Origin of the sequence: Palleronia pelagia (assembly GCF_900110115.1) — a bacterium.
Lineage (GTDB): Bacteria > Pseudomonadota > Alphaproteobacteria > Rhodobacterales > Rhodobacteraceae > Palleronia > Palleronia pelagia.
Genome location: NZ_FOCM01000001.1, coordinates 279,024 through 332,413 on the forward strand (window position 1 = coordinate 279,024; position 53,390 = coordinate 332,413).

64 protein-coding genes (2 of these 64 cut by a window edge) are annotated in these 53,390 nt (G+C 67.0%); 33 read left to right on the forward strand and 31 right to left on the reverse strand.

Features of this window, described 5'->3' with window-relative positions:
- The 6 genes from atpA to BMX96_RS01390 form a co-directional block, all read left to right on the forward strand.
- On the forward strand, positions 1–473 hold the final stretch of the coding sequence (atpA, locus tag BMX96_RS01365) for a F0F1 ATP synthase subunit alpha (protein WP_091843442.1). It extends 1,066 nt beyond the left edge of the window; 473 of the gene's 1,539 nt are visible here — the last part of the coding sequence; its start codon lies off the left edge, out of view; its stop codon occupies positions 471–473.
- Between the two features lie 22 nt (positions 474–495).
- Positions 496–1,377, forward strand: a complete 882-nt coding sequence (locus BMX96_RS01370; protein ID WP_091843445.1) for a F0F1 ATP synthase subunit gamma — start codon at positions 496–498, stop codon at positions 1,375–1,377.
- Positions 1,378–1,398: 21 nt separating this feature from the next.
- Positions 1,399–2,820, forward strand: coding sequence for a F0F1 ATP synthase subunit beta (atpD, locus tag BMX96_RS01375; protein ID WP_091843447.1), 1,422 nt, complete (start codon positions 1,399–1,401; stop codon positions 2,818–2,820).
- 53 nt (positions 2,821–2,873) lie between these two features.
- A complete protein-coding gene (locus tag BMX96_RS01380; RefSeq protein WP_091843451.1) occupies positions 2,874–3,311 on the forward strand; it encodes a F0F1 ATP synthase subunit epsilon in 438 nt (145 codons plus the stop codon).
- 112 nt (positions 3,312–3,423) lie between these two features.
- Positions 3,424–3,726 (forward strand): H-type lectin domain-containing protein, encoded by a 303-nt coding sequence (locus tag BMX96_RS01385; protein ID WP_236736918.1) that lies wholly within the window; start codon positions 3,424–3,426, stop codon positions 3,724–3,726.
- Between the two features lie 82 nt (positions 3,727–3,808).
- Complete coding sequence (locus BMX96_RS01390; RefSeq protein WP_139209917.1) at positions 3,809–4,678, forward strand: hypothetical protein; 870 nt, start codon at positions 3,809–3,811, stop codon at positions 4,676–4,678.
- Here the strand turns inward: BMX96_RS01390 and BMX96_RS01395 are convergent.
- The 12 genes from BMX96_RS01395 to BMX96_RS01450 all read right to left on the reverse strand — a co-directional run bounded on the left by BMX96_RS01395 (position 4,675) and on the right by BMX96_RS01450 (position 12,266).
- Entirely contained in the window at positions 4,675–5,484 is an 810-nt protein-coding gene (locus BMX96_RS01395; RefSeq protein WP_091843461.1) for a division plane positioning ATPase MipZ, read from the reverse strand. The two genes, BMX96_RS01390 and BMX96_RS01395, sit on opposite strands and share 4 nt — an antisense overlap.
- Before the next feature lie 207 nt (positions 5,485–5,691).
- On the reverse strand, positions 5,692–5,913 hold the full coding sequence (gene rpmE / locus BMX96_RS01400) for a 50S ribosomal protein L31 (RefSeq protein ID WP_073128704.1): 222 nt from the start codon (positions 5,911–5,913) through the stop codon (positions 5,692–5,694).
- Positions 5,914–5,924: 11 nt separating this feature from the next.
- The gene (gene rplS / locus BMX96_RS01405; protein ID WP_073128705.1) at positions 5,925–6,314 is read right to left on the reverse strand and encodes a 50S ribosomal protein L19; all 390 of its coding nucleotides are present in this window, start codon (positions 6,312–6,314) and stop codon (positions 5,925–5,927) included.
- 264 nt (positions 6,315–6,578) lie between these two features.
- Positions 6,579–7,397 (reverse strand): tRNA (guanosine(37)-N1)-methyltransferase TrmD, encoded by an 819-nt coding sequence (trmD, locus tag BMX96_RS01410; RefSeq protein ID WP_091843465.1) that lies wholly within the window; start codon positions 7,395–7,397, stop codon positions 6,579–6,581.
- A complete protein-coding gene (rimM, locus tag BMX96_RS01415; RefSeq protein WP_073128707.1) occupies positions 7,390–7,902 on the reverse strand; it encodes a ribosome maturation factor RimM in 513 nt (170 codons plus the stop codon). Before rimM ends, trmD begins: the two co-directional genes overlap by 8 nt.
- A 53-nt stretch (positions 7,903–7,955) precedes the next feature.
- The gene (gene rpsP, locus BMX96_RS01420) at positions 7,956–8,330 is read right to left on the reverse strand and encodes a 30S ribosomal protein S16 (RefSeq protein ID WP_073128708.1); all 375 of its coding nucleotides are present in this window, start codon (positions 8,328–8,330) and stop codon (positions 7,956–7,958) included.
- Between the two features lies 1 nt (position 8,331).
- On the reverse strand, positions 8,332–8,646 hold the full coding sequence (locus BMX96_RS01425; RefSeq protein WP_073128709.1) for a chorismate mutase: 315 nt from the start codon (positions 8,644–8,646) through the stop codon (positions 8,332–8,334).
- Positions 8,643–9,068, reverse strand: coding sequence for a DUF6691 family protein (locus BMX96_RS01430; protein ID WP_091843467.1), 426 nt, complete (start codon positions 9,066–9,068; stop codon positions 8,643–8,645). Before BMX96_RS01430 ends, BMX96_RS01425 begins: the two co-directional genes overlap by 4 nt.
- Complete coding sequence (locus BMX96_RS01435) at positions 9,068–9,496, reverse strand: YeeE/YedE family protein (RefSeq protein ID WP_073128711.1); 429 nt, start codon at positions 9,494–9,496, stop codon at positions 9,068–9,070. Before BMX96_RS01435 ends, BMX96_RS01430 begins: the two co-directional genes overlap by 1 nt.
- The gene (locus BMX96_RS01440; protein WP_091843470.1) at positions 9,493–10,017 is read right to left on the reverse strand and encodes a GNAT family N-acetyltransferase; all 525 of its coding nucleotides are present in this window, start codon (positions 10,015–10,017) and stop codon (positions 9,493–9,495) included. Before BMX96_RS01440 ends, BMX96_RS01435 begins: the two co-directional genes overlap by 4 nt.
- Before the next feature lie 91 nt (positions 10,018–10,108).
- Entirely contained in the window at positions 10,109–11,602 is a 1,494-nt protein-coding gene (gene ffh / locus BMX96_RS01445) for a signal recognition particle protein (protein ID WP_091843473.1), read from the reverse strand.
- Positions 11,603–11,807: 205 nt separating this feature from the next.
- Positions 11,808–12,266, reverse strand: coding sequence for a Trp biosynthesis-associated membrane protein (locus tag BMX96_RS01450; protein WP_091843475.1), 459 nt, complete (start codon positions 12,264–12,266; stop codon positions 11,808–11,810).
- Between the two features lie 161 nt (positions 12,267–12,427).
- Here BMX96_RS01450 and BMX96_RS01455 point away from each other — a divergent pair, with 161 nt between their 5' ends.
- A complete protein-coding gene (locus BMX96_RS01455) occupies positions 12,428–13,300 on the forward strand; it encodes a LysR family transcriptional regulator (RefSeq protein WP_091844372.1) in 873 nt (290 codons plus the stop codon).
- Positions 13,301–13,489: 189 nt separating this feature from the next.
- The gene (locus tag BMX96_RS01460) at positions 13,490–13,747 is read left to right on the forward strand and encodes a hypothetical protein (RefSeq protein ID WP_091843478.1); all 258 of its coding nucleotides are present in this window, start codon (positions 13,490–13,492) and stop codon (positions 13,745–13,747) included.
- A gap of 234 nt (positions 13,748–13,981) precedes the next feature.
- Here the strand turns inward: BMX96_RS01460 and BMX96_RS01465 are convergent, their stop codons facing one another.
- Entirely contained in the window at positions 13,982–14,326 is a 345-nt protein-coding gene (locus tag BMX96_RS01465; RefSeq protein WP_091843481.1) for an ArsR/SmtB family transcription factor, read from the reverse strand.
- A 241-nt stretch (positions 14,327–14,567) separates the two neighbouring features.
- On the opposite strand from BMX96_RS01465, the gene BMX96_RS01470 reads away from it, so the two are divergent.
- The 5 genes from BMX96_RS01470 (at position 14,568) to BMX96_RS01490 (ending at position 17,128) form a co-directional block, all read left to right on the forward strand.
- Positions 14,568–14,867 (forward strand): AtpZ/AtpI family protein, encoded by a 300-nt coding sequence (locus BMX96_RS01470; protein ID WP_407944649.1) that lies wholly within the window; start codon positions 14,568–14,570, stop codon positions 14,865–14,867.
- A 2-nt stretch (positions 14,868–14,869) separates the two neighbouring features.
- Positions 14,870–15,619 (forward strand): F0F1 ATP synthase subunit A, encoded by a 750-nt coding sequence (locus tag BMX96_RS01475; RefSeq protein ID WP_091843483.1) that lies wholly within the window; start codon positions 14,870–14,872, stop codon positions 15,617–15,619.
- 84 nt (positions 15,620–15,703) lie between these two features.
- On the forward strand, positions 15,704–15,940 hold the full coding sequence (locus BMX96_RS01480) for a F0F1 ATP synthase subunit C (protein ID WP_073128719.1): 237 nt from the start codon (positions 15,704–15,706) through the stop codon (positions 15,938–15,940).
- Between the two features lie 79 nt (positions 15,941–16,019).
- Positions 16,020–16,571 (forward strand): F0F1 ATP synthase subunit B', encoded by a 552-nt coding sequence (locus BMX96_RS01485; RefSeq protein WP_073128720.1) that lies wholly within the window; start codon positions 16,020–16,022, stop codon positions 16,569–16,571.
- Complete coding sequence (locus BMX96_RS01490; protein WP_091843486.1) at positions 16,571–17,128, forward strand: F0F1 ATP synthase subunit B; 558 nt, start codon at positions 16,571–16,573, stop codon at positions 17,126–17,128. Before BMX96_RS01485 ends, BMX96_RS01490 begins: the two co-directional genes overlap by 1 nt.
- Positions 17,129–17,239: 111 nt before the next feature.
- Here BMX96_RS01490 and BMX96_RS01495 read toward each other — a convergent pair whose 3' ends face one another.
- Together BMX96_RS01495 and BMX96_RS01500 are read right to left on the reverse strand one after the other, a co-directional pair.
- Positions 17,240–17,899: a YiaD family glycine zipper/OmpA-like lipoprotein gene (locus tag BMX96_RS01495; RefSeq protein WP_091843489.1), complete on the reverse strand. Its 660-nt coding sequence runs from the start codon at positions 17,897–17,899 to the stop codon at positions 17,240–17,242.
- A 125-nt stretch (positions 17,900–18,024) separates the two neighbouring features.
- Complete coding sequence (locus tag BMX96_RS01500; RefSeq protein ID WP_091843491.1) at positions 18,025–18,876, reverse strand: bifunctional helix-turn-helix domain-containing protein/methylated-DNA--[protein]-cysteine S-methyltransferase; 852 nt, start codon at positions 18,874–18,876, stop codon at positions 18,025–18,027.
- Between the two features lie 281 nt (positions 18,877–19,157).
- Here BMX96_RS01500 and sdhC point away from each other — a divergent pair, with 281 nt between their 5' ends.
- From sdhC to BMX96_RS01535, 7 genes are read left to right on the forward strand one after another with little or no spacing between them, the layout of a single operon-like run.
- Entirely contained in the window at positions 19,158–19,541 is a 384-nt protein-coding gene (gene sdhC / locus BMX96_RS01505; protein WP_091843494.1) for a succinate dehydrogenase, cytochrome b556 subunit, read from the forward strand.
- A gap of 11 nt (positions 19,542–19,552) precedes the next feature.
- On the forward strand, positions 19,553–19,924 hold the full coding sequence (sdhD, locus tag BMX96_RS01510; protein ID WP_073128725.1) for a succinate dehydrogenase, hydrophobic membrane anchor protein: 372 nt from the start codon (positions 19,553–19,555) through the stop codon (positions 19,922–19,924).
- A 13-nt stretch (positions 19,925–19,937) separates the two neighbouring features.
- Entirely contained in the window at positions 19,938–21,740 is a 1,803-nt protein-coding gene (sdhA, locus tag BMX96_RS01515; protein WP_091843496.1) for a succinate dehydrogenase flavoprotein subunit, read from the forward strand.
- A 41-nt stretch (positions 21,741–21,781) separates the two neighbouring features.
- Complete coding sequence (locus tag BMX96_RS01520; RefSeq protein WP_091843499.1) at positions 21,782–22,087, forward strand: hypothetical protein; 306 nt, start codon at positions 21,782–21,784, stop codon at positions 22,085–22,087.
- A gap of 50 nt (positions 22,088–22,137) precedes the next feature.
- A complete protein-coding gene (locus BMX96_RS01525; RefSeq protein WP_236736919.1) occupies positions 22,138–22,359 on the forward strand; it encodes a hypothetical protein in 222 nt (73 codons plus the stop codon).
- Positions 22,356–22,682 carry a hypothetical protein gene (locus tag BMX96_RS01530; RefSeq protein ID WP_091843503.1) on the forward strand — a complete coding sequence of 109 codons (327 nt, stop codon included), beginning with the start codon at positions 22,356–22,358 and terminating at the stop codon, positions 22,680–22,682. The genes BMX96_RS01525 and BMX96_RS01530 overlap by 4 nt, the downstream gene beginning before the upstream one ends.
- Before the next feature lie 20 nt (positions 22,683–22,702).
- Positions 22,703–23,482: a succinate dehydrogenase iron-sulfur subunit gene (locus BMX96_RS01535; protein WP_073128730.1), complete on the forward strand. Its 780-nt coding sequence runs from the start codon at positions 22,703–22,705 to the stop codon at positions 23,480–23,482.
- Positions 23,483–23,923: 441 nt separating this feature from the next.
- Here BMX96_RS01535 and BMX96_RS01540 read toward each other — a convergent pair whose 3' ends face one another.
- Both BMX96_RS01540 and BMX96_RS01545 read right to left on the reverse strand, forming a co-directional pair.
- A complete protein-coding gene (locus BMX96_RS01540) occupies positions 23,924–24,232 on the reverse strand; it encodes an H-NS histone family protein (protein WP_091843506.1) in 309 nt (102 codons plus the stop codon).
- Between the two features lie 119 nt (positions 24,233–24,351).
- Positions 24,352–26,310, reverse strand: coding sequence for a methylmalonyl-CoA mutase family protein (locus BMX96_RS01545; RefSeq protein ID WP_091843509.1), 1,959 nt, complete (start codon positions 26,308–26,310; stop codon positions 24,352–24,354).
- A 147-nt stretch (positions 26,311–26,457) separates the two neighbouring features.
- Here BMX96_RS01545 and BMX96_RS01550 point away from each other — a divergent pair, with 147 nt between their 5' ends.
- The 6 genes from BMX96_RS01550 to BMX96_RS01575 all read left to right on the forward strand — a co-directional run bounded on the left by BMX96_RS01550 (position 26,458) and on the right by BMX96_RS01575 (position 32,455).
- Positions 26,458–27,858: a 1-acyl-sn-glycerol-3-phosphate acyltransferase gene (locus BMX96_RS01550; RefSeq protein WP_091844374.1), complete on the forward strand. Its 1,401-nt coding sequence runs from the start codon at positions 26,458–26,460 to the stop codon at positions 27,856–27,858.
- A 103-nt stretch (positions 27,859–27,961) separates the two neighbouring features.
- Positions 27,962–29,245 carry a crotonyl-CoA carboxylase/reductase gene (ccrA, locus tag BMX96_RS01555; protein ID WP_091843511.1) on the forward strand — a complete coding sequence of 428 codons (1,284 nt, stop codon included), beginning with the start codon at positions 27,962–27,964 and terminating at the stop codon, positions 29,243–29,245.
- Between the two features lie 123 nt (positions 29,246–29,368).
- Entirely contained in the window at positions 29,369–30,907 is a 1,539-nt protein-coding gene (locus BMX96_RS01560) for an ATP-dependent DNA helicase (protein ID WP_091843514.1), read from the forward strand.
- Positions 30,908–31,058: 151 nt separating this feature from the next.
- On the forward strand, positions 31,059–31,313 hold the full coding sequence (locus tag BMX96_RS01565) for a PepSY domain-containing protein (protein WP_091843516.1): 255 nt from the start codon (positions 31,059–31,061) through the stop codon (positions 31,311–31,313).
- A 64-nt stretch (positions 31,314–31,377) separates the two neighbouring features.
- The gene (locus BMX96_RS01570) at positions 31,378–31,902 is read left to right on the forward strand and encodes a cytochrome b/b6 domain-containing protein (protein ID WP_091843519.1); all 525 of its coding nucleotides are present in this window, start codon (positions 31,378–31,380) and stop codon (positions 31,900–31,902) included.
- A 10-nt stretch (positions 31,903–31,912) separates the two neighbouring features.
- Positions 31,913–32,455 carry a helix-turn-helix transcriptional regulator gene (locus BMX96_RS01575; protein WP_091843522.1) on the forward strand — a complete coding sequence of 181 codons (543 nt, stop codon included), beginning with the start codon at positions 31,913–31,915 and terminating at the stop codon, positions 32,453–32,455.
- A gap of 13 nt (positions 32,456–32,468) precedes the next feature.
- Here BMX96_RS01575 and BMX96_RS01580 read toward each other — a convergent pair whose 3' ends face one another.
- The 12 genes from BMX96_RS01580 to BMX96_RS01635 form a co-directional block, all read right to left on the reverse strand.
- On the reverse strand, positions 32,469–33,221 hold the full coding sequence (locus BMX96_RS01580; protein WP_091843525.1) for a TIGR02186 family protein: 753 nt from the start codon (positions 33,219–33,221) through the stop codon (positions 32,469–32,471).
- The gene (locus tag BMX96_RS01585; RefSeq protein WP_073128739.1) at positions 33,218–34,129 is read right to left on the reverse strand and encodes a sulfite exporter TauE/SafE family protein; all 912 of its coding nucleotides are present in this window, start codon (positions 34,127–34,129) and stop codon (positions 33,218–33,220) included. Before BMX96_RS01585 ends, BMX96_RS01580 begins: the two co-directional genes overlap by 4 nt.
- Positions 34,130–34,204: 75 nt before the next feature.
- Complete coding sequence (locus BMX96_RS01590) at positions 34,205–35,008, reverse strand: purine-nucleoside phosphorylase (protein ID WP_091843527.1); 804 nt, start codon at positions 35,006–35,008, stop codon at positions 34,205–34,207.
- A 1-nt stretch (position 35,009) separates the two neighbouring features.
- Positions 35,010–35,975, reverse strand: coding sequence for an ABC transporter permease (locus BMX96_RS01595; protein ID WP_091843530.1), 966 nt, complete (start codon positions 35,973–35,975; stop codon positions 35,010–35,012).
- A complete protein-coding gene (locus BMX96_RS01600; RefSeq protein ID WP_073128742.1) occupies positions 35,972–37,081 on the reverse strand; it encodes an ABC transporter permease in 1,110 nt (369 codons plus the stop codon). The genes BMX96_RS01595 and BMX96_RS01600 overlap by 4 nt, the downstream gene beginning before the upstream one ends.
- Positions 37,081–38,667, reverse strand: a complete 1,587-nt coding sequence (locus tag BMX96_RS01605; RefSeq protein ID WP_091843532.1) for an ABC transporter ATP-binding protein — start codon at positions 38,665–38,667, stop codon at positions 37,081–37,083. The genes BMX96_RS01600 and BMX96_RS01605 overlap by 1 nt, the downstream gene beginning before the upstream one ends.
- 76 nt (positions 38,668–38,743) lie before the next feature.
- On the reverse strand, positions 38,744–39,748 hold the full coding sequence (locus BMX96_RS01610; protein ID WP_091843535.1) for a BMP family lipoprotein: 1,005 nt from the start codon (positions 39,746–39,748) through the stop codon (positions 38,744–38,746).
- A gap of 183 nt (positions 39,749–39,931) precedes the next feature.
- Positions 39,932–40,348 (reverse strand): GNAT family N-acetyltransferase, encoded by a 417-nt coding sequence (locus BMX96_RS01615; RefSeq protein WP_091843538.1) that lies wholly within the window; start codon positions 40,346–40,348, stop codon positions 39,932–39,934.
- Positions 40,345–41,013, reverse strand: a complete 669-nt coding sequence (gene tsaB, locus BMX96_RS01620) for a tRNA (adenosine(37)-N6)-threonylcarbamoyltransferase complex dimerization subunit type 1 TsaB (RefSeq protein WP_091843541.1) — start codon at positions 41,011–41,013, stop codon at positions 40,345–40,347. Before tsaB ends, BMX96_RS01615 begins: the two co-directional genes overlap by 4 nt.
- Positions 41,006–41,566, reverse strand: a complete 561-nt coding sequence (locus BMX96_RS01625; RefSeq protein ID WP_073128747.1) for a NifU family protein — start codon at positions 41,564–41,566, stop codon at positions 41,006–41,008. The genes tsaB and BMX96_RS01625 overlap by 8 nt, the downstream gene beginning before the upstream one ends.
- A 72-nt stretch (positions 41,567–41,638) precedes the next feature.
- Positions 41,639–42,379, reverse strand: a complete 741-nt coding sequence (locus BMX96_RS01630; RefSeq protein WP_091843543.1) for a heparan-alpha-glucosaminide N-acetyltransferase — start codon at positions 42,377–42,379, stop codon at positions 41,639–41,641.
- A gap of 1 nt (position 42,380) precedes the next feature.
- Positions 42,381–42,836: a universal stress protein gene (locus BMX96_RS01635; RefSeq protein ID WP_073128749.1), complete on the reverse strand. Its 456-nt coding sequence runs from the start codon at positions 42,834–42,836 to the stop codon at positions 42,381–42,383.
- 375 nt (positions 42,837–43,211) lie between these two features.
- Between BMX96_RS01635 and urtA the strand changes: the two genes are divergently transcribed.
- Genes urtA through urtE form a run of 5 tightly spaced genes read left to right on the forward strand, consistent with a single transcriptional unit; the run spans position 43,212 to position 49,174 of the window.
- Positions 43,212–44,495 carry an urea ABC transporter substrate-binding protein gene (gene urtA / locus BMX96_RS01640; RefSeq protein WP_091843546.1) on the forward strand — a complete coding sequence of 428 codons (1,284 nt, stop codon included), beginning with the start codon at positions 43,212–43,214 and terminating at the stop codon, positions 44,493–44,495.
- A 60-nt stretch (positions 44,496–44,555) separates the two neighbouring features.
- A complete protein-coding gene (urtB, locus tag BMX96_RS01645) occupies positions 44,556–46,496 on the forward strand; it encodes an urea ABC transporter permease subunit UrtB (protein WP_091843549.1) in 1,941 nt (646 codons plus the stop codon).
- A gap of 3 nt (positions 46,497–46,499) precedes the next feature.
- On the forward strand, positions 46,500–47,747 hold the full coding sequence (urtC, locus tag BMX96_RS01650) for an urea ABC transporter permease subunit UrtC (protein WP_091843552.1): 1,248 nt from the start codon (positions 46,500–46,502) through the stop codon (positions 47,745–47,747).
- Positions 47,744–48,475, forward strand: coding sequence for an urea ABC transporter ATP-binding protein UrtD (gene urtD / locus BMX96_RS01655; protein ID WP_091843555.1), 732 nt, complete (start codon positions 47,744–47,746; stop codon positions 48,473–48,475). The genes urtC and urtD overlap by 4 nt, the downstream gene beginning before the upstream one ends.
- A gap of 3 nt (positions 48,476–48,478) precedes the next feature.
- Positions 48,479–49,174, forward strand: a complete 696-nt coding sequence (gene urtE / locus BMX96_RS01660) for an urea ABC transporter ATP-binding subunit UrtE (protein ID WP_091843559.1) — start codon at positions 48,479–48,481, stop codon at positions 49,172–49,174.
- 63 nt (positions 49,175–49,237) lie between these two features.
- Here urtE and BMX96_RS01665 read toward each other — a convergent pair whose 3' ends face one another.
- On the reverse strand, positions 49,238–50,737 hold the full coding sequence (locus BMX96_RS01665) for a CRTAC1 family protein (RefSeq protein ID WP_091843562.1): 1,500 nt from the start codon (positions 50,735–50,737) through the stop codon (positions 49,238–49,240).
- A complete protein-coding gene (locus BMX96_RS01670; RefSeq protein ID WP_330220625.1) occupies positions 50,725–51,933 on the reverse strand; it encodes an ROK family protein in 1,209 nt (402 codons plus the stop codon). The genes BMX96_RS01665 and BMX96_RS01670 overlap by 13 nt, the downstream gene beginning before the upstream one ends.
- 308 nt (positions 51,934–52,241) lie before the next feature.
- On the opposite strand from BMX96_RS01670, the gene xylF reads away from it, so the two are divergent.
- Both xylF and BMX96_RS01680 read left to right on the forward strand, forming a co-directional pair.
- Positions 52,242–53,279, forward strand: coding sequence for a D-xylose ABC transporter substrate-binding protein (gene xylF / locus BMX96_RS01675; RefSeq protein ID WP_091843567.1), 1,038 nt, complete (start codon positions 52,242–52,244; stop codon positions 53,277–53,279).
- Between the two features lie 107 nt (positions 53,280–53,386).
- Positions 53,387–53,390: the beginning of a sugar ABC transporter permease gene (locus BMX96_RS01680; RefSeq protein ID WP_091843570.1), read on the forward strand. Its footprint extends 1,304 nt past the window's final position; the window shows 4 of its 1,308 coding nt (coding positions 1–4); its start codon is at positions 53,387–53,389; its stop codon lies off the right edge, out of view.

A 53,390-nucleotide genomic window follows, 5' to 3' on the forward strand; every position in this document is an offset into this window, starting at 1 on the left:
CCGACCTGTTCTACCAAGGCATCCGTCCCGCCGTGAACACCGGTCTGTCGGTGTCTCGCGTGGGGTCGTCGGCCCAGACAAACTCGATGAAGTCGGTTGCCGGTCCCGTGAAGCTGGAGCTTGCCCAGTACCGCGAGATGGAAGCCTTCGCGCAGTTCGGCTCGGACCTCGATGCCGCGACCCAGCGCCAGCTGAACCGCGGCAAGCGCCTGACCGAGCTGATGAAGCAGCCGCAGTACTCGCCGCTGACCAACGCGGAAATCGTCTGCGTCATCTTCGCCGGCACCGAAGGGTACCTTGACGATGTGAAGGTCAGCGACGTGGGCCGGTTCGAGCAGGGCCTGCTGAACCACATGCGCACCAAGCACAAGGACGTGCTGGACTGGATCACCGACGAAGATCCGAAGATCAAGGGCGATGCCGCCGACAAGTTGAAGTCTGCCCTGGACGCCTTCGCCAAAGACTTCGCCTGATTGTCCTTAAAGGGAAAGCACAATGCCTAACCTCAAGGATCTGAAAAATCGGATCGACTCGGTCAAATCGACCAAGAAGATCACGAAGGCCATGCAGATGGTGGCCGCCGCGAAACTGCGGCGGGCCCAGGAAGCTGCCGAGAACGCCCGGCCCTATGCCGAGCGTTTCGACGCGGTGATGGGTCAGCTGGCCGCCAGCGTCGGCGACAGCGAAACCGCGCCCAAGCTTCTGCGTGGCACGGGCAAGGACGATACCCATCTGCTGGTCGTGATGACGGCTGAGAAGGGGCTTTGCGGCGGGTTCAACACGAACATCGTCAAGAAATCGATTGTCCGGATCAAGCAGTCCCTCGCCGATGGCAAGACCGTCAAGATCATCACCGTCGGCAAGAAGGGCCGGGATGTATTGCGCCGTCAGTATCGCGATCACCTGATCGACCACGTGGACCTGACAGAGGTCAAGCGTGTCGGCTACGGCGACGCGCAGGACATCGCGCGCGGCATCCTGAAGCGGTTCGACGCCGATGAGTTCGACCGCTGCTTCATCTACTATGGCGAGTTCGAGAACGTCGTTTCCCAGCACCCGCGCGAACAGCAGGTGATCCCGGCGACCTTCGACAAGCCCGAGGAAGACGCCGACGCCGGCCAGACGCTCTACGATTACGAGCCGGGCGAGGAGGAGATCCTGGCGGACCTCCTGCCGCGCGGCGTGGCCACCCAGATCTTCGCGGCGCTGCTGGAAAACGCCGCGTCCGAACAGGGTGCGCGGATGACCGCGATGGACAACGCCACGCGCAACGCCGAGGACATGGTCGAGGACCTGAATCGCGAATACAACCGCACGCGCCAGGCCGTGATCACCAACGAGCTGATCGAAATCATTTCGGGCGCCGAAGCGCTCTAAGACGAACCGGAGAAACCAAAAATGGCACAAGCAAAAGGCAAAGTGACCCAGGTCATCGGCGCCGTCGTCGACGTCCAGTTCGACGATCACCTGCCCGAAATCCTGAACGCGCTGGAAACCGACAACAACGGCAAGCGCCTGGTCCTGGAAGTCGCCCAGCACCTCGGCGAAAGCACTGTCCGTACCATCGCAATGGACGGCACCGAGGGTCTCGTGCGCGGGGCCGAGGTGGTCGACACCGAAAGCCCGATCATGATGCCCGTTGGCGACGCGACCCTGGGCCGCATCCTGAACGTCATCGGCGAGCCGGTGGATGAAGGCGGCCCGGTCGATGCGACCGAGACCCGCGCCATCCACCAGCCGGCCCCCGAATTTGCCGCGCAGTCCACCAGCTCGGACATCCTGGTGACCGGCATCAAGGTCATCGACCTGCTGGCGCCGTATTCCAAGGGCGGCAAGATCGGCCTGTTCGGCGGCGCCGGCGTGGGCAAGACCGTTCTGATCATGGAACTGATCAACAACATCGCCAAGGTGCACTCGGGCTATTCGGTGTTCGCCGGCGTGGGCGAGCGGACGCGCGAGGGCAACGACCTTTACCACGAGATGGTGGAATCGAACGTCATCAAGCCCGACAACCTGTCGGAATCGCAGGTGGCCCTGGTCTACGGCCAGATGAACGAGCCGCCGGGGGCCCGCATGCGCGTCGCCCTGTCGGGCCTCACCCTGGCCGAGCAGTTCCGCGACCAGTCGGGCACCGACGTTCTGTTCTTCGTCGACAACATCTTCCGCTTTACCCAGGCGGGCTCCGAGGTGTCGGCGCTTCTGGGCCGTATCCCTTCGGCCGTGGGCTACCAGCCGACGCTGGCCACCGATATGGGCGCCATGCAGGAGCGGATCACCTCGACCAAGGCTGGCTCGATCACCTCGATCCAGGCCGTGTACGTGCCTGCGGACGACCTGACCGACCCCGCGCCGGCCACGACCTTCGCCCACCTCGACGCCACCACCGTGCTGTCGCGCTCGATCTCCGAGCTGGGCATCTACCCGGCCGTGGACCCGCTCGACTCGACCAGCCGGATCCTCGATCCCGGTGTCGTCGGCGAAGAGCACTACAATGTTGCGCGTGACGTGCAGGGTATCCTGCAGCGCTACAAATCGCTCCAGGACATCATCGCCATTCTCGGCATGGACGAGCTTTCGGAAGACGACAAGCTGACCGTCGCCCGTGCCCGGAAGATCCAGCGTTTCCTGTCGCAGCCCTTCGACGTGGCCAAGGTGTTCACCGGGTCCGATGGCGTGCAGGTGCCGCTGGAAGAAACCATCTCGTCCTTCAAGGCGGTGGTGAACGGCGAATACGATCACCTGCCCGAAGGCGCCTTCTATATGGTCGGCGGCATCGACGACGTGAAAGCCAAGGCCGAGAAGATGGCCTCCGACGCCTGATCCTGCGGGGGCCGGTTCCGGCCGGCTCCGCCATCTGACACAGAGGACGAGACATGGCCGATACTTTGAAATTCGACCTGGTCAGCCCCGAGCGGCGCGTGGCCTCAATGCAGGTCACGGCCGTGCGCCTTCCGGCCACCGAAGGCGACATGACCGCCATGCCCGATCATGCGCCGACCCTGACCACGCTGCGTCCGGGCGTTCTGCACGCTGAGGGCCCCGACGGCACCGTTGAATTCGTGGTGACCGGCGGCTTCGCCGAGATCGGCGCCGAGGGCGTATCGGTCCTGGCCGAGGAAAGCCTTCCTCGTGACGAGGTCACGCAAGAGACGATCGACCGCATGGTCGAAGAGGCAGCGAAGGCCCACGCCAAGGCCAAGGACCAGTTCGACAACCAGCCCGGCCCCGTGGACGACGCGGCCAAGCTGCTGTCTGACATGGTCGCCATGGGCGAACATATCGGCCTGTCTCCCAAGCAGCCGTCGCTGTAAGCGGCGAGCGTCGCGGGCCACGCCACCGTGGCCCGCCCGTCGCCCCGTTGTCGCGATCCCGCGGATGAGGCGCTTTTCACTCCATAGCATCGGCATTCAGTCCGGACAGAAGATGCTATTCTCGGATTTCGCGCATAGCGGTCCCATGTGGACGGGCGAGGGGCCGCGCGAAGTGACCCAGCCGGTCGTCTTCGTCGAGCCCTTCCTCGAGGCGCCGCACGTCATGGTGTCGGTGGCGCTGTGGGACATCGACAGCGCGACGAACATGCGGGCCGATATCTCGGCGCAACGGGTGACGCCGGAGGGTTTTTCCATCGTCTTCAAGACCTGGGGCGACTCGCGCCTGGCGCGCGTGCGGGCCGATTGGACCGCGATCGGCGCCGTCGACGATCCCGAGCTCTGGGACGTGGATTAACCTTAAAGGCACCGAATGCCATATCTTGGCCGCTTTGCCGCGTTACATCACGGCAGGTTCCAAGCACGGCAGGCCATTTCCGGTGTCATTTACCACCGCCCTTCGACGACCCTCCATTCCGCATCTCGCCATTCTCGCGACGTGTCTCAGCCTGTTTGGCTACCTGATCACGGGATACTACGCGGCGCAGGATGCCGCGGCGCGGAAACTGGCGTTGCGGAACGCGCCGCCCGCAACCGTTTCGGTCGTCAATTTCGAACCCGCTCGCGATACCGGGCTGGCGCGCGAGGTTTCGATCCGCGCGCAGATCGACACCTCCTTCGCCATGCGGCGGCCGATGATGTTGTACGGCCAGGCCGTTCACGCGCTGATCGTCCCCTTGCTGGCGCCGGATGCCATGGTGTCGGCCAAGGCCGATCTGATTTTCGGCTATACCGTCATTCCACTGCGCCGCGGCGAATCCGATAGCGAGGCGCTGCGCCGCGTCCTGCCCGAGACCGAGCTGGAGGGCCGCTATGGCCCCATCGTTTCGCTGGCCGGTCAGCGGCTGAGCCACCCGCGGCTGGCGACCCGCATCGCGAAACGGATCGCCCTGTGGGGCCGCGACGCGGTGCGCCAGGGACCGATGATCCTGCCCTTCGAAGGCCCACGGGCAACCGCCCTGTCGAGGGTGCCGCACAGCAACTTCCGCCAGTTCTTCCTGTGGCTGACCTTCGCCGGCATCACGGCATCGGCGGTCCTGCTCCGGGCGCAGTCCCAGATCGCACGTGACCGGCGGTTCTCGCGGGTCGACCGTCACAGGGCCTGGTCGAAGGACGTGACCTCGGCCAAGGGGGCCCACAGCTTCGTGCCGTTAATCGAGCAGGAAAGCCTGGGCCGCAGCCCCGACAAGGGCGAGCGGTCCGGCCCGGCGGCAATTTTGCAGCGGATCTGGCCGCTGCGCGGACGCTAGAAGTCGATCTCGACGCCCGGCAGGTCCAGCGCCTTCAAAAGGTCGCGCACCTCCTGCCGGGCGGCGACGTTGGACAGGTTCATGCCGCCCACGCCGACATCGCGCAGGTCCAGCAGCGTCAGGCCGCGGGGAAACAGCTCGCGGAAGATCACGCGCTCGGAAAAGCCGGGGGCCACGCGGAAGCCGATGCGCTTGGCGAGGTTCGTCAGCGCCTCGCCCATCTTCTTTTTGTTGTGCATCTGCTGCGCGCCCACGCGGTTGCGCACCACGATCCAGTCGATGGGCTTCAGCCCGGCCCGCGCCCGCAACTGGCGGGCGTTCCAGACCATTTCCGAGTAGACCGACGGGCCGAGGATCTTGTTTGTGGTGCCGTCCACCCGGGCCAGCAGGTCGAAATCGACGAAACTGTCGTTGAGCGGCGTGATCAGCGTGTCGGCCAGCGAATGGGCCACCTGGCTCAGGCGGGTGTGCGAACCGGGGCAGTCGATCAGGATGAAGTCCACGTCCTCCTCGAGCCCCGCCACGGCGGCCGAGAGACGCCGATCGTGTATGTTCTCGCCCGGCTCCAGCGCGTCCTGCGCGATGTCGGGCAACTGGCGAAAGCTGGGGGAGGGCAGGTCGACACCCGACTTCGCGATATAGGCCAGGCGGTTTTCGACGTAGCGACCCAAGCTCTGTTGCCGCAGGTCGAGGTCCAGCGCGCCGACCCGGTGCCCCATGCGAACCAGGGCGGTGGCCACGTGCATCGAGGTCGTGGACTTGCCCGACCCGCCCTTTTCGTTCCCCACAACGATAATATGCGCCATGTCCGCCCCTTGCCCGTGCCCGTCGTCCGGTTGTCCCGGTTTGGCGCGACTATATGGGCGCCCGCCGCCCGTTGGAAGCGATGCGGGGCGCGGGGAGGCACCATCGTTGCGTTAATGATGCCCGATTGCCCCGCGCTGCCACGGGGCCGCAACGAAAAACGCCGCCCCGGTCGGGGGCGGCGTCGTAATCTCGAAAAGGCGAAAGGCTCAGAAGCCCAGGCCTTCGTACTTCTTCTTGAACTTCGACACGCGGCCGCCGGTGTCCATCAGGCGGGTCGAGCCGCCGGTCCAGGCCGGGTGCACCGAGGGGTCGATGTCCAGCGCCAGCTGGTCGCCTTCGCTGCCCCAGGTCGAGCGCATCTGGACCACGTCGCCGTTGGTCATCTTGACGTCGATGACGTGATAGTCGGGATGGGTGTTCTTTTTCATGGGGCTGCTCCTCAGGCTTCGGCGCCGCGGCCCTTGGGGGCGCGATAGTTGGTGACCTCGGCGATACGGGCGGATTTGCCGCGACGCGCACGCAGGTAATACAGCTTCGACCGGCGAACCTTGCCGCGACGCACCACGGTGATGCTGTCGATATTGGTCGAGTGCAGTGGGAACACGCGCTCGACGCCTTCGCCGAAGCTGATCTTGCGAACGGTGAAGCTGCCCGCGATGCCGGCGCCGTTCTTGCGGCTGATGCAGACGCCTTCGTAGGCCTGCACGCGGGTCCGCGTGCCTTCCGTCACCTTATAGCCGACGCGGATGGTGTCACCCGCCTTGAAATCGGGAATGTCCTTGCCAAGCTCGGCGACTTGCTCGGCTTCGAGTTGTGCGATCAGATCCATCCGAAACGCTCCTTCATGATGTGCCCGCGGTTTTTCCGCGAAGATATGCGCTGCGCGAGAGCTCTGGTCTTCGTCCCGGGTCCATGGCGCGGTATCGGCCCGCGCGATGCCCGCCAGAGGTCAGGCCGCTTTCCTTTCCGAACTGTCCCCCTGGAACCCGCATCGGCCGAAGGTGCCGGAGCCACAGGACAACAGGCCCGACGACTCGATCCGAGCCGCAGACAGGCGCGGTATAGGGGCAGTGGGTCGTGGGATCAAGCCCGCTCAGGCGTCGTCATCGCCCTTGTTCGCAAGGTACGCGGCCCAGAGATCCGGACGCCGTTCGCGGGTCAGGCGCTCGGCCTCGGAGTGCCGCCAAGCGGCCACGCGGCCGTGGTGGCCCGAGGTCAGGACCGCGGGGATGTCGCGCCTGTTCCAGGTTGCGGGACGGGTGTAATGGGGCGCCTCGAGCAGGCCGCGCGCGAAGCTCTCCTCCTCGGTGCTGGCCTCGTTGCCCAGCACGCCGGGCAGCAGGCGCACCGTGGCGTCGATCATGGCCTGCGCTGCGATCTCGCCCCCGGTCAGGACGAAATCGCCAAGGCTGACCTCCTCGATTTCCCATTCGTCCAGCACCCGCTGGTCCACGCCCTCGAACCGGCCGCAGAGCATCGTGAGGCCCCGTGCCGCGGACCAGCGGCGGGCGGTGGCCTGGTCGAAGGGTTTGCCGCGCGGGCTGAGATAGACGATGGGCCAGGCGGCCCGGTCCATGGGCGCCCCGCGCATGGCGTGGCGCAGCGCGCGGTCGACCACGTCGGCGCGCAGCACCATGCCCGCGCCGCCGCCCGCGGGCGTGTCGTCCACGTTGCGGTGGCGGCCCTCGCCGAAGGGGCGCAGGTCCACGGGGTGAAGCTGCCACACCCCTTCCTGCAACGCGCGGCCGGTCAGCGACGCCCCCAGCACGCCGGGAAAGACATCGGGGAACAGGGTCACGACGCGGGCGTGCCAGGCATCCTTCAACACCGGGCGTTCGCCCATCAGCTCGGACGGGCGGCGCGAGGCCGTGACGCTGACCCGACCGTGGGACCGGCTGGGGGCATCATTCATCGGGGAACAGCCCGTCGGGCGGGTCGGCGACGATGCGGCCCGCCGTCACGTCCACCGTGGGCACCGCCTGCCGCGTGAAGGGCAGCAGCACGGTATCCGACCGGCCCTTCAGCGCGATTTCCAGCAGGTCCGACGCGCCGTGGTTCAGCACGGCCTTCACCCGGCCAAGCGCGGTGCCGCCGGTATCGACCACCGAAAGGTTGATCAGATCGGCGTGGTAGTATTCGTCGTCGTCCGGGGCCGGGAGCCTGTCGCGCGGAATGTAAAGCCGCGTGCCCTTCAAGCTCTCGGCGGCCTCCTTGCTGGTGACGCCTGAGATGCGGGCGGCGAAGCCGTTCTTGATCGGGCGGTCGAGCGTCACGTCGAAGCTGCGCGATCCGTCCTCGGTGGTCAGCGGAGAATAGTCGCCGATGGCGTCGGGCTCGGCGCAGAAGCTTTTCAGCCGCACGTCCCCGCGCACGCCGAAGGCGCCCGCGATCGCACCGACGCAGACACGTTCACCCATGGATCACTCCGGGGAAGGGATGGGGGCGGTGTGAACCGCCCCCGGTCCAAGGATCATTCGGCATCGGCCGCGGCGGGCGCCTCGGCGGCGGCAGCGGCCTTGTCGGCCTTCTCCTGCGCGCGCTCCTGCGCCTTCTTGCCGGGCTGGGCCTTCTTCATGTTGGCGCGCTCTTTCTTCTCGCGCAGGCCGGCGGCCTCGAGGAATCGCTGGATGCGGTCGGTGGGCTGCGCGCCCTGATCCAGCCAGTACTGGATGCGCTCGGCGTTCATCTTGACGCGGTCCTCGCTGTCCTTGGGCAGCAGCGGGTTGTAGGTGCCCAGCTTCTCGACGAAGCGGCCATCGCGGGCGTAACGGCTGTCGGCCGCGACGATGGAGTAGTGGGGGCGCTTCTTGCTGCCGCCACGGGCAAGACGGATTTTCATGGCCATATCAGTGGTCTCCTGAGATTTTCTTGTGGTGTTGGATGACTTCCGCAATGACGAAAGCCAGAAGTTTCTTCGCGAAATCGGGGTCCAGATCCGCCTCTTTCGCCAAGGATTCCAGCCGTGCGATTTGCCGGGCCTCGCGGTCCGGGTCGCTCGGGGGAAGGTCGTGCTGGGCCTTCAGATGGCCCACGTCCTGGGTGTGCTTGAACCGCTCGCCCAAGGTGTAGATGAGGATCGCGTCCAGCCGGTCGATGCTGGCGCGGTGCTTGGCCAGCAGCTCGGCGGCGCGTTCGGTATCGGTGGGGCGCGTCGAGGTCATGCCGCCAGCCCCTTGCGCGCGTCGCGCCACTGGAAGCCGATCATGCCCAGCACCATCGACGCGAAGAAGACGAGGCCCGGCCAGCCGCCGAAGGACAGCGACGCTATGGCGGGACCGGGGCAGAGACCGACGAGCGCCCACCCGGCGCCGAAAAGGGCCGCGCCCCCCAGCAGCCGCCCGTTGATGATCGCGGCGGGACGCGCGGGCAGGGGCTCACCCGTCAGCGACAGGCGGCGGCGCCCGGCGACGACCCACGCGACGGCCATGGGCAAGATCGCGCCGCCCATCACGAAGGCCAGCGTCGGGTCCCAAGCGCCGAACAGGTCGAGGAAGCCCTGCACCTTCGCGGTGTCGGTCATGCCCGACACCAGGAGGCCCAGCCCGAACAGGGCGCCCGAAAGAAGCGAGATCGCGGCGCGCATCAGATCACCCCCAGGACGTGACGGCCCACGGCCATGACGACGACGCCGACCGCGACGAAGGTGACGGTGGCGGCGATCCCCCGGGGGCTGAGGCGCGACATTCCGCAGACCCCGTGACCCGACGTGCAGCCGTTGCCCAGCCGTGTGCCGTAGCCCACCAAGAGGCCCGCCAGAACCAGCAGGACCGGGTTGGTGGTGGCGTTGGTCTCGGCCCCGCCCATGGCCCAGGCGGCGATGGCGGGCGCCCCCACCAGGCCGACAACGAACAGCGCCCGGCCTTGCCAGACGGTCGAGCCCACGCTTTGCCACAAGCCCGCGATGACGCCCGAGGCACCCATGATGCGCCCGTCACCCAGCAGGTAGATGGCGGCCGCGATGCCGATCATCAGCCCGCCCAGCAGGCCGTATATCCAGTCCATCGGGATCATGCGGCCTCCAGCGGGTGCTGCCAGACCTCGCACCCGGCGTCATGCGCGGCGCGGGTGCCATCGGTCGTGGCGCCCAGCTTGCGCGCCAGGGCCTTCGAAGGGGCATTGCCGGGGTCGATATAGCTGACCAGCCGTTCGGGGCCGAGGGTCTTCACCGTCCAGTCACGCGCGGCGATCGCGGCCTCGTGCCCGAAACCGCGTCCCTGCGCCTGCGGGTAGATGACCCAGCCGATTTCCATGTCGTCCACATGCGGCGGGAAATGCGGCCCGACGAAACCGACGCTGGCGCCGCTGGCGCGCTCATCGACCCAGAACCAGCCATAGCCCTTCAGAGTCCAGTGCCCGGCCATGGCCGAGAACCAGCGATACGCCGTCCGGTCGTCGAGCGGTCCGCCGACCCAGCCGGCATCGTCCGACCCGTAGTACGCGGCGAAGGGCCCGAAATCGTCCATGACCGGCTGGCGCAGGGTCAGCCGTTCGGTCGTGAGGGTGGGACCGGTGATATGGGCGTGCAGCGACATCAGTGATCCATCACACCCATGACGACAGCGCCGCGCGCCGCGGGGCGCAGGCGGATGGCGTCGTCGCGGGTCTGGAGATCGCGGCGCAGTCTCATTTCTTCTTCCCGAAGCCTGAAAGGCCGGGGGGCAGGCCGCCCGCGCCGCCGAAGGGATTGCCGCCCATGCCGCCTATGCCGCCGGGGCCACCCATCTTGCCGAGCTGGGATTGCGCCTCGGCCATCTGCTCCTCGCTGGGTCCGCCCTTGCCGAACATGCCGGCCATGGCCTTTTTCAGCATGCCGCCCTTGCCCATTTTCTTCATCATATCAGCCATCTGGCGGTGCATCTTGAGAAGTTTGTTGAGGTCGCTGACCTCGAGCCCCGCGCCCTTGGCGATCCGCTTCTTGCGGCTGGCCTGGAGGATCTGCGGGTTCGCGCGTTCCTTCTTTGTCATGGACTGGATCAGCGCGATCTGGCGGGTCAGGATCTTGTCGTCGAAGCCCGCGTCCTGCACCTGCTTGGCCATCTTGCCCATGCCGGGCATCATGCCCATCATTCCTTCCATGCCGCCCATCTTGATCATCTGTTCAAGCTGTTGGCGCAGGTCGTTCATGTTGAACTGACCTTTCTGGAATCGCTTCATCATGCGCTCGGCCTGCTCGGCCTCGAGCGTCTGCTGCGCCTTCTCGACCAGCGCGACGATGTCGCCCATGCCGAGGATGCGGCCGGCGATGCGCTCGGGCTCGAAGGTCTCCAGCGCGTCCATCTTTTCGCCCAGGCCCACGAACTTGATGGGCTTGCCGGTGACCGCGCGCATGGAGAGCGCCGCGCCGCCGCGACCGTCGCCGTCCATCCGGGTGAGGACCACGCCCGAGACACCGATCTTGTCGTCGAACTCGGTCGCGACGTTCACGGCGTCCTGGCCGGTGAGGCCGTCCACCACCAGCAGCGTCTCGCGCGGGTTGGCGACGTCGCGCACCTCGGCGGCCTGGGCGATGAGCTCGGCGTCGATATGCAGCCGGCCCGCGGTGTCGAGCATGTAGACGTCGTAGCCGCCCAGCGTCGCCTGCTGCTTGGCGCGCTTGGCGATCTGCACCGGCGTCTCGCCCTTCACGATGGGCAGGGTGTCGACGCCGATCTGCTGGCCCAGCACCTGGAGCTGTTCCATGGCGGCGGGGCGGTTGGTGTCGAGCGAGGCCATGAGCACGCGCTTGCGCTCGCGCTCGTGCAGGCGCTTGGCAAGCTTCGCGGTGGTCGTGGTCTTGCCCGACCCCTGAAGGCCCACCATCAGGATGGGGGCGGGGGCATTGTCGATGCGCAGTTTGCCGGGCTCGGGGTCGTCGCCCGCGAGCACGTGCTTCAGCTCGTCATGGACGATCTTGATGACCTGCTGGCCCGGGGTGACCGACTTCGTCACCGCGGACCCGGTGGCCTTGGCCTGCACGGCCTTCACGAAATCGCGGGCCACGGGCAGCGAAACGTCCGCCTCCAGCAGGGCCACGCGCACCTCGCGCAGGGCGGTCTTGACGTCGTCCTCGCTCAGCGCACCCTGCTTGGTCAGCCGGTCGAAGACGCCGCCAAGGCGCTCTGACAGATTCTCGAACATGCGAGATCCTTTCAATGTCTTGCGAACCTATCCCCGCAGATAAGGTCCGACCGGCCAAACGACAAACGCTCCCACGGGCGCAACGCGCTGGTGGGAGGCGATCCCCCCGCAAGCCGGGGGGACCGGAAGTGACGGGACTTCCGGAATACGTCGGGGCGTATGCAGAAGCCCGCGCGCGCTGTCAACCCGCGCGGGCGACGCGGGATCAGTCGCGCATGCCCTGCGCCGCGCCGGTGACGGCCTCAAAGGCGTCTTCGCGCTGTTCCTCGATGTCGTCTTCGAGATCGGCCAGGTCATCGGCGAAACCGCCGCCGGGGGTCTCGCCGGTGCTGCGGTAGCGGCGGGCCGTGTCGGCGATGCGGCCACGGTTCATCCACGCCGTCAGCGCAGCCGGGACCAGCAGCACGGCGCCGGCGATGGCAGCGATCCGGCCGATATCGGCCATGCGGTCACTGCGTGTGCTGTGGAAATCCAGATCGTCGCCAAGATCGGTCAGCCGGGACTCGAGGCGTTTCAGCTGACCCTCGACGCTGTCGTCGTGCAACACGTCGCGCACCCGTGCGGGCAGGCGGCGCATGCGGTCGGGCCCGGCAGCGGCGGCCAGGGCGGCGGGCAGGGCGATGGCGGCGGCGGCCAGGGCGATATTGCGGGTCGTGGGTGTCATGGTGCGATCCTTTCCCGGTTTCGGCTTCGGCGTCACAACATGCGGCGGAACCGCGCGGTTCCGGTGCGAAGCGCAGGCATCCGCAAACCCGCGATTTACCCTGCACAGGGAAACCCATATGGTGCGTTCCGGGATATGGGTTCGCGGACGCACAGATGACCATCACGGCCTGGGACGAAATCAGAACTGCCTATCACGTCGCACGGCTCGGCACGGTGTCGGGCGCGGCCGAGGCGCTTGGCGTCCACCATGCGACGGTGATCCGGCACGTGGACGCATTGGAAGCCGCGTTGGGGGTCAAACTCTTCCAACGCCATGCCCGCGGCTATACCGCGACCGAGGCGGGGATGGATATGCTACAGGTCGCGCAGGCGACCGATGACCAGTTCGCCCAGCTCGTCAGCCGGATCAAGGGGCATGGCGACGGGGTCGAGGGCGAGCTGATCGTCACGTCCCTCGGTTCGTTTTCCTACCTGATTACGCCGGCCCTGGTCGATTTTCAGTTGCAGCATCCGAAGCTCGTGGTGCGGTCGCTGACGGATGAACGGGTCTACCGGCTCGAGTACGGCGAAGCACATGTCGCGATCCGCGCTGGTGCCGCCCCCGAGGAGCCCGACAATGTCGCGCAGAAATTCGGGCACCAGAATTACGCGATCTACGGATCCGAATCCTACATCGCGCGCTTTGGCATGCCCGAATCGCAGGCAGACCTGCAGAACCACACCTTTGTCGCCCATGACGACGAATCGATGCGCGCCCCGTGGCATCGCTGGCTCACCACCCACATTCCGAAGGAAAACAGGCGATTCCGCGCCACGGACGACCGGGTCAGCCGGGACGCGATCATCGCCGGTGCCGGTTTGGGATTCCTGCCCGAAATTTGTGCAAACGAGATTGGTGGGCTCGTGCAGGTGGCGCCGTCACAGCCGGATTGGGCCGTTCCGCTGTGGCTGGTCACCCATGTAGACCTGCACAGAACGGCGAAAGTGCAGGCGTTACTATCCTATCTCAAAGAGATAAGCCGCGCGTGGTGAGCCGCTGAGTTCGGTCAAGAAATTCGGCTGAGCGAAGGCAGGTTTTCGCCGATGCTCGTTGGAAGTGGCAGGAAGGGTGACCAAATTGTGCCTATTCTGCACCTGCGAATATTGAGGCCTTGCGTCGTATTCTGGCCAGACTTATAGCCTTGGATAACCCGTTTATCTCGACATCAAGGGGATCATTCCATGTCCATCAAGAAACTTGCAGTTGGCCTGACCGCCGCACTTCTCATCGCCCAGCCCGTCTTCGCCCAGGATGCCGATGACGATCAAACCGTCCTGCTGGCGCCGAACTCGAGCGGTCCCCAGGGTTTCGCTGGCCTTGGCGGCGCCGAGAGCGGCGTTGTCGTCGGCGGCGCGATCGCTTTCGCCGCGCTGATCGCGATCATCGCGAACGACAGCTCCAGCACGACCACGACCCCAACGGTTACCCCCGGTTCCTAAATCGGCGCACTCGCGGCGGACAATCTTGACAGCAGTTGGAAAAAGCACCCACGCCCGGGTGCTTTTTCTTTTTCGAGCCACGATGCTTGGGGAACCGCGTCGGCCCGGCGGCGTTTCGTCGCAGACTGACCCAAAAGAGAGCGCCAGCCGTGAACCAGATCATCTATCTCGTCGGACTTGTCGTCATCGTCGTCGCGATCGTTCAATTCGTTCTGTGACACTCCGTGAGCGCGGTTATTCTCCCGCCCGGTCCACGTCACCCCTGAATTGCTCGGCCAGATAGCGTTCGAACGCATCCAGGTGGACCGGTTCGAACTGTCCGAACCCCTGCATCCATGTGCTCGCGTCGGCGAGCGCAACGGGATCCAGCTTGCACCAGACGACGCGACCGCGCCGTTCCTGCACGATCAGGCCGGCGCGGCTCAGTGTTGCAAGATGTTTGGACACCGCAGCCAACGAAATGTCGAATGGAGCGGCCACGTCCGTGACCGCCATGTCATCTTCCAGCAGCAGCGACAGGATCGCCCGGCGGGTGGGGTCCGCGAGCGCGGCAAATACCTGATCCAAGCGGTCCGTCATGGTCCGGTGTCGTGGCACTGCGGGGCAGGGCGGTCAAGCGTCCTCAGATGATACTCAACGCCTTGGTTGAATAAGGCGAAATTCCGCAGCGGGCTCCATGGAACCCGAGGCCGTGAAAATTATACACGGAATCAACGCCTTGCAGGCCCCTTTCCTCGTCTTGACTATCCTCGTGCCCCCGGCATAGGGTCCGCCCGTCTGAAAGGGGCTTTTGGTGGTCGACGACGAGACGCGGGACCGGATGCAGGCGCTGGAGCAGCGACTGGCGGCGGCGCGCAAGGCGCAGGATCCCAAGCCCAGGACGGACGAACACTATTCCATGGCCAACATGGCCTGGCGCATGGTGACGGAACTGGTGGCCGGTCTACTGATCGGCTTCGGCATCGGATACGGGCTGGACACGGTCCTGGGGACGATGCCGATCTTTCTCGTCATCTTCGTGCTGCTGGGCCTGGCCGCCGGCATCAACGTGATGCTGCGCACCGCGAAAGAGATCGGGGCCGAGGCGACTGACGCGCCGCCCAAGACGAAGGAAGACTGAGCATGGCGACAGCGAGCGACGGCGGATTCAACATCGCACCGATGGACCAGTTCGTGGTCCAGCCCCTGTTTTCCGATGGGCCCGTGGGCATGTTCACCGTTTCCAACGCGACGCTGTGGATGGCGCTTGCGGTGGTCTGCACCGTGCTGCTGCTGGTCGTGGGTTCGCGCGGGCGGGCCGTGATCCCCAGCCGCGCGCAATCGGTGGCCGAGCTGGCCTACGGTTTCGTCTACAAGATGGTGGAGGACGTGACCGGCAAGGACGCCGTGCGCTACTTCCCCTACATCATGACGCTGTTCATGTTCATCCTGATGGCGAACATGCTGGCGCTGATCCCGACCTCGTTCTCGCCCACCTCGCATATCGCCGTGACCGCCGTGCTTGCGCTGGCCGTGTTCATCGGCGTGACGGTCCTGGGCTTCGTCAAGAACGGCGCGTCGTTCCTCAGCCTGTTCTGGGTGTCCTCGGCCCCGCTGGCGCTGCGCCCGATCCTCGCCATCATCGAGCTGATCTCGTACTTCGTGCGCCCCGTCAGCCACTCGGTTCGTCTGGCCGGCAACATCACCGCGGGCCACGCCGTGCTGAAGGTCTTCGCGGGCTTCGCCGCGGCGCTGGGTGTCTTCTCGTTCCTGCCGATCCTCGCCATCACCGCGATCTACGCGCTCGAGGTTCTGGTGGCCTTCATTCAGGCCTACGTCTTCACGATCCTGACCTGCGTGTACCTGAAGGACGCGCTGCATCCGCATCACTGAGCACCGGCGGGGGGAACCCCGCCAAACGCATCCCGGCGGTTCTCACCGCCACTGACACGAACTTCCAATTCAAGGAGAAAGATCATGGAAGGCGATATCGCAAACATGGGTCAATTCATCGGTGCCGGCATCGCGGGCCTCGGCGCCGGCGTGTCCGCTCTCGGTGTGGGCAACGTGGCCGCCAACTTCCTGTCGGGCGCCCTGCGCAACCCGTCGGCCGCCGCCGGCCAGACCGCGACGCTGTTCATCGGCATCGCGTTCGCCGAAGCCCTGGGGATCTTCTCGTTCCTCGTCGCGCTGCTGCTGATGTTCGCCGTCTGAGCGATCCCGATCTGCCGCAGACGCTGGGCGGGCCGCGCAGGTCCGCCCGGTCGCGTTATCGGATATCGAGGATAGACAGATGGCAACCGAACCCACCACAGCGGTCCTGACACCGGGCGACGCGCCGGCCGACGCCACCGGCATGCCGCAGCTGAACGTCGAGTCGTTCCCCAACCAGATCTTCTGGCTGGTGCTCGCGCTCATCGCGATCTACTTCGTGCTGTCCCGCGTGGCCCTGCCGCGCATCGCGTCGGTCCTGGCCGAACGCCAGGGCACCATTACGAACGACATCGCGGCGGCCGAAGAGCTGAAGCAGAAGGCGGCCGAGGCCGAGAAGGCCTACGAGAAGGCGCTGGCGGATGCCCGGGCCGAGGCCAATCGCATCGCCGAGGAAAACAAGGCCGAGATGCAGGCCGAGATCGACGCGGCCAACGCCCGCGCCGAGGCCGAGATCGCCGAGAAGATGGAAGCCTCCGAGGCGCGCATCGCCGAGATCCGCGACGGCGCCATGCAATCGGTCGAGACGGTCGCCAAGGAAACCGCCTACGCGGTCGTCGAAAGCCTGGGCTTCGACGCCGACCAGGGCCAGACCGATGCCGCCGTCGAGAAGCAGATGAAGGGGGCCGCGTGATGCGCAAGCTGACCATCCTGGCCGCGGCTCTGGCCCCGGCGCCCGCGCTGGCCGCTTCGGGCCCGTTCTTCTCGCTGGCCAACACCGATTTCGTCGCGACCTGCGGCTTCATCGTGTTCCTGGGCATCCTGGTCTATTTCAAGGTGCCCCAGATGCTTCTGGGCATGCTCGACAAGCGGGCCGAGGGCATCAAGTCGGACCTGGCCGAGGCGCGCGAGCTGCGGGAAGAGGCGCAGTCGCTGCTGGCCTCGTACGAGCGCAAGCAGAAGGACGTGCAGAACCAGGCCGACCGCATCGTCGCGGCCGCCCGGGAAGACGCGAAGGCGTCGGCCGAGAAGGCCAAGGCCGATCTCGAGGCGTCGCTGGAGCGGCGGCTGGAGGCGGCGAAGGACCAGATCGCCAGCGCCGAGGAAGACGCCATCCGCAGCGTCCGCAACCGCGCCGTCAACGTGGCCATCGCCGCCGCGCGCGACGTGCTGAGCGCGAAGATCGACGGCGGCAAGCAGTCCGCTTTGATCGACGACTCGATCAAGACGGTGGACGCCAAGCTGCACTGACCATCTTCTTCGAACCGTAAAAAAGGGCCCGGCCGCATCGCGCGACCGGGCCTTTTTTCTTGTCCAGGCTGCCGTGGCGCGCCCGACCTTGGGGCGCGCCACGCCGGACCGTTACTGGTTGATCGGGCGGATGATGATCTGCACCCGGCGGTTCTGGGCGCGGCCCTCGGGCGTCGCGTTGCTGGCGATGGGCTGCGAGAAGCCGTAGCCGACCGAGGTCAGGCGCCCCGAAGCCACGCCGTTTTGCAGCAGGATCGAGGTGACGGCCTGCGCGCGACGCTCGGACAGGTCCTGGTTGTAGGCGGCGCTGCCGGTGTTGTCGGTGTGGCCCTGCACCTCGACCAGCGACTGCGGATAGCGGTTCAGGCTCGCCGCCAGGACGCGCAGGTCGCTTTGCAGGGTGGGGGCGACGCTGGCGCTGTCGGTGGCGAACAGGATGTCCTGCGGCATCCGCACGATCAGCTCGTTGCCGGTGTTGATGACGTCGATCTCGCCGTTGGCGAAGTTGTTGCGCAGGTCGGCGGCCTGGCGGTCCAGGAAGGTGCCGACCACGGCACCGGTGCCCGCGCCGATCACGGCGCCCACGGCGGCGTTGCGCAGCCGGTCATCGCCGGATTCGCGGGTGGCGCCGGCCAGGGCGCCCAGGCCCGCACCGACAAGCGCGCCGGTGGCGGCGCGGTTGCGCTCGCCCGTCGCGGGCTGGTTGACGCAGGCCCCCAGCGCCAGAAGGCTGGCCGAGGCCAGCAGGATCGGGGTGTTCAGAATTCGCATTGTGTCCTCATGGATGGGGAATAGTCGCACATCTCGCAGGCGAATATAGAACAGGCACCGCCCAGTGCACGCCGAATCCGCAGTCTGGCGAAGTCTTGCCGGTTTCCCGACCGGCAAGGAACCGGTCACTCGGCGGGGGCGAACCCGGTCTGCGCCGCCTCGACCGCGAGCATGGCGCGCTTCACGGGCAGCCCCCAGTGATAGCCGCCGAGGCCCCCGGATTTGCGCACCGCGCGATGGCACGGGATCAACCAGCTGATCGGGTTGCGGCCCACCGCCGTGCCCACGGCGCGCACGGCCTTGGGGTTGCCGATGCGGGCCGCGATCTCGCCGTAGGTGGTGACATGGCCCGAGGGGATCGAGAGCAGCGCCTCCCAGACCTTGATCTGGAAGGGGGCGCCGATGAGGTGCAGCTCGCTTTCCGCCCCCTGGGTCACCGCCGCGTGCAGGTGCGGCGCCAGCGCCGCGTCGTCCCGCGAATAGACCGCATCGGGCCAGCGCGACTGCATGTCGGCCAGCGCGGCGGCGTCGCCGGTCTCCTCGGTGAAGGCCAGCCCGCACAGGCCCCGCGGCGTGGCAAGGCCCAGCATCCGACCGAACGGCCCCTCGCCGTAGCCATAGGTGATCTCGAGTCCCGCACCCCGCCGGGCGTATTCGCCGGGGCTCATCGCTTCCCACCGCACGAACAGGTCGTGCAGCCGTCCCGCGCCCGACAGCCCGACTGCATCGGCGGTGGCCAGCGTGGTGAAGCGGCTGTCCAGCAGCCGCTTGGCGTGGCCCAGCGTCAGGTATTGCTGGAACCGCTTGGGGCTGACCCCGACCCAGCGGCTGAACAGACGCTGGAAATGCGCGGGCGCCAGGTTCATCTCTTCGGCAATCTCGGCCAGGGTCAGGTCGCGCCCGTCCTCGGCATCCAGCCGGTCGATGGCGCGGCGCATGATCGGCCAGTAATAGCTGTCTTCGGTGCTGCCGGTCATGGCGGGCGGTCCCCTGAAATCGGTGTTCTCCCAGATCTAGCCGCGCGGCGCCGGTGGCGCGACCCGGATGTTGCGCATTGAAGGCGCGGTCGCCCGGGCCGGGATGCCGATAATTGTGATCACGCGCGCCGGGCGTGTGATCGCAAATCACAGATAAGCGACCGTTGCGTCGAATTAGCCCGTGAATCCATGCGCCAACGGGCGTGACAGCGCCGTGGAAACCGTTAGATATGACGCAACGGCGACGGCCCCGGCCGCGCGCACCGATGCAAGGAGGTCCCATGGCCGACGTGAACCGCGGCAACCGCCCGCTGAGCCCGCATATCACCATCTACCGTCCGCAGCTGAACTCGATCACGTCGATCCTGACGCGGATCACCGGCAACGGTCTGATCGTGGGTGGCCTTCTGATGACCTGGTGGTTCGTCGCCGCCGCGATGGGTCCCGACGCCTTCGCCACCGCCGACGCGGTGCTGACCTCGTGGTTCGGCGACCTGGTGATGTTCCTGTCGCTCTGGGCGCTGTGGTATCACACGCTGGCGGGCCTGCGGCACCTGATCTGGGACACCGGCTGGGGGCTGGACCTGCCCACCGCCGAGAAGCTCGGCTGGGCCTGCGTCGGCGGCTCGGTCGTCCTGACCATCCTGACCGCGCTCGTGATCTGAGGAGACCCGCCATGGCATACATGACCGACCGCAAGCGCGCCGAGGGGCTGGGATCCGCCAAGTCCGGCACCGATCACTTCTGGTCCATGACCAAAAGCTCCATCGGCCTTCTGATCCTGGTGCCGCTGTTCATCTTCACCTTCGGATCGGCGCTCGGCAGCGGCTACGAGCAAGTTGTCGCATATTATTCTCAGCCGTTTCCGGCCATCGTGGCCGCGCTGACGATCACGGTGGGCTGGGTGCACTTCAAGTCCGGCGCCCAGACCATGATCGAGGATTATTCGCACGGGCTGACCCGCCACCTGCTGATCGCCGGGGTCACCTGCATCTCATACGCCGCCATCGCCGCCGGGCTGTTCGCCCTCGTGCGGCTGGCGATCTGAACGGGAGTTTCCCATGGCCGCTTACGATTATACCACCCACAACTACGACGCCATCGTGGTGGGCGCGGGCGGATCGGGCCTGCGCGCCACGCTGGGCCTGGCCGAGCAGGGCCTGCGCACCGCTTGCATCACCAAGGTGTTCCCGACCCGCAGCCACACGGTGGCCGCGCAGGGCGGCATCGCCGCATCGCTGGGCAACATGGGCGACGACAACTGGCAGTGGCACATGTACGACACCGTGAAGGGGTCCGACTGGCTGGGTGACACCGACGCCATGGAATATCTCGCCCGCGAGGCGCCCAAGGCGGTCTACGAACTCGAGCATTACGGCGTGCCGTTCTCGCGCACCGAGACCGGCAAGATCTACCAGCGGCCTTTCGGCGGCCACACCACCCAGTTCGGCGAAGGCCCCCCGGTTCAGCGCACCTGCGCCGCCGCCGACCGCACCGGCCACGCCATCCTGCACACGCTGTATGGCCAGTCCCTGAAGAACGACGCCGAGTTCTACATCGAGTATTTCGCCATCGACCTCATCATGTCCGAGGACGGACAGTGCCAGGGCGTCGTAGCCTGGTGCCTGGAGGACGGGACGATCCACGTCTTCAACGCCAAGATGACCGTGCTGGCGACAGGCGGCTACGGCCGCGCCTATTTCAGCGCGACCAGCGCACATACCTGCACCGGCGACGGTGGCGGCATGGTCGCCCGCCAGGGCCTGCCGCTTCAGGACATGGAATTCGTGCAGTTCCACCCCACCGGCATCTATGGCGCCGGCTGCCTGATCACCGAGGGCGCGCGGGGCGAGGGGGGTTACCTCACCAACTCCGAGGGCGAGCGGTTCATGGAGCGCTATGCGCCCACCTACAAGGACCTCGCCAGCCGTGACGTGGTCAGCCGCTGCATGACCATGGAGATCCGCGAGGGCCGTGGCGTTGGCAAGGACGGCGACCACATCCACTTGAACCTGAACCACCTTCCGAAAGAAGCGCTTCAGGAACGCCTTCCGGGCATCTCGGAGTCGGCGCGCATCTTCGCCGGTGTCGACGTGACGAAGGAGCCGATCCCGGTTCTGCCCACCGTGCACTACAATATGGGCGGCATCCCGACGAACTACATGGGTGAGGTGCTGAACCCCACCGCCGACGATCCCGACCGGGTCGTGCCCGGCCTGATGGCCGTGGGCGAGGCCGGTTGCGCCTCGGTGCACGGCGCCAACCGCCTCGGCTCGAATTCGCTGATCGACCTCGTTGTGTTCGGCCGGGCCGCCGCAATCCAGGCCGGCAAAGTCGTGGACCGCAATTCGTCGAACCCGACGCTGAACCAGTCCTCGGTCGATGGGGCGCTGGCCCGCTTCGACGGCCTGCGCCACGCCAAGGGCGATACCTCGACCGCCGAGCTGCGGCTCGAGATGCAGAAGACCATGCAGCAGGACGCCGCCGTCTTCCGCGCCGACGAGACGCTGGCCGAGGGCGTCAAGAAGATGGAGAAGGTGGCCGACAAGCTGGACAACATCAGCGTGACCGACCGCTCGATGATCTGGAACAGCGACCTCATGGAAACGCTGGAGCTGACCAACCTGATGCCCAACGCGCTGGCCACCATCGTCAGCGCCGAGGCCCGGAAGGAAAGCCGTGGCGCCCACGCGCAGGAGGATCACCCGGACCGCGACGACGAGAACTGGCGCAAGCACACGCTGGCCTATGTCAATGGCGGCGTGAAGCTGGAGTACCGCCCGGTGCACCTGAACCCGCTGCTGGGCCACAACGAGGGCGGCATCGATCTGGACAAGATCAAGCCCAAGGCGCGGGTATACTAAGCGGGCAGGGAACTTTCCCCACCATGGATAGGAGATCCGGTATGAAAACGCTGATTCTGAGCTTGGTTGGGGGCCTTGCCCTGTCCGGCCCCGCGCTCGCGGGTGGATGGGGCGGCGGAGTGGCCGGTGCTGGGCAATACGCCAGCTGCGCCGACCTGGCCGCTGCGGGCGCCGTGGCTGCGGGGACGACCTGCGTGGACGCCAGCGGAACGCTGGTCACGGTGTCGTCCGGGACGCATCGCCGGTTCTTCTGCCCCTATCCGCACCGCCCGTCGGACTCGGTCTTCGTGAACGGGTCGGGCTACATCATCAAGGACACGCTCCGCCGCCAGCAGGGATGCCTGTGATCGCCCGTGCGGCGATCATATCCCTGGCCGGGCTGGCCGCTTGCGGTCCCATGTCGCCCGAAGCCGCGCAACGGGTGTGCGCCGACCGGGCGCGCGCCGCTGCGGGTCCGACCGGGACCGTCGGCATCGGCGTCGGCTCGGGTGGTGTCGCCACCGACCTGGAGATCGGCATCAGCAGCGATTTCATCCGCGGCCGCGATCCGCAGGCCGTCTACGACGACTGCATGGCGCGGCGCACGCAGGTCGGCGCCACGGTGAATGTCGCGCGATGAGAGCACTCGTCTCGACCCTGTGCATGGCCGGGCTGCTGGCGGCCTGCACGCCCGCCGATCGCGACCAGGTCACCCGCTCGGCCGCGCGCAGCGTGGTCAGCCGGGTGGTCGTGCAGCAGTTCCCGGGCGTCCCGGTGCAGCCTGCCATCGACTGCATCATCGACAACGCGACGACGCCCGAATTGGTGGGCCTGGCCTCGGACGCCGTGACCGGCCCGACGGCGGCCACGACCGAGGTCGTGACGCGCATCGCGTCGCGCCCGCCAACGATACAATGCCTGGTTGGCCAGGGCCTTCCCGCCCTGTTGCGCACCGGCGCCTGAGCTGAACGAAAGAGGATGTCATGGTTCAACTGACCCTGCCCAAGAACTCGAAGATCCGGACCGGCAAGACCTGGCCCAAGCCCGAGGGCGCGACCAACATCAAGAAGTTCGAGATCTATCGCTGGTCGCCCGAGGATGGCGAGAACCCGCGCGTCGACACCTATTTCGTCGATCTCGATACCTGCGGCCCGATGATGCTGGACGCGCTGATCAAGATCAAAAACGAGATCGACCCGACCCTGACCTTCCGCCGCTCGTGCCGCGAAGGGATCTGCGGGTCCTGCGCGATGAATATCGACGGGATCAACACGCTGGCCTGCATTTACGGCATGGACGAGGTGAAGGGCGACGTGAAGATCTACCCGCTGCCGCACATGCCGGTGGTCAAGGATCTGATCCCCGACCTGACCCATTTCTATGCCCAGCACGCCGCCGTGATGCCCTGGCTGGAAACCAAGACGCAGCGCCCGCAAAAGGAATGGCGCCAGAGCATCGAGGACCGCAAGAAACTCGACGGTCTTTATGAATGCGTGATGTGCGCCTCGTGCTCGACCGCGTGCCCCAGCTACTGGTGGAACGGCGACAAGTTCCTTGGACCGGCCGCGCTGCTCCACGCGTATCGTTGGATCATCGACAGCCGGGACGAGGCCACGGGCGAGCGTCTCGACGACCTCGAGGATCCGTTCAAGCTCTATCGTTGCCACACGATCATGAACTGCGCGCGGACCTGCCCCAAGGGCCTGAACCCGTCCGCGGCCATCGCCGAGATCAAGAAGCTGATGGTCGAACGCGCGGTCTGATCCCGCTTCCGAGCTTCAATTCCAACGCTGCCGCGCGCGATCGCAGCAGCGTTTTTCTTTCCCCGAACGATTGAGTCCGAAACCAGTTTTGTGGAGCCAATTCCTGGCTACACGGATGGTCGCAACGCTTTCTTTCCGATGAACAGGCGAGGCCACTGGCACTGGCCGCCAGAGAAAGAAGCTCGCCAATTGCGACGATGAAACACCGCTTGGACCGGGTTCGCGAACCATCGATCAGGGCTTCGCAGATCCCGCGTGCAGGAGTACATCTCGACCGTCAAGCGGCTCCGGCCTCTCGCCATCACCGATACGTGTTCTGGCTTTTGCCCCGTAATTCAGAGCTCGGATGGTGGAAGTTCGCCCAGCAGGATGTCCGTGTTCAAAAGAAAAGCCCGGCGGTAAGGCCGGGCCAATCCGAAAACCAAGCATCGCGCTCGTTTGTCAGATACGGAAATCGTCCAGCGACTTGCCCTGAGAAAGCGCGTCCTTGATCCAGGCAGGCTGTCGGCCACGGCCCGTCCATGTCGCGCGCGGATCTTCGGGGTTGCGGTATTTCGGGGGAGACTTGCTCCCCTTCTTTTCGGCCTTGACGATATCGTCCAGCGAAAAGCCATGGTCACGGGCGGCCTTTTCGGCTGCGGCGCGGGCTTCGGCCTTGCGGCGGGTTTCGAGAGAAGCGAGAGCCTTGTCGACGTCTTTCTTCAGCGATTCCAATTCATCGCGGGACATTTTTTCAAGATCGATGGCCATTTTTCGTCCTATCACTCCGAGATACTTATCGGATCGTTAGGACATGTTTTTCCACTTTCCAAGAGAAATCGTCCCGCGACGTCAAGCGAGGCGCGAAGTCGCCGATAATTACGCGAATTTCATTCCGCCGCTATCCTATCTGGATCGGCCAAAGTCACGATATCCGTCATGATTGTATTCATTCGGAAATCTTTCGGCGTATAGACCCGCGCCACTCCGGCGGCCAGAAGGGTCTGGGCGTCGACATCGGGAATGATTCCCCCCACCACGATAGGAATTTCCCGGTGTCCCGACTGCTGCATCAGCCGCAGGATCTCGGTGACCAATGGCACATGGCTGCCCGACAGGATCGAAAGGCCAAGGACGTGGGGCCGTTCCTCGTCCACGCGGGCGACGATTTCGGCAGGGGTCAGGCGGATCCCTTCATAGCTGATCGCCATGCCGCAATCGCGGGCGCGGGCGGCGATCTGCTCGGCGCCGTTGGAGTGGCCGTCGAGGCCGGGCTTGCCCATCATGAATTTCAGGCGCTGGCCCAGCCGCGTCGATACCATGTCGACGCGCGCGCGGATATCGTCGAGGTTCTGCACCCGGTTAGAGGGTGCGGCCGACACGCCGGTTGGCCCGCGATACTGGCCGAAGGCCGCGCGCACCATGTCGCCCCATTCGCCGGTCGTGGCGCCCGCCTTGGCGGCGGCGATCGACGGCGGCATGATGTTCGTGCCTTCGCGCGCGGCACGACGAAGACCCTCCAACGCGGCCCGCACGGCGTCCTCATTCCGTGACGCGCGCCAGGCGGTCAGGCGCGCGATCTGGTCGGCCTCGGCGTCCTTGTCGGCGACCATGATCGCGTCGGGACCCGAAGTCAGCGGCGATGGCTCGCCCGTCTCATAGCGGTTCACGCCGATCACGGTCGTCTCGCCGCCCTCGATGCCGGCGATCCGCTCGGCGTTCGATTCCACCAGCCGCGACTTCATGTAGTCGATAGCGCCCACCGCGCCGCCCATGGAGTCGATGGTCGAAAGCTCGGCGCGGGCGCCGTCCTTCAGCTCGGCCACCTTGTGCTCGACGGCCGGGTTGCCGTCGAACAGGTCGTCGTATTCCAGAAGGTCGGTCTCGAACGCCATGATCTGCTGCATCCGCAGGGACCATTGCTGGTCCCAGGGGCGGGGCAGGCCCAAAGCCTCGTTCCAGGCGGGCAGCTGCACGGCGCGGGCGCGGGCCTTCTTCGAAAGCGTGACGGCCAGCATCTCGATCAGGATGCGGTAGACGTTGTTCTCGGGCTGCTGCTCGGTCAGGCCAAGGCTGTTGACCTGCACGCCGTAGCGAAAGCGGCGGTAGCGCTCGTCCTCGACGCCGTAGCGGTCGCGGCAGATCTCGTCCCACAGGTCGGTGAAGGCCCGCATCTTGCACATCTCGGTCACGAACCGGATGCCCGCGTTCACGAAGAAGCTGATGCGCCCGACCATGGCCGGGAAATCCTCGGGGGCGACCTTGCCCTTGAGGTCGTCCAGCACCGCCGTGGCGGTGGCCAGCGCGAAGGCCAGTTCCTGCTCGGGCGTCGCGCCGGCCTCCTGCAGGTGATAGGAACACACGTTCATCGGGTTCCACTTCGGCAGGTGCTCGCGCGTATAGGCCGCGACATCGGTGATCATCCGCAGGGACGGCTGCGGCGGGCAAATATAGGTGCCCCGGCTCAGGTATTCCTTGATGATGTCGTTCTGCACGGTGCCCTGAAGCTGCGAGACATCGGCACCCTGTTCCTCTGCCACCGCGATGTAGAGCGCCAGAAGCCAAGGCGCCGTTGCGTTGATGGTCATCGAGGTGTTCATCTGTTCCAGCGGGATCTGGTCGAACAGCGTGCGCATGTCGCCTAGATGCGCCACCGGCACGCCGACCTTGCCGACCTCGCCCGCCGACAGCTCGTGGTCGCTGTCGTATCCCGTCTGCGTGGGCAGGTCGAACGCCACGGAAAGACCGGTCTGTCCCTTCGCGAGATTGCCGCGATAAAGCGCGTTCGACGCGGCGGCGGTCGAGTGGCCGGCGTAGGTGCGGAAAAGCCAGGGCTTGTCTTTGGTCATGGCGCGGTCCTTGGCGTAATAATATTGCTTCGACAGGCTTTAGACGGAAATAAAATGCCGTTGTCAACGGCAATGCCGCGCCGCGGCGGCACGGTCGCTGCACACGCCGCATTTACCAGGGCGCGCTTTGTTGCCATGGTCGCCGCCATGTTCGGAACCATTACGCTTCCACTATGGCTGTTCTGGCTGATCCTGCTGTTCGCGGCGGTCACCTTCGCCAGCCATTTCTTCATTCCGCCGGTGCGCTGGTTCCTGCGCCGCCGGATGGAGCGGGCGGTGGCCGAGCTGAACAAGCGGCTCGAACGGCCGATCCAGCCGTTCAAGCTGGCCCGCCGGCACGACATGATCCAGCGGCTGATCTACGACCCGCAGGTGATCGCGGCGGTGGCCCACCACGCCCGCGAAACCGGCGTGCGCGAGGACGTGGCATTCTCCGAGGCCAAGCGATACGCGCGCGAGATCGTGCCCAGCTTTTCCGCCTCGGCCTATTTCACCTTCGCGATCCGCGCGGCGCGTTTCCTCAGCCGACAGCTGTTCCACGTCCGGCTGGTGCGGATCGACAACGACGCGCTGGCCGGCATCGACCCCGAGGCCACGGTGGTCTTCGTGATGAATCACCGGTCGAACATGGATTACGTGCTGGTCACCTACCTTGCGGCCGAGCGCTCGGCGCTCAGCTACGCGGTGGGGGAATGGGCGCAGATCTGGCCGCTCAGCCGCCTTCTGCGGGCCATGGGCGCCTATTTCATCCGCCGCCGTTCGCGCAACACGCTCTATCGCCGTGTTTTGGCGCGCTATGTCCAATTGGCGATCGAGAACGGCGTGACCCAGGCGATGTTTCCCGAGGGCGGCCTGAGCCTGGACGGTCGCGTGGGCGAGGCCAAGCTGGGACTGCTCAGCTACATCGTGCAGGGCGTGGACCTGTCGAAGCGGGATGTCGTCTTTATCCCGGTGTCCCTGAACTACGACCGGGTGATCGAGGATCGCATCCTGATCGAGGCCGGGCGCACGGGCAATCGGCGCTTCCGCGGGTCGTTCCTCACCGGAACGGCCTTCGCGCTGCGCTGGCTGTGGCGGCGGGTGACGCTGCGAGCGCGGCGGTTCGGCTATGCCGCTGTCAGCTTCGGGCGCCCGGTGTCTCTGAAAGAGCTTCGGGCCAGCGACCGGGGCGAGGTCACGGCCGTGGCGACCCACCTGATGAACCGGATCCGCGAGAACGTGCCGATCCTTCCGGTGCCCATGGTGGCTGCCGCGCTGCTGGACGGAGCGCGGTCCCACGACGCGGTGCGCGACTGGATCTCGGGCCGGGTGCCGGCCTGGATCGACGCGGCCTATCCCGTACATCTGCGGCGTGGCAGCATCGAGCGCACCACCGATGCCGGCATCGACATGCTCAAGCTGCGCAGGCTGGTCGAGGAGCGTGAGGACGGCACGCTGGTCCTGTCCGAAAAGTCCGAAAGCGTCCTGCGGTTCTACGCGGCATCCGCACCCCTGATCGATGCTGCGCTGCAGGAGCCTGAGCCCGCCGAAACTGCCGTCGGGTCATAAAATTTCAAAAACACCTTGGTGGTAGTTGCATTATTTCGGGTTTCCGCCTACTTCGTTCCGGGAATGCCGCTGCAGCGCGGCGACAACTGGAAGGAATCAGCGCATGTCCGGGGATGTCGACACCATGACGCGGCCGTCCGAGGCCAAATCTCTTTACGCCGTGGGCGAGATGCCCCCCCTGGGCCACGTGCCCGAGAAGATGCACGCCTGGGCCATCCGGCGCGACCGCCAGGGCGAGCCCGAGCAGGCGTTCCAGCTTGAAGTCGTGGACGTGCCCAAGCCCGACAGCCACGAGGTGCTGGTCCTCGTGATGGCCGCCGGGGTGAACTACAACGGGATCTGGGCCGGTCTCGGCATCCCGATCTCGATGTTCGACGTTCACAAGGCCGATTACCACATCGCCGGATCCGACGCCTCGGGCGTGGTCTGGGCCGTGGGGGACAAGGTCAAAACCTGGAAGGTGGGCGACGAGGTCGTCATTCACTGCAACCAGGACGACGGCGACGACGAGGAATGCAACGGCGGCGATCCCATGTTCTCGCCCAGCCAGCGGATCTGGGGCTACGAAACGCCGGACGGCTCGTTCGCGCAATTCACCTGCGTGCAGGCCCAGCAGCTGATGCCGCGGCCCAAGCACCTGACCTGGGAAGAGTCCGCCTGCTACACCCTGACGCTGGCCACCGCCTACCGGATGCTGTTCGGCCACCACCCGCACGAGCTGAAGCCCGGTCAGAACGTGCTGGTCTGGGGCGCCTCGGGCGGCCTCGGCTCCTACGCGATCCAGCTGATCAACACGGCGGGCGCCAACGCCATCGCGGTGATCTCGGAAGAGGACAAGCGCGAGTTCGTCATGGGGCTGGGCGCCAAGGGCGTCATCAACCGCAAGGATTTCGACTGCTGGGGGCAGCTGCCCAAGGTCGGCACCGACGAGTACAAGGCCTGGTTCGCCGAGGCGCGCAAGTTCGGCAAGGCGATCTGGGACATCACCGGCAAGGGTGTGAATGTCGACATGGTGTTCGAACACCCGGGCGAGGCGACCTTCCCGATCTCGACCTTCGTGGTCAAGCAGGGTGGCATGGTCGTCATATGCGCCGGCACCACGGGCTATAACCTGACCATGGACGCGCGCTATGTCTGGATGCACCAGAAGCGCATCCAGGGCAGCCATTTCGCCCACCTCAAGCAGGCCGCGTCGGCCAACAAGCTGATGGTCGAGCGGCGACTGGATCCCTGCATGTCCGAGGTGTTCCCTTGGGCCGAGATCCCGGCCGCGCACACCAAGATGCGCAAGAACCAGCACAAGCCCGGCAATATGGCCGTTCTGGTGCAGGCGCCCAAGACCGGCCTGCGCACGATCGAGGACGTGATCGAAGCCGGCCCGACCTGAGTTCAAGTCCGCGGGCGGGAGCGGACGAAACGATCCGCTCCCGCCCGTGCGACTGCATTACGATGGGGCCATGCGCTCAGATCGCCGCTGGGCATCCCGCGCCTGCGCCATTATGAGGGGGCGATGTCCGTTCCCGCCCACGTCCTCTCCCAAGATCAGCAGACCGCCCGCGACCGGGTGTCCGAGTTGCTGGCCGGTGCCGGCATCGACCTGGAGTCGGGCGGCACCCGCCCGCTAACCGAAGGCAAATCGGCGGTCATGGCGATCACCGGCAAGGCCGGGTCGGGCAAGACGCTGCTTCTGGCACAGCTCTACGCCGCGCTGAAGGGGGCCGGGGTCGACGTGATCTCGGGCGATTACGAGTCGCGGCGCCGCAAGGACCGGCGCACGCTTGCGATCCTCGCGCCGACCAACAAGGCCGCGTCGGTGCTGCGCACGCGCGGCGTGCCGGCCACAACGATCCACCGCATCCTTTATACCCCGGTCTACGATCCCGAATACGAGCGGATCGCCGAATGGCTGTCGGGGCAGGGCGACCGGCCCACGATCGAGGGGCTGGAGGAGGTCATGCTGGACCGGGCCCACGCGTTCTTCCAGCAGCACAACTCGATCCCCGGGGCGCTGGCCGCGGCGGGGCTGCGTGGATCGGACTTCATCACCGGCTGGAAACGCCGGGAAGAGCCGCTGGATATCGGCATGGTCGACGAGTCGTCGATGCTGGACAAGAAGCAGTTCGAGGACCTGCAGGAGATCTTTCCCACGCTGATCCTGTTCGGCGACCCGGCGCAGCTGGCCCCGGTGCAGCAGTCGGGCAGCATGGTCTTCGACGACCTGCCCGCGCCGCGCATCGCCAATCTCAACCGCGTGCACCGCCAGGACGCCGACAACCCGATCCTGGATCTCGCCCATGCGCTGGCCGATCCCGACCTGGGGTTCGAACAGTTCGAGCGCATGGTCGAGGACGCATCGCGCAAGGACGACCGCGTGGTCATGGGAAGCCGGGTCGAGGCGGCGCTGATGGCCCGCAGCCCCGTGCTGGTCTGGCGCAACGCCACGCGCATCCGCCTGATCCATGCCTTCCGCACCGCCTATTCCGCGCCGACCGACCAGCTTCTGCCGGGCGAGCCGCTGATCTGCGACGGGATCGAGCTGCCGCTGAAGCACCGCAAGAAGCGCATCGACCTCGAAGCGCGGGGCCTCATCAAGGGCGCTCAGGTGATCTATCGCGGGGCCGGATCGCGGCCCGGCTTTTCCAAGCTGCACGTCGTGGGCGCGCCCGACCCGCAGGTGAACGTAGCCTCCATCGTGAAGATCGAGATGCCCGGCGAAGACGAGCCGTTCATCCCCTTTGCCGCGCGCATGGGCGCGACCTTCCTGCACGGCGCGGCGGTGACGATCCACAAGGCGCAGGGGTCGCAATGGCCCGACGTGCAGGTCTTCGCCCCCGATCTCTATGCCGCCGCGCGCGTCGGGCGGATGGAGGCGGGCGTGCCCCTGTGGAAGCGGCTGGCCTATGTGGCGATCACCCGCGCCGAAGAGCGGCTGTTCTGGGTCATGCGCAACCGTCTCGGCCGCCCGACCGAGCCGCTGGGCATCGCCGACCTGAAAACGCCCGCTGCAGCCCTGGAGCTCGACGGCGAAGACGCGCCCGAGACGCCCTAAACCCGGGTTATAGGCCCGCTGCGAAGTGGCTTTCGGCACCGCTCTGCAACTGCGGTGCAATGGCGCCGTGCGCGATCAGAGCGCAGGTGATGGGGGGCCGGGACGCTGATCGTTCCGCGCCACAGCCACAAAGCATCGAAAGAGACACCCCATGTTCACGAAAACCCTCACCACCCTTCTTCTGGCCGGCACCATGGCCGGGGCGGCCTTCGCCAGCTCCGACGTCAAGTTGAGCGACGAAACGACCGCCCAGATCCGCCAGATCCTGACCGAGCAAGGCTATGAGGTCGCGAAGATAAAGATCGAGGACGGCCTGTACGAGGCCTACGCCCGCAAGGACGGCCATAAATACGAGGTCTTCCTCGACGCCGATCTCGCGGTGGTCCGCACCGAGAACGACGACTGAGAGCCAGGCCGCCGGGGTCCGCCCCGGCGGCCAGCTTCATTTCGGTCAAATTGGAGACGACACCATGAACCGTATTCAGGTCTGGGACCCGGCGGTCCGCGTCTTTCACTGGTCCGTTGTCCTCGCCTTTGCCGCCAACGCGCTGGTCATCGACGACGACAGCAAGCTGCATCAATGGGTGGGCTATTTTGTCGTGGGGCTGGTGTTGCTGCGCATCCTCTGGGGCTTCGTCGGCAGCCGCTACGCACGCTTCGCCAGCTTTCCGCCCAGCGTGTCCGGCGCGCGGCAGCAGGCGGCGGACATGCTGTCGGGGCGGCGCGACGCCCATGCGGGTCACACGCCGCTGGGCGCCTTGATGATCTACAACCTGCTGCTGGCGCTGCTGGTGGTGGGCGTCTCGGGCTGGCTGATGACCACCGATGCCTTCTGGGGCGTCGAATGGCCCGAGGAGCTGCACGAGATCGCCGTGAGCTGGACCGAGATCTCGGTGCTGGTTCACATCCTGGCGGTGCTTTACGAAAGCCACCGCACGGGCGTGAACCTGCCGGGCGCCATGGTCCGGGGTTACAAGGACATGCCGCCGGGATAATCTGGCACCCATGATCCGCCTTGTCCCCGACACGCGATTGCCGGCCGGTCTGACCGCCCTGATGGCGGTGCAGGCCGGCTGTGTCGTGTTCTTCCTCGGCGATCTGGTGGCAGACGCGCGCGCGCAGATGGGAACGGAAGGGGCCAGCTTTCACCTGAGCATCGAGGCGGTCGCCACCTTTGCCCTGCTGGCGGCCATCGGTTTCGAGGCCCGGTATCTGCGCGACCTGATGCGCAGCAAGGCGCGGCTGGAGCGGAACCTGCAAATCGCCAGCGCCGCCGTGCACGAGGTGATCGAGGCGCATTTCACCCGCTGGAAGCTGTCACCGTCCGAGACGGACGTTGCGACCTTCCTGGTCAAGGGTTTCGAGATCGCGGAAATTGCCCGGATCCGCGGCTGCGCCGAGGGCACCGTCAAGGCGCATCTGAACGCGATCTACCGCAAGTCCGGCACCCAAAATCGCGGGCAGTTGCTGAGCCTTTTGATCGACAGCCTCATGGCGGGCCCGACCGATGGCGCGCCGCATATGAAAACTCACGTCGCCGCGCAGTAGCGGCCCATCGCCCTCAGCTTTGCAGGTAGCGGAACATGGCCGAGGCGCCCCAGCCCGCGGCGATGGCGATGGCGAGAGACATCAGCCCGTAGATCAGGGCATTTTCTTGGGCGAGGGTATAAAGAAACCGCTCCAGCCCCACCTTGGCCACGTCGATCGTGGCGGCGTATTCGGCGACCACGGCGCCCTCACGCGTCAGGAAAATGCGCGAGGTATAGTCGCCCTCGACCAGGTTCGCGGGCAGCTCGACCCGGGTGTTGAACAGCGTCTGGTCGCTGACTTCGACCGCGCCGATGTTCAGCTGGTAAAGTTCCTGCCGCTCGCGGATGCGCACCAGCGCGTCGGTGAAGGCGGACGCGTCCTGCACGTCCATGGGCGCGCCCACGGACCGGATCGCCTGTCGCACGGTGATCCGGTGGCGCAGGTCGGACGTGTTGCTCAGCACGTCGTCCAGGGGCCCCGAGGTGTTCACGGCATAGAAGCTGGGCGCGTGGTCGATCTCGACCGCGGCGGAGTTCACCCAGATGATCGCCTGCTTGGCCTTGCGGCGCACGGTGAGCGGCCTTTGCGGCCCCTCCACCGTGACGATCAAGCCCAGCTGTCCCTCGGGGATGGGGGCCTGCCGTTTCACCGCGCCGAAGATCAGGATCTCGGAGCCGTCGAAGCTGGACGAGATGGCGATGCGGTTCTGCGACAGGCCCGCCACCAGGTCTTCGGCCTTGGCGGGCAGGGCGAGCGCCAGCAGGAGGATCAGCGCCCGGATCAATGTCCCGCCGTCCCGATGGAATACAGCTCGGCCGGTTCGATCAGCAGGTCCAGCGCCAGCTTGCCGCAGACCAGCAGGACCATCACCGCCAGCAGGATGCGCAATTGCTCGGCCTTCAGGTACACGCCGATACGCGCCCCCACCTGCGCGCCCACGACGCCGCCCACCAAGAGCAGCACCGCCAGGATCATGTCGACGGTGTAGTTCGTGGTGGCGTGCAGAAGCGTGGTGAAGGCCGTGACGAAGATGATCTGGAACAGCGACGTGCCGACCACGACCTTGGTGGGCATCCCCAGCAGGTAGATCATCGCCGGCACCATGATGAACCCGCCGCCCACGCCCATGATCGCGCTCAGCACGCCAACGAAGACACCGACCAGCGCGGGCGGGATGACCGAGATATACAGCCCCGAGGTGCGGAACTTCATCTTGAAGGGCAGGGCGTGAATCCAGGTGTGGTGCTTGCGCTTGGGCGCCTTGCCCTTGCGGGTGTTGCGGATGGTGTTCAGCGACTCGATGAACATCAGCCCGCCGATCGCGCCCAGGAAGATCACGTAGCTGAGCTTCACCAGCAGGTCGACCTGGCCCATGGACCGCAGGATGTTGAACACCCAGACCCCCAGGGCCGATCCTATGAGACCGCCCACCAAAAGGACCGTGCCCATCCTCAGGTCCACGGTCTTGCGTCGCAGATGCGCGAGGACAGCCGAGAAGGACGAGGCCACGATCTGGTTCGCCTCGGTCGCCACGGCCACGGCGGGGGGAATGCCGATGAAGAACAGCAGCGGCGTCATCAGGAACCCGCCGCCCACACCGAACATGCCCGACAGAACGCCCACCAAGCCGCCCAGCCCGAGGAGCAGGAAGGCATTGACCGACACCTCGGCGATGGGAAGGTAGATCTGCATGGAAAGCCTCGGTGGGGCCGTTACCCCTTCAAAGCATTGCCGATGCGAAAAATCCAGAGCGTCGGACGCGATAAATCACAGGCGCGACAGGAAGCTGCGCAGGATTTTCTCCAGTTTCGCGGCGCCGAGGGGGGCCATTTCCTTGGTGTGTTCGTGGCCGATCTTCTCGGCCGACAGGCCCGCCGCCATGTTCGTGATCGCGCTGATCGCAGCGACTCGTAACCCCAGGAAGCGTGCGAGGATCACCTCGGGCACCGTGGACATGCCCACCGCATCCGCTCCGAGGATCCGCAGGGCCCGGATCTCCGCGGGCGTCTCGAAGCTGGGACCGGAGTACCAGGCATAGACGCCTTCGTGCAGATGCGTGTCGGTATCCTTGGCCGCGTCGCGCAGCGCCGCGCGCCAGTCGGGATCGTGGGCATCGGTCATCGGTACGAACCGTGCGTCGGTCGGCTCGCCGATCAGCGGGTTCAGGCCCGAGAAATTGATGTGGTCGCTCAGCAGCATGGCGCTGCCCGTGGGCATTTCCGGGTCGAGCGACCCGGCCGCGTTGGTGGCGATCAGCCCCTCGGCCCCCAGCGCCTTCAAAACCTCAAGCGGCAGGCGCATGGCCGACGGGTCGCCCTTCTCGTAGTAATGCGCGCGCCCGCCCAGCACCGCGATGCGCTGGCCCTCCAACTCGCCCACCACCAGCTTGGGGTTGTGGCCCGACACGCCTGCGTGCGGAAAGCCCGGCAGCTGGTCGTAGGGGATGGCGACGCCGTCCACCTGCTCGGCCAGGTGACCCAGCCCCGAGCCCAGGATCAGGCCCAGCCGCACGGGCGCGTCGCCCGCCCGGTCGCGGATGAAACGGGCGAGGTCGTCTGCGGCGCGGGACATTTCAGCGCTCCTTCACGTAGGGTTGCCCACCGGCGCGGGGCGGGACGGCCTTTCCGACGAAGCCCGCCAGGATCACCACGGTGAGGATGTAGGGCAGGGCCAGGACGAAGGCGTTGGGGATCTCGAACAGCACGAGGTCGATCGACGAATAGCGGTTGGAAATGGCCTGAAGCAGACCGAAGAGCAGGCACGCCCCCAGCGCGTACCACGGCCGCCATTTGGCGAAGATCAGCGCGGCCAGCGCGATGTAGCCGCGCCCGGCGCTCATGTTCTGGGTGAAGCTCGCAGCCAGCCCGGTGGCGAGGAAGCTGCCCGACAGCCCGCATAGCACGCCGCAGATCGCCACGGCGGCGTAGCGCAGCCGCACGACGCTGACGCCGGCCGTGTCCACCGCGCCGGGGTTCTCGCCCACCGCGCGAAGGCGCAATCCAAACCGGGTGCGGAACAGGACGTACCAGGTCAGCGGCACGGTCAGCAGGCCCACATAGACGAGGATCGTGTGACCCGACAGCGCATCGGCATAAAGCGGACCGATGAAGGGCACGCCCGACAGCGCCTCGGCGAAGGGGAGTTCGATCGGCGAGAAGCGCGCGCCCCCCGACAGCTGCGGCGTGCGCCCGCCCTGCGAGAACCAGTCCTGCGCGATCAGCACCGTCATGCCCGCCGCGAGAAAGTTGATCGCCACGCCCGATATCAGCTGGTCGCCCCGGAAGGTGATCGAGGCCAGCCCGTGGATCATCGAGAACACCATCGAGGACGCGATGCCGGCCAGGAGCCCCAGCCAGACCGACCCGGTCAGCGCGGCGACGGCGGCCGAGAAGAAGGCCGAGATCAGGATCTTGCCCTCGAGCCCGATGTCGAACACGCCCGCCCGCTCGGAGAACAGCCCGGCCAGGCAGGCGAACAGCAGCGGCGTCGCCAGCCGGATCGACGAATCGAGGATCTGGATCAGGTCGAGATAGTTCATTCCGCGGGCACTCCGGGTTTGTCGGGTTGGCGCCGGAAGCGCAGGAAGGCCTTCTCGAGAGGGCTGCGCACCATGCCGTCCAGCGCGCCGGTGAACAGGATGACCAGCGCCTGGATCACCACGATCATCTCGCGCGGGATCGAGGTTTCGAACTCCAGCTCGGCGCCGCCCTGGTACAGCGCGCCGAACAGGACCGCTGCGATGAACACGCCCACCGGGTGCGAGCGCCCCATGAGCGCCACGGCGATGCCCACGAAGCCCGCGCCCAGCACGTTGTCCTGCAACAGCCGCTCCTGCTCGCCCATCACGGCATTGATGGCCATGAGGCCGGCCAGGGCGCCCGAGATCAGCATCGTGATCATGGTGATCCGCACCGGGTTGATGCCGGCATAGACGGCGGCCTTGTCGGAGTGGCCGAAGGCGCGGATCTCGTATCCCAGCCTGGTGCGCCACAGCAGAAGCCACAGGCCCCAGCAGGCCAGCAGGGCCACGATGAAGCTGACATTCATCGGCGTGCGGGCGAAGTCGATGCCGATGGCCCCCAACACCTCGCGCGCCGTCGGCAGGTGCGAACCCTCGACGAAACGGGCGGATTCGGGCGCCATTCCGGGGGCCTTCAGCGCGCTCACCAGCAGGTAGACCAGCAGCGCCGAGGCGATGAAGTTGAACATGATCGTGGTGATGACGATATGGCTGCCCCGCGTCGCCTGCAGGTAGGCGGGGATGGCGGCCCAGGCCGCGCCGAAAAGGCCACCGCCAAGGATCGCCACCGGCAGCGCGATCAGCCAGTGCGGCCACGGCACCATCAGGCAGACCAGCGCGACGCCCAGGCTGCCCAGCTGCGCCTGGCCTTCACCGCCGATGTTGAACAGCCGTGCGTGGAAGGCGATGGCGACGGCCAGGCCCGTGAAGATGAAGTTGGTGGCGTAGAACAGCGTGTAGCCCCAGCCATAGGTCGAGCCCACGGCGCCGTTCACCATGATCGCCAGCGCCTCGAACGGGTCCTGGCCGATCAGCGCGACCACGAGGCCCGAGACGATCAGGGCGAGGATCAGGTTGATCAACGGGATCAGGGCCACGTCGGCCCACTTGGGAAGCTTGTCCATCAGCCGGCCTTTCCAGTGGCATGGGCGAGGTTTTCCTCGATCTCGTCGACCGAGTGGTCCTTGTCGGTATCCGTGATCCCGGCCATGAGCAGGCCCAGCTCGCGCTCGTCGGTTTCGGACGGCAGGCGCTCGCCCATGATACGACCGTCGAAAATGACGGCGATACGGTCACTTAGCGACAGGATCTCATCCAGTTCCACCGACACCAGCAGCACCGCTTTCCCGGCATCGCGCAGGGCGACGATCTGTTCGTGGATGAACTCGATCGCGCCGATATCGACGCCGCGCGTGGGCTGTCCCACCAAGAGAAGGTCGGGATTGCGTTCGAGCTCGCGGGCGATGACGATCTTCTGCTGGTTCCCGCCCGAGAAATTCTTGGCCTTCAGCCAGCAATTGGCGGGCCGCACGTCGAACTTGGCGATCTTGGCCTCGGCATCCTCGCGGATGGCGTCGTTGTTCATCATCACGCCGCGCTGGTACCGCGCGTCGTCGTGATATCCGAAGGCCACGTTTTCCCAAGCGAAGAAGTCCATGATCAGGCCTTCTTCCTGTCGGTCCTCGGGGACATGGGCGATGCCGCGGCGGCGCCGGGTGCGGGCATCGGATTCGGCGCCGGTCAGGTCCAGCTCTTGTCCGTTGACCGTGACGCGGCCCTTGCCGGGGCGCATACCGCCCAGAACCTCGAGCAATTCGGACTGCCCGTTCCCGGCCACGCCGCAGATCCCGAGGATCTCGCCGCGCTTGACGTTAAGCGATATTCCCCGCAGCCGTTCGACGCCCGAGCCGTCCACGACTTGCAGATTTTCAACATTTAGCACGGTTTCGCCCGGCGTGGCCGCCTGCTTGTCCACGCGCAGCAGGACCTCGCGGCCCACCATCAGTTCGGCCAGTTCCTGCGGCGTGGTCTCGGCGGTCTTCACCGTGGCCGTCATCTCACCCCGGCGCATGACGCTGACCGTGTCGGTGGTCTCCATGATCTCGCGCAGCTTGTGGGTGATCAGGATGATCGTCTTGCCCTCGCGCTTGAGTCCTTCGAGAATGCGGAACAGGTGATCGGCCTCGGCGGGGGTCAGCACGCCGGTGGGTTCGTCCAGGATCAGGATGTCGGCCCGGCGATAGAGCGCCTTCAGGATCTCGACCCGCTGCTGCATGCCCACGCCCAGATCCTCGATCTTGGCGTCGGGGTCGACATGCAGTTCGTATTCCTCGGACAGCTGCTTCAGCAGGGTGCGCGCCTTGGACAGCGAGCCCTTCAAGAGCGCGCCATCCTCGGCGCCCAGCACGATGTTTTCCAGCACGGTGAAGTTCTGCACCAGCTTGAAATGCTGGAACACCATGCCGATGCCCGCGCGGATGGCGGCCTGGCTGTCGGGAATCTCGGTCCGCTCGCCGCGGATGAAGATCTCGCCCTTGTCGGCCTTGTAGAAGCCGTAAAGGATCGACATCAGCGTGGATTTGCCCGCGCCGTTCTCGCCGATGATGCCGTGGATGGTGCCGGGCATAACGCGGATCGCGATGTCCTTGTTGGCCTGCACGGGGCCGAAGGACTTCGAGATGCCCTTGAGTTCGATGGCCGGTGCCGTCATGGAGCCCACCCTTCGGGGATTTAGTAAAACGGCCCCCGCGCGGGGTCGCGCGGGGGCCGGTGTCGTCAGGTCGCGATCAGAACGTCAGCGCGGGGCAGCTGTCGTCGCTGGTGTAATCGTGGACTTCCAGCTCGCCCGACTCGATGGCGGCGCGCGCTTCTTCCACGGCTGCCATCATCTCCTCGGTGACGAGGTCCTCGTTGAACTCGTCCATGGCAACGCCGACGCCGTCGTTGGACAGGTCCTTGACCACGATGCCGGTCTGCAGCTCGCCCTCGACGGCGGCGGTGAAGGCGTCGTAAACGGCGTTGTCCACGCGCTTGACCATCGAGGTCAGCATGTTGCCCGGGTGCAGGTAGTTCTGGTTGCTGTCCACGCCGATGGCCAGCTCGCCCTCGTCGGCGGCGGCCTGCAGCACGCCGACGCCGGTGCCGCCGGCGGCGGCGAAGACCACGTCAGAGCCCTGGCTGATCTGCGAGCGGGTCAGCTCGCCGCCCTTCACCGGGTCGTTCCACGCGGCGGGGGTGGTGCCGGTCATGTTGGCGATCACTTCCACGTCGGGGTTCGCCGCCTTGGCGCCCTGGGCATAGCCGCAGGCGAACTTGCGGATCAGCGGGACGTCCATGCCGCCCACGAAGGAAACGGTGCCCGTCTCGGAGGCCATGGCGGCCATCATGCCCACGAGGTAGCTGCCCTGGTGCTCGGCGAAGACGATGGATTGCACGTTGGGCTGGTCCACCACCATGTCGACGATCACGAAGTTGGTCTCGGGGTAGTCGGGGGCCACCTGTTCCAGCGTCGAGCCGTTGGCGAAGCCCAGGACCACGACCGGGTTCGCGCCGCGATCGGCCATGCGGCGCATGGTCTGCTCGCGCTGCGCTTCCGAGGCCAGCTCGGTCTCGAGGTAGTCGGCGCCGTCGTTGTCCTCGACCCAGCGCTGCGCGCCGTTATAGGCGGATTCGTTGAACGACTTGTCGAACTTGCCGCCCAGGTCGATGATGAGGCCCGGCTCGGCCATGGCAGCGCCGGCGGCCAGCGCCGAGGCGGCGACTGCACCCAGAAGGGTTTTCATGGTGGTCATTGGGGGTGTCTCCCTTGTGTTGTTCTTTGGCCAAGGGCTTTGGCGCCCATGGCCCGGGGTCGCCCGAGGGCGCCCGCGACAGCCGCGATTAAGGGCCGTGCGGACCCGAGAATCAAGACGGGATTGTGGATGAATCGCCGCGCGACGGGGCACCTGCCGTGGATTGAGGCAGATGACGTTTCGTCATGGGACCAGATCCCGGCCCAGCACCAGCGCATCCACCGACCCCGCTGCAGGATCGCGGTAGTAGCCACGGCGCAGGCCCAGTTGCTCATAGCCCATGGCGTCGTAAAGCGCCCGGGCCGCCGCGTTGGTCTCGGCCACCTCGAGAAAGACGCGCGTTGCACCGTATGCGCGCACGTCATCGTGAAACGCGTCGAGACAGGCGCGGCCCAGGCCCTTGCGGCGGTGGTCGGGATCGGTGGCGATGGTCAGCAGCTCGGCCTCGTCCAGCACGACACGCCCCAGGGCGAAAGCATGGTCCCGTGTGACCAGGACGGCGCCCGGCTGGGCCAGCAGGTCGCGGAAGCCCTCGGCCGGGAACGGCGGCGGCACGGTGATGGCGCGGGCGTGGAGCCGGGCCAGGTCCTCGGGCGTCATGCGACCGGGGGCTGGGCGCGGGCGGGGGCGGCGTCGGGCGGGCGCAGGTAAAGCGGCGCGGGCCGGTCGGGCGCGGTGTCGCCGCCCATGTGCCGCCGCTCGGCGATCTCGCAGATACGCGGCGCGATGGCGTCGAGGTCGGTTTCCAGCGCGGGCAGGCCCAGTGTGGGGCCGACTTGCAGCGCCAGGGGGCCGACCGCCTGCATCCCGGCGCCCGCCGCCAGGTCGCCCGGCGGATCGGAAGGGTCGATAAGGCGGGCAGGGCCGTCCGGCGCGCCGTCGCGATAGGCGCGCACATGGGCCATGTCGCGCGGCGCGGGCAGGCAGACCAGCGCGTCGCCCGAGGTGGCCGACAGCGCGACGTCGAAGCTCGACACACCATGGCAGGGGCGGTCGAGGCCCAGGGCAAGCCCGCGCGCCGCCGCGACCCCCACGCGCAGGCCGGTGAAGTTGCCGGGACCGATGCCCACCGCCAGCGCATCAAGGTCGCCCCAGCAAAGGCCCGCCTGCGACAGCAGCTCTTCCAGCATCGGGATCAGCCGTTCGGCCTGTCCCCGCGCCATGTCCTCCTGTGCCAGCGCCACGAGCGACCCGCCCGAACGCAAAGCGGCCGCGCAGTGCGCGGCCGATGTGTCGAAGGCAAGAAGCGTCGGTGCGTCAGGCAACCGGCCGCACCTCGATAACCTCGGGGATGTAATGGCGCAGCAGGTTCTCGATCCCCATCTTCAGCGTCAGGGTCGAGGACGGGCAGCCGGCGCAGGCGCCCTGCATGTGCAGGTAGACAACGCCACGCTCGAACCCGTGGAAGGTGATGTCGCCGCCGTCCTGCGCCACGGCCGGGCGCACGCGGGTGTCCAGCAGTTCCTTGATCTGGACGACGATCTCACCGTCGGGGCCTTCGTGGTCGGCATGGCCGCCCGACTGGTCGGCGCCGCCCGCCATGACCGGCTGGCCGGACTGGAAGTGCTCCATGATCGCACCCAGGATCGCGGGCTTGATATGGTCCCATTCGGTCCCATCCTGCTTGGTCACGGTGACGAAGTCGTTGCCCAGGAACACGCCCGTGGTGCCGTCGACGGCGAAGATGCGCGTCGCCAGCGGCGAGGTGTCGGCGGTTTCGGCCGAGGGAAAGTCGGCCGTGCCGGTCTCGAGCACGGTCTGGCCGGGCAGGAACTTCAGCGTGGCGGGGTTGGGCGTGGATTCGGTCTGGATGAACATTGCGGCGTCTTCCTTACTGCTGCACCCGATATGCGGAATGGCGCCCGCCATGTCAAGGACTCTAGAACCGTTCTAAAGTAGCCCCAGCTGCCGCGCGCCCATCAGGATGGCCAGCAAAATGGGCTGGTGCAACAGGTAGATCACCAGCGAATGGCGCCCCATGCGGGCCAGCAGGTCCGAGGCGACCGGGCCGCGGGGCAGGGGGGCGATCCGCGCCACCAAGAGCCCCGCCAGCGTGGCGGCGAACCAGGGGAAGACCGGCTCGTAATCCAGCGCGAACCAGCGGGTCGGCGACAGCCCGAGCGGGTAGAGCGCGGGGTGCGAGAAGAGATCCGAGGTCAGGACATGCGGCGCGGCCAGCGTCAGCAGGGCGGCCAGCGCCACCAGCCAGCCGGGCGCGAACAGGAACGGCAGCGCCAGCACCGAGAAGACGGCGATGGCGTGCAGGATGCCGAACCACACCGCCGCGCCCATGGCGTAATGCGTGGCGAGCGTGACCGCGGCGGCGGCCAGCACCAGTTGCCCCAGCCGCCGCAGAAACCCGCGCCAGCGGACACCGCGCCCATGGGCCAGTTGCAGCGACACGCCCGCCAGCGCGATGAAGCTCCCGGCGATGGACATGGCGAACAGCCGCCAGCCCGGCGCGCCGCCCACGTCCCATTGCGTGACGCCCAGCATGTCCAGGTCATAGCTGAAGTGGAAGACGATCATCGCCACCAGCGCGATGCCCCGCGCCCGGTCGATCCAGGCCACGCGTGCGGCCGGACAGGCGCCGGCCTTGGCCGCGCCTTGCGGGCGGTCACCTGCGCTCATGTCAGGTGATCGCCTCGAGCTGTTCCTTGCTCAGGTTGCCCGGCACCACGGTCAGCGGCACGGGCAGCGACCCGGCGATCTTCGACAGGTGCTGGACCAGCGGCCCCGGCCCGCCCTTTTCGCTGCTGGCGCCGAGAACCAGCACGCCGATCTCGCCGTCTTCCTCGATCTGCGCCATGAGCTGCGGCACCGCCTCGCCCTCGCGGATGACCAGTTCGGGGTCGACGCCCTGCCGGTCGCGCATCCACTTGGCGAAGACCTCGTAATGGGCGCGGATCCGCTCGCGCGCCTCTTCGCGCATGATCTCGCCCACGCCGACCCAGTGGTTGAACTCGTCGGGGGCGATGATGGACAGGATCTGCACGCCGCCGCCCGTCCGCGCGGCGCGCATGGCCGCGAAGCGCATGGCGTTCAGGCATTCGCGGCTGTCGTCGAGGATGACGAGGAACTTTCGCATGGATACCCCTGGGGTGTCTTCGACGCGGATGATGCATGCCGCCCGACGGCCTGTCCAGCCGAGCGGGGCTGTCCGACGCATACGAAAGACGCCTGCGCATTGTGCTGACGCAGGGTCATATGCCTCAAAATCCGGCAATCGAGGCGGGCCTTGCGGGTCTCAACCGCTGAGTCCTGTGCGAATCCGCCTCCGAACGCTCCATTCGACCCGCCGGGTGATCAAACCGGCATCAGATGTGCGACGGCGCCACCAGTCTGCGAAACCGAACCGCGCCGCCGCACGCGCAACCGAAATTGCGTGGGCAGGGATATGTTGCGGTGACGGCCCGTGTCGAGCCGGAATCCCCCCGTTCCGCGCGCCTGATGAGGGGTCATCATGTCTATCCGTTCCGTTCTTCTTTCCTCCGCCGTTGTTCTGGGGGCGCTTCCCGCCGCCGCCCAGGACGTCTCGTGCCCGATCAAGGTCGGCGTGCTGCACTCGCTGTCGGGCACCATGGCCATCTCCGAGACCACGCTGAAAGACGCCATGCTGATGCTGGTCGAACAGCAGAACGAGGCGGGTGGCGTGCTGGGCTGCGAGCTCGAGGCCGTGGTCGTCGACCCGGCGTCGGACTGGCCGCTCTTCGCCGAGAAGGCGCGCGAACTGCTGAGCGTGCACGAGGTCGACGTGATCTTCGGCAACTGGACCAGCGTGAGCCGCAAATCCGTTCTTCCGGTCATCGAAGAGCTGAACGGCCTGCTGTTCTACCCGGTGCAATACGAGGGCGAGGAGTCGTCGAAGAACGTCTTCTACACCGGCGCGGCGCCGAACCAGCAGGCCATCCCGGCCGTGGATTACTTCCTCGAGGAACTGGGCGTCGAGAAATTCGCGCTGCTGGGCACCGACTATGTCTATCCGCGCACCACGAACAACATCCTCGAAAGCTACCTGAAGGATGCGGGCATCGCGGACGAGGACATCTTCGTAAACTACACCCCCTTCGGCCATTCGGATTGGTCGACCATCGTGTCGGACGTGATCGAACTGGGCTCGGACGGCAGCCAGGTGGGCGTGATCTCGACCATCAACGGCGACGCCAACGTGGGCTTCTACAAGGAACTGGCCGCCCAGAACGTGAGCGCGGATGACATCCCCGTCGTCGCCTTCTCGGTCGGCGAGGAAGAGCTTTCGGGTCTCGACACCTCGAATCTCGAAGGGCACCTGGCCGCGTGGAACTACTTCATGTCCGCCGACACCGAGGCCAATGCCGAGTTCATCGCCGCCTGGCAGGACTTCATCGGCAGCGAGGACCGCGTGACCAACGACCCGATGGAGGCCCACTATATCGGCTTCAACATGTGGGTGAACGCGGTCGAAGAGGCCGGGACCACCGACGTCGACGCCGTGCGTCAGGCCATGTGGGGCCAGGAATTTCCCAACCTCACCGGCGGCACCGCGGTGATGGGCACCAACCACCACCTGGCCAAGCCCGTGCTGATCGGCGAAATCCGCGCCGACGGCCAGTTCGACATCATCACCCAGACCGATCCGGTGCCGGGCGACGCCTGGACCGACTTCCTGCCCGAGTCGGCCGTGCTCGAGTCCGATTGGCAGGAGCTGGAATGCGGGATGTACAACACCGAGACCGACACCTGCGTGCAGATCAAGTCGAACTACTGACCTGAGCCTCTGGGGCGCGCCGGCCGACCGGCGCGCCCATTGCCCTGACCGGGACGATCCATGCGCCGCCTTTTCCTCGCCCTTGCCCTGTGCCTGTTCGCCCCCACCGCGGTGGTCGCGCAGGACCTGCAATCGATCCTCCAGACCCACGCCGACGAGGTCGCCGACCCCGGCCGCCGCAGCGTGGGCGTCGTGATCGACGACCTGCTGGCCGCCGGTTTGCCCAACGCGCCGGATTTCCTGGCCGCGTGGCAGGACCGCGACATCGTCCGTGACACCGCCGATGGCCGCTTCTACCGCGCCGGGCGCACGTCGGACGGGCAGATCACCCTGATCGACCTGGACACCGGCGCGGAGACAATGGTGCCCGAGGACCGCGTGGAAGAGGTTCGGCCCAATGGCGGCGTGCGCCGGGTGCTGGGCGGCGCGCTGGTCCGCTTCCGCCTGTCCGACCCCGCGCCCGAGGTGCGGCGCGAGGCGCTGACCTCCATCGCCCGGCGGCCCGATGCCGACCAGATCGAACCGCTGACCCAGTCCATTCCCGACGAGCCCGTCGCCGCCATCCGCGCCGAGAAGGAGCGTCTGCGCAACATCCTGATCGCCCGTTTCGGCGAGACCACCGAGGCCCGCGTCGAGGCGATCGAAGGGCTGGGCGGCACCGTGTCCTCCGACGCCCGCGCGGCGCTGAGCCAGATCCTCGAGACCGAGGAGCGCGTGGCGGCGACCTTGCCGGATGACGTCAACGTCGCGCGCATCCTCACCCCGGGCGAGGATATCAGCCGGGTCGAGGCCTATGGCCGGCTGGTCGACGAAGGCCTGGCTCCCGCCCGCGTGTCGGACGCGGCGCTGCGCGACGCGTTGATCGCGGCGATCGAGGACGGCACCGTCGCCGGCGTGCCGGTCGAGACGCTGGACACCGACGCCGCCCGCCGCGACGCCTATGTCACCCTGGCCGAAGCGGGCGAGGTTCCGCCCTTCGTCACCGAGGAAGAGGTCGACGCCGCGCTGGCCGATCACGTGTTTTTCGCCGCCTACGACGAGGACGACCCCGCCATCACCGATGCCGCGCGCGAAACGCTCGAGGCGGTGGATCTGCGCGTCGGCGCCGCCCAGACCGCCGACTTGGCGCTGGACGCGCTGTCGCTGGCCTCGATCTACTTCCTGGCGGCCATCGGGCTCGCCATCACCTTCGGCGTCATGGGGGTCATCAACATGGCCCATGGCGAATTCATCATGATGGGCGCCTACACCGGCTATGTCGTCCAGCAATTCGTGCCCGACTACACCCTGTCGCTGGTGATCGCGCTGCCGCTGGCCTTCCTGGTCGCGGGCGCCGCCGGGATCGCGATGGAGCGGCTGGTGATCCGGCACCTCTATCACCGCCCGCTGGAGACGCTGCTGGCGACCTTCGGTATCTCGATCGCGCTGCAGCAGCTGGCCAAGAACATCTTCGGCACGCAGGCGCGACCGCTCACCGCGCCGGGCTGGCTGGACGGGCAGTGGGTCCTGAACGAGCTGGTGGGCATCAGCTATATCCGCATCGCCATCTTCGTGCTGGCGGCGCTGTTCCTCGGGCTGCTGCTGTTCATCCTGAACCGCACGCGGCTGGGGCTCGAGGTGCGGGCGGTCACGCAGAACCCGGGCATGGCGGCCAGCATGGGGATCGACCCCGACCGCATCAACATGGCGACCTTCGGCATCGGTTCGGGCATCGCGGGGATCGCGGGCGTGGCCATCGGCCTCTACGCGCAGGTCACGTCCGAGATGGGGGCGAACTACATCGTGCAAAGCTTCATGACCGTGGTCGTGGGCGGCGTCGGCAATGTCTGGGGCACGCTGGCGGGGGCGGGGCTGATCGGCGTGCTGCAGAAGCTGATCGAGTCGCTGAACCCGTCCAACACGCTGGCGGCGCAGACCTACATGATCCTCTTCATCATCGTGTTCATCCAGTTCCGGCCGCGCGGCATCGTCGCGCTGCGCGGACGTGCGGCGGGGGACTGAGCCATGGCCGTCAGCGAAAGCCTGCCCCTGCGCCCCACGCCGCGTCCCGCCACGGCGCCGTCCACCTGGGTGTTCCTCGGGGCGCTGGCCGTCTTCACGCTGGTCGTCACGGTGATGGCCAGCCAAGGCATGATCTCGACCGCCTTCGTCAAGACGCTGGGCAAGACCTTGTGCCTGATGCTGGCTGCCGTCGCCATGGACGTGGTCTGGGGCTATACCGGCATCCTCAGCCTCGGGCACATGGCGTTCTTCGGGCTGGGCGGTTACATGATCGGGATGTGGCTGATGTACGCGCGGACCGAGAACATCGTCGCGCCCGCGCTGGCCCAGCAGCCCCTGCCGCCCACCCAGGACGAGATCCGGGATGCCATCGGGTCGCAGATCTTCGGCGTCGTGGGGGCGTCCGACTTTCCGCTGGTCTGGATGTTCTCGCATTCGCTGGTCGCGCAGCTTGCCCTTGTCGTGCTGGTGCCGGGTCTGCTGGCGCTGGTCTTCGGCTGGCTGGCCTTCCGCAGCCGGGTCACGGGCGTCTACCTGTCGATCCTGACGCAGGCGATGACGCTCGCGCTGGCGCTTTACCTCTTCCAGAACGACAGCGGCCTGCGCGGCAACAACGGGCTGTCGGGGCTGCAGAACATTCCCGGCTACGAGCAGGTTCCGCAGGCGACGATCTCCCTGTGGTTCCTGTGGGCGTCGGCGCTGGCACTGGCGCTGGGCTACCTGCTGTTCGCCTGGGTGGTGTCGGGCAAGATGGGCAGCGTGCTGCGTGCCGTTCGCGACGACGAGGCGCGGGTGCGGTTCCTGGGCTATCACGTGGAGGGCTTCAAGCTGTTCGCCTTCACCCTCACCGCGGTGGTCACGGGGATCGCCGGCGCGCTTTATTACCCGCAGGCGGGCATCATCAACCCGGCCGAGATCGCGCCCATCGCCTCGATCTACCTGGCGGTCTGGGTCGCGATCGGCGGGCGCGGGCGGCTCTACGGCGCGGCCATCGGCGCGGCGCTGGTGTCGCTCCTGTCCAGCTGGTTCACCGGCGGCGGCGCGCCCGACATCAACCTGGGCGTCTACACCGTGCAATGGACCGACTGGTGGCTGGTGCTGCTGGGCCTCAGCTTCGTCTGCGTCACGCTGTTCGCGCCCAAGGGGATCGGCGGGCTGGTGGACCTGGTGCAGGCGCGGCGCGTGCCCGACCGGCAGGGGGACTACGGCCCCGACAAGGGCGCCAAGCGGCAGGAGGAGGGCCGCGAATGACCCTGCTGGAAGTTTCGGGCGTGTCGGTCAGCTTCGATGGCTTCCAGGCCATCGACAACCTGTCCTTCTCCATCGGCGAGCCCGAGCTGCGCGCCGTGATCGGCCCCAATGGCGCGGGTAAGACCACCTTCATGGACATCGTGACCGGCAAGACCCGGCCGGATTCGGGCCACGTGCTGTGGGGCGAGGAAAACCGCAACCTGGTGGGGCTGAGCGAGCAGGCCATCGCGCGGCTGGGCGTGGGGCGCAAGTTCCAGAAGCCCACCGTGTTCGAAGCGCAATCGGTGCGCGACAACCTGGCCATGGCGCTGAAGGCGCCGCGCGGGCCGTTCGACGTGCTGCTGCGCCGAAATATCGACGAGGGCCGCCTGCATGAGGTCGCGGCCGAGATCGGGCTGGAAGATCACCTCGACCGTCCCGCCGGTGCGCTGAGCCATGGGCAGAAGCAGTGGCTCGAAATCGGGATGCTGCTGGCGCAGGAGCCGCGGCTTCTGCTGGTGGACGAACCCGCGGCGGGCATGACCACCGCCGAGCGCGAGCATACCACCGACCTTCTGAACCGGCTGGCCCAGCGGCACGCCATCGTCGTGGTCGAGCACGACATGGCCTTCGTCCGCCGCCTGGGCTGCAAGGTCACCGTGCTGCACGAGGGGCGCGTGCTGGCCGAGGGATCGCTGGACCACGTGACGCAGAACAAGGACGTGATCGATGTCTACCTGGGGCGCTGAGCGATGCTGGACGTAACCGGTCTGACCCTGCGCTATGGCCAGAGCCAGGTGCTCCACGGTGTGGACCTCGTGGCGCGGCCGGGGCAGGTGACCGCGCTCATGGGCGTGAACGGGGTCGGGAAGACCTCGCTGATGAAGGCCATCGCCGGGCGGCATCCCTTCACCGAGGGGCGGATCACGCTGGACGGCCGCGACCTGGGCCATCCCAACGCCGTGACGGCGGCGCGGGCCGGCATCGCCTATGTCCCCCAGGGACGCGAGGTGTTCCCGCTGCTGAGCGTGGCCGAGAATCTGGAAACCGGCTTTGCCTGCCTGCCGCGCGGCGGTCGGGACGTGCCCGACCGGATCTTCGAGCTGTTCCCGGTGCTGGCCAAGATGCGCCACCGGCGCGGCGGGGACCTGTCGGGCGGGCAGCAGCAACAGCTGGCCATTGCGCGGGCGCTGATCGCACGGCCGCGGGTGCTGCTGCTGGACGAGCCCACCGAGGGCATCCAGCCGTCGATCATCAAGGATATCGGCCGCGTCATCGAGGTGCTGCGCGACGAGGGCGAGATCGCCATCGTGCTGGTCGAGCAATATTTCGACTTCGCGCTGGGCCTTGCCGACCGGGTGACCGTGCTGCAGGGCGGACAGGTCAGTTTCCGGACCGAGGATGTCGCCGCCGACCGCGACAAGCTGGCCGACGCCATGGCGCTGTAACCCGGATTATCTGAAGAATTCCCGGATCTTCCGCACACTATCGCGGAGCGTGTGCGCCCGCTTTCACTCGCGCCGCAGGGTGATCGCGGTGTCCGCCGCGACCGGCTGCCAGTCGCCCACCGTGCCGTCGGGCCACGTGACGCGCAGTTCGGCAATGTCCGCGTCGCCCAGCCCGAAATGCACCGGCCCCGCCTGTCCCCCGGCATGGCCGCCGCCCACCGTCACCTCGCGCGATTGTGGTCCGGCGGCCCCGCGCAGGTCGATCCACGCGCCCACGGCATTGCGGTTCGGCCCCGGCTGCTCGAGCGTCACCGACAGCCGGTGACCGGAATCGGGGGTCGCGTTCTGCCAGATCTCGAGCGGCGCGCGGCGGTTCACCACCACCAGGTCCAGCCGCCCGTCGCCGTTCAGATCGGCAAGGCCGCCGCCGCGCGACCGGGCCACCGTGGCGACACCGGCATCGGCCGCGGCCTCGACGAAGGTGCCATCCGCGCCCTGCATCAGCAGGTTGTTGGGATCCTCCATCGCGAGGCCGGGCATCTGGTCGACATTGCCCTTGGCGATGAACAGGTCCAGCCGCCCGTCGTTGTCGACATCGCCGAACTCGGCGTGCCAGCCGGTCGAGGGGCGTCCGTCGTCCCCGGTATGCGGGCGCTGGGCGTAGGCGCCGATGGCGAAGGGGAAGGCGGTGAACCCGCCGCCGGTGTTCTCCATGATCATCTGGTCGCCCATGGAGGTCAGGACCACCTCGGGCCGCCCGTCGCCGGTGATGTCGCCGCTGGCGATGCCCATGCCCCACAGGCGCATGGTGTCCCAGCCCTCGGCCGCGCCCCATTCGCGCAGGGGCGACAGGCCCCACATCTGCTCGTACCCGTCGCTGAGGTAGTAATGGCGGTCGTTCGACACGCGCAGCAGCGGATCGCCCTCGCGCCGCCAGTCCGAGATCAGCATGGACAGCGGGCAGAAGGACGGCGCCAGCGGGATCGGCGCGCCATAGCGGTCCCCCTCGGGGCGGAGCAGGTAGCTTTCGTCGCAGGTGCCGAAGGGGCCGTCCGGGTCGTCGCGGTCCACGTAGTTGCCGATGGCAAGGGTGGGACGGTCCGCGCCGTCCTCCCACGTGGCGCTGAAGGCCGTGGTCCAGCGCGCGTCCTCGGGCAGGCCCATCGCGGCAGTGGCATCGGTGAAGCCGCAATCGCCATCGCCGCGCAGAAGGCGGTTCACGCCGTCACGCAGCACGAACAGGTCCATGTGCCCGTCGCCGTCCACGTCCAGCGGGTAGGCGCCGATGACGCCCGTTTCCTGCGCGGGACCCGCGCGGAAGGTGATGTCGCCGCCGGGGGTGGTTTCGTTCACCAGCAGGCTGGCGGGCGCCGCGCCACCGGCGGCGAAAAGGTCGGGCCGGCTATCGCCGTTGCAATCGAGGATGGCGACACCACCGCCGACGAAATGCGTCCAGCCGCCTTCGTAGAAATGGGGCGCGGGCAGGGCGCCCGACCGGTCTATGAAAGCGGGATCGGCATGGGCGGGCAGGGCGAAGAGCAGGGGCAGGATCAGGCGACGCATGAGGCCTCGTCCAATGCGCCGGGGGTGCCCAGCCGCTGGGCCGTCACGGTCGACAGGGCCAGCGCCGCGGCCCCGCGCGCCCAGATCAGGTCGCCCCACGCGTGGATCTGCACCCGCGGCGCGGGCCGGTCCACCTGGATCGCGGCGGCCGCCATGTCGCGCAGCACCTCGTCGGCGTAAAGGTAATCGTATTCCATCCGCTCACCCGACAGGATGATGAGCTCGGGGTCGAACAGGTTCACCACGTTGGCCAGCCCTACCGCCAGGTAGCGCCCGGCGCGGCGGAAGATCGAGCGGGCGGCGGTGTTGCCGGCCTTGGCGTGGTCGTAGAGCTCGGACAGCATCTCGCGCGGGCCCAGCAGGTCCTTGCCCGACCAGTCGAGCGCGGTCGACGCCTCGCGCACCAGGGCATAGTCGGCCACGTAAGCTTCCAGGCAGCCGCGCTGGCCGCAGCGGCAAAGCGCGCCGTCGAGCTGCACCTTGGTGTGGCCGAGCTCGGTCCCCAGACCCCGCCCGCCGCGATAGAGCCTGTTGTTCAGGACCAGCCCCATGCCGACGCCGTGCTCGATGGTGACCACGGCGAAGTTCGACACGTCGCGCCCGTCGCCGAACCACAGCTCGGCCAGGGTCATCAGGTTCGCGTCGTTGTCGATGATGACAGGGCAGCCCAGGTGGTCGGACAGCAGTTCGGTCAGCGGCAGGTTGGCGTCCGACAGCATCGACGACCACAGGGCCTGGCCCGTCTCGCCGTCGATGAAGCCCGGCATGCCCAGCCCCACGGCGGCCACCTGGTCGCGGGTGATGCTCGCCTGGCCCAGCAAGCCGTCCAGAAGCTGCGCGACGGTCGCCTTGACCTCGGCGCGCGACAGCGGCCGGACCGCGCCGGGCAGCGTCATGTCGGCCAGCGCCCCGCCCGCGAAATCGTAGAGCACGGCGGAATGCCCGGCCTCGGAGATCTTGATGCCCGCCACGGTGCCGGCCGCCGGATTGACGGCCAGCCCCACGGGCGGGCGGCCGCGCGTCGTCTCGCCGTCGCGCGGTGCGGTCTCGACCTCCTGCAGGTAGCCGGCGGCGATCAGGTCGGCGGCGGCCTGGGTGACCGATCCGGGGCTGACGCCGAGCATGCGCGCGATCTCGACCCGGCTGAGCGCGCCGCCCGCGCGGACCGATTCGAAGACCTGCTGGCGCAGCGGCACCGCCGAATCACCCGAATCCGCGCGGCTGATGCGCAGCGGTCCGCAGCCGCCATGCTGCGGTGCGGAAAGAGCGGCCGCCGTCACAATCGGCGCATTTCTTTCATTTGCCATAGATAAGGGCGCCCGTTTTGCCGCGGTGCACCGAGAGTTTCGGCGCTGCAGCGAAGAATATTGCTCCAGATTAGGCGACATGCGGTATCTCGCAACGTTTTTATTTTGACAGGTGAAATAAAGAACTCCATGGTCTTGCCACGCAAAGACCGACCCCGCCGTCACAAGGCAGGGGCGTATCCAAATGGGAGGAAAACATGCGTCTTTCGCTTCTGGCAGCCGCCGCGCTGTCCACGTCGCTCACCACCGTGGCCTTCGCGGCCGAGCACACGTCCGACATGACCGTCGGCGTCAGCTGGTCGAACTTCCAGGAAGAGCGCTGGAAAACCGACGAAGCCGCCATTATGGGCGCGCTCGAGGAAGCCGGGGCCGAATACGTGTCGGCCGATGCCCAGTCCTCGTCGGCCAAGCAGCTATCGGACGTCGAATCCCTGATCTCGCAGGGCGTCGACGCGCTGATCATCCTCGCCCAGGATACCCAGGCCATCATCCCCGCCGTGCAGGCCGCGGCCGATGCCGGTATCCCGGTCATCGCCTATGACCGCCTGATCGAGGACGATCGTGCCTTCTACCTGACCTTCGACAACATCGAGGTCGGCCGGATGCAGGCCCGTGCCGTGCTCGAGGCGCAGCCGACCGGCAACTACGTGATGATCAAGGGCTCGCCCACCGACCCGAACGCGGACTTCCTGCGTGGCGGCCAGCAGGAAGTCCTGCAGGACGCGATCGACGCCGGTGACATCACCATCGTCGGCGAAGCCTATACCGACGGCTGGCTGCCCGCCAACGCGCAGCGCAACATGGAGCAGATCCTGACCCAGCAGGGCAACGACGTCGACGCCGTGGTCGCGTCGAACGACGGCACCGCCGGTGGCGCCGTGGCCGCGCTGACCGCGCAGGGCCTGGACGGGATCCCGGTTTCCGGCCAGGACGCCGACTTCGCCGCGCTGAACCGCATCGCGCAGGGCACCCAGACCGTCAGCGTCTGGAAGGACAGCCGTGACCTGGGCGCCGCCGCGGGCCAGTACGCGCTGGAGCTGGCGTCGGGCACCGAGATGTCCGAGCTGGAAGGCGCGGAAGAGTGGACTTCGCCCGCGGGCACCACGCTCTGGGCCGAGTTCCTCGAGCCCGTGCCGGTCACCCAGGAGAACCTGTCGGTCGTCGTCGACGCCGGCTGGATCAGCCAGGAAGAGCTGTGCCAGGGCGTCTCGGACGGCCCCGCGCCCTGCAACTGATCGACACGTCCGGGCGGGCCACGGGGCCCGCCCGGCACCAGATCCGTCACGGCGGAGCCTGAGCGCGCCGTGACTTTCCCCTTTGCAAACATGGCAGGAGCGCGGACATGA

Excerpts from the sequence above, each read along its gene's own strand:
- BMX96_RS01370 (WP_091843445.1), top strand. The coding sequence starts at position 496 with ATGCCTAACCTCAAGGATCTGAAAAATCGGATCGACTCGGTCAAATCG.
- atpD (WP_091843447.1), top strand. The coding sequence starts at position 1,399 with ATGGCACAAGCAAAAGGCAAAGTGACCCAGGTCATCGGCGCCGTCGTC.
- BMX96_RS01380 (WP_091843451.1), top strand. The coding sequence starts at position 2,874 with ATGGCCGATACTTTGAAATTCGACCTGGTCAGCCCCGAGCGGCGCGTG.
- BMX96_RS01385 (WP_236736918.1), top strand. The coding sequence starts at position 3,424 with ATGCTATTCTCGGATTTCGCGCATAGCGGTCCCATGTGGACGGGCGAG.
- BMX96_RS01395 (WP_091843461.1), bottom strand. The coding sequence starts at position 5,484 with ATGGCGCATATTATCGTTGTGGGGAACGAAAAGGGCGGGTCGGGCAAG.
- rpmE (WP_073128704.1), bottom strand. The coding sequence starts at position 5,913 with ATGAAAAAGAACACCCATCCCGACTATCACGTCATCGACGTCAAGATG.
- rplS (WP_073128705.1), bottom strand. The coding sequence starts at position 6,314 with ATGGATCTGATCGCACAACTCGAAGCCGAGCAAGTCGCCGAGCTTGGC.
- trmD (WP_091843465.1), bottom strand. The coding sequence starts at position 7,397 with ATGAATGATGCCCCCAGCCGGTCCCACGGTCGGGTCAGCGTCACGGCC.
- rimM (WP_073128707.1), bottom strand. The coding sequence starts at position 7,902 with ATGGGTGAACGTGTCTGCGTCGGTGCGATCGCGGGCGCCTTCGGCGTG.
- rpsP (WP_073128708.1), bottom strand. The coding sequence starts at position 8,330 with ATGGCCATGAAAATCCGTCTTGCCCGTGGCGGCAGCAAGAAGCGCCCC.
- BMX96_RS01425 (WP_073128709.1), bottom strand. The coding sequence starts at position 8,646 with ATGACCTCGACGCGCCCCACCGATACCGAACGCGCCGCCGAGCTGCTG.
- BMX96_RS01430 (WP_091843467.1), bottom strand. The coding sequence starts at position 9,068 with ATGCGCGCCGCGATCTCGCTTCTTTCGGGCGCCCTGTTCGGGCTGGGC.
- BMX96_RS01435 (WP_073128711.1), bottom strand. The coding sequence starts at position 9,496 with ATGATCCCGATGGACTGGATATACGGCCTGCTGGGCGGGCTGATGATC.
- BMX96_RS01440 (WP_091843470.1), bottom strand. The coding sequence starts at position 10,017 with ATGTCGCTGCACGCCCATATCACCGGTCCCACCCTCACGACCGAACGG.
- ffh (WP_091843473.1), bottom strand. The coding sequence starts at position 11,602 with ATGTTCGAGAATCTGTCAGAGCGCCTTGGCGGCGTCTTCGACCGGCTG.
- BMX96_RS01450 (WP_091843475.1), bottom strand. The coding sequence starts at position 12,266 with ATGACACCCACGACCCGCAATATCGCCCTGGCCGCCGCCGCCATCGCC.
- BMX96_RS01460 (WP_091843478.1), top strand. The coding sequence starts at position 13,490 with ATGTCCATCAAGAAACTTGCAGTTGGCCTGACCGCCGCACTTCTCATC.
- BMX96_RS01465 (WP_091843481.1), bottom strand. The coding sequence starts at position 14,326 with ATGACGGACCGCTTGGATCAGGTATTTGCCGCGCTCGCGGACCCCACC.
- BMX96_RS01470 (WP_407944649.1), top strand. The coding sequence starts at position 14,568 with ATGCAGGCGCTGGAGCAGCGACTGGCGGCGGCGCGCAAGGCGCAGGAT.
- BMX96_RS01475 (WP_091843483.1), top strand. The coding sequence starts at position 14,870 with ATGGCGACAGCGAGCGACGGCGGATTCAACATCGCACCGATGGACCAG.
- BMX96_RS01480 (WP_073128719.1), top strand. The coding sequence starts at position 15,704 with ATGGAAGGCGATATCGCAAACATGGGTCAATTCATCGGTGCCGGCATC.
- BMX96_RS01485 (WP_073128720.1), top strand. The coding sequence starts at position 16,020 with ATGGCAACCGAACCCACCACAGCGGTCCTGACACCGGGCGACGCGCCG.
- BMX96_RS01490 (WP_091843486.1), top strand. The coding sequence starts at position 16,571 with ATGCGCAAGCTGACCATCCTGGCCGCGGCTCTGGCCCCGGCGCCCGCG.
- BMX96_RS01495 (WP_091843489.1), bottom strand. The coding sequence starts at position 17,899 with ATGCGAATTCTGAACACCCCGATCCTGCTGGCCTCGGCCAGCCTTCTG.
- BMX96_RS01500 (WP_091843491.1), bottom strand. The coding sequence starts at position 18,876 with ATGACCGGCAGCACCGAAGACAGCTATTACTGGCCGATCATGCGCCGC.
- sdhC (WP_091843494.1), top strand. The coding sequence starts at position 19,158 with ATGGCCGACGTGAACCGCGGCAACCGCCCGCTGAGCCCGCATATCACC.
- sdhD (WP_073128725.1), top strand. The coding sequence starts at position 19,553 with ATGGCATACATGACCGACCGCAAGCGCGCCGAGGGGCTGGGATCCGCC.
- sdhA (WP_091843496.1), top strand. The coding sequence starts at position 19,938 with ATGGCCGCTTACGATTATACCACCCACAACTACGACGCCATCGTGGTG.
- BMX96_RS01520 (WP_091843499.1), top strand. The coding sequence starts at position 21,782 with ATGAAAACGCTGATTCTGAGCTTGGTTGGGGGCCTTGCCCTGTCCGGC.
- BMX96_RS01525 (WP_236736919.1), top strand. The coding sequence starts at position 22,138 with ATGTCGCCCGAAGCCGCGCAACGGGTGTGCGCCGACCGGGCGCGCGCC.
- BMX96_RS01530 (WP_091843503.1), top strand. The coding sequence starts at position 22,356 with ATGAGAGCACTCGTCTCGACCCTGTGCATGGCCGGGCTGCTGGCGGCC.
- BMX96_RS01535 (WP_073128730.1), top strand. The coding sequence starts at position 22,703 with ATGGTTCAACTGACCCTGCCCAAGAACTCGAAGATCCGGACCGGCAAG.
- BMX96_RS01540 (WP_091843506.1), bottom strand. The coding sequence starts at position 24,232 with ATGGCCATCGATCTTGAAAAAATGTCCCGCGATGAATTGGAATCGCTG.
- BMX96_RS01545 (WP_091843509.1), bottom strand. The coding sequence starts at position 26,310 with ATGACCAAAGACAAGCCCTGGCTTTTCCGCACCTACGCCGGCCACTCG.
- BMX96_RS01550 (WP_091844374.1), top strand. The coding sequence starts at position 26,458 with ATGTTCGGAACCATTACGCTTCCACTATGGCTGTTCTGGCTGATCCTG.
- ccrA (WP_091843511.1), top strand. The coding sequence starts at position 27,962 with ATGTCCGGGGATGTCGACACCATGACGCGGCCGTCCGAGGCCAAATCT.
- BMX96_RS01560 (WP_091843514.1), top strand. The coding sequence starts at position 29,369 with ATGTCCGTTCCCGCCCACGTCCTCTCCCAAGATCAGCAGACCGCCCGC.
- BMX96_RS01565 (WP_091843516.1), top strand. The coding sequence starts at position 31,059 with ATGTTCACGAAAACCCTCACCACCCTTCTTCTGGCCGGCACCATGGCC.
- BMX96_RS01570 (WP_091843519.1), top strand. The coding sequence starts at position 31,378 with ATGAACCGTATTCAGGTCTGGGACCCGGCGGTCCGCGTCTTTCACTGG.
- BMX96_RS01575 (WP_091843522.1), top strand. The coding sequence starts at position 31,913 with ATGATCCGCCTTGTCCCCGACACGCGATTGCCGGCCGGTCTGACCGCC.
- BMX96_RS01585 (WP_073128739.1), bottom strand. The coding sequence starts at position 34,129 with ATGCAGATCTACCTTCCCATCGCCGAGGTGTCGGTCAATGCCTTCCTG.
- BMX96_RS01590 (WP_091843527.1), bottom strand. The coding sequence starts at position 35,008 with ATGTCCCGCGCCGCAGACGACCTCGCCCGTTTCATCCGCGACCGGGCG.
- BMX96_RS01595 (WP_091843530.1), bottom strand. The coding sequence starts at position 35,975 with ATGAACTATCTCGACCTGATCCAGATCCTCGATTCGTCGATCCGGCTG.
- BMX96_RS01600 (WP_073128742.1), bottom strand. The coding sequence starts at position 37,081 with ATGGACAAGCTTCCCAAGTGGGCCGACGTGGCCCTGATCCCGTTGATC.
- BMX96_RS01605 (WP_091843532.1), bottom strand. The coding sequence starts at position 38,667 with ATGACGGCACCGGCCATCGAACTCAAGGGCATCTCGAAGTCCTTCGGC.
- BMX96_RS01610 (WP_091843535.1), bottom strand. The coding sequence starts at position 39,748 with ATGACCACCATGAAAACCCTTCTGGGTGCAGTCGCCGCCTCGGCGCTG.
- BMX96_RS01615 (WP_091843538.1), bottom strand. The coding sequence starts at position 40,348 with ATGACGCCCGAGGACCTGGCCCGGCTCCACGCCCGCGCCATCACCGTG.
- BMX96_RS01625 (WP_073128747.1), bottom strand. The coding sequence starts at position 41,566 with ATGTTCATCCAGACCGAATCCACGCCCAACCCCGCCACGCTGAAGTTC.
- BMX96_RS01630 (WP_091843543.1), bottom strand. The coding sequence starts at position 42,379 with ATGAGCGCAGGTGACCGCCCGCAAGGCGCGGCCAAGGCCGGCGCCTGT.
- BMX96_RS01635 (WP_073128749.1), bottom strand. The coding sequence starts at position 42,836 with ATGCGAAAGTTCCTCGTCATCCTCGACGACAGCCGCGAATGCCTGAAC.
- urtA (WP_091843546.1), top strand. The coding sequence starts at position 43,212 with ATGTCTATCCGTTCCGTTCTTCTTTCCTCCGCCGTTGTTCTGGGGGCG.
- urtB (WP_091843549.1), top strand. The coding sequence starts at position 44,556 with ATGCGCCGCCTTTTCCTCGCCCTTGCCCTGTGCCTGTTCGCCCCCACC.
- urtC (WP_091843552.1), top strand. The coding sequence starts at position 46,500 with ATGGCCGTCAGCGAAAGCCTGCCCCTGCGCCCCACGCCGCGTCCCGCC.
- urtD (WP_091843555.1), top strand. The coding sequence starts at position 47,744 with ATGACCCTGCTGGAAGTTTCGGGCGTGTCGGTCAGCTTCGATGGCTTC.
- urtE (WP_091843559.1), top strand. The coding sequence starts at position 48,479 with ATGCTGGACGTAACCGGTCTGACCCTGCGCTATGGCCAGAGCCAGGTG.
- BMX96_RS01665 (WP_091843562.1), bottom strand. The coding sequence starts at position 50,737 with ATGCGTCGCCTGATCCTGCCCCTGCTCTTCGCCCTGCCCGCCCATGCC.
- xylF (WP_091843567.1), top strand. The coding sequence starts at position 52,242 with ATGCGTCTTTCGCTTCTGGCAGCCGCCGCGCTGTCCACGTCGCTCACC.